55 protein-coding genes and 1 tRNA gene (1 of these 56 running past the window's edge) are annotated in these 56,372 nt (G+C 62.9%); 38 read left to right on the top strand and 18 right to left on the bottom strand.

Going from position 1 to position 56,372, the window contains the following annotated elements:
• The 3 genes in view from QM685_RS28515 to QM685_RS28505 are tightly spaced (at most 16 nt apart) and all read right to left on the bottom strand, a layout consistent with a single transcriptional unit that may run on beyond the window.
• On the bottom strand, positions 1-282 hold the beginning of the coding sequence (locus QM685_RS28515) for a DUF3106 domain-containing protein (RefSeq protein ID WP_415121745.1). It extends 492 nt beyond the left edge of the window; only the first 282 of its 774 coding nucleotides appear in the window; the start codon lies at positions 280-282; its stop codon lies off the left edge, out of view.
• Positions 283-298: 16 nt separating this feature from the next.
• On the bottom strand, positions 299-730 hold the full coding sequence (locus QM685_RS28510) for a DUF3619 family protein (protein WP_415121743.1): 432 nt from the start codon (positions 728-730) through the stop codon (positions 299-301).
• Positions 727-1,290 (bottom strand): RNA polymerase sigma factor, encoded by a 564-nt coding sequence (locus QM685_RS28505; protein ID WP_415121856.1) that lies wholly within the window; start codon positions 1,288-1,290, stop codon positions 727-729. Before QM685_RS28505 ends, QM685_RS28510 begins: the two co-directional genes overlap by 4 nt.
• 427 nt (positions 1,291-1,717) lie before the next feature.
• Between QM685_RS28505 and QM685_RS28500 the strand changes: the two genes are divergently transcribed.
• The 6 genes from QM685_RS28500 (at position 1,718) to QM685_RS28475 (ending at position 8,805) form a co-directional block, all read left to right on the top strand.
• The gene (locus QM685_RS28500) at positions 1,718-3,481 is read left to right on the top strand and encodes an acetolactate synthase 3 catalytic subunit (RefSeq protein WP_415121741.1); all 1,764 of its coding nucleotides are present in this window, start codon (positions 1,718-1,720) and stop codon (positions 3,479-3,481) included.
• A 111-nt stretch (positions 3,482-3,592) separates the two neighbouring features.
• Positions 3,593-4,084: an acetolactate synthase small subunit gene (gene ilvN, locus QM685_RS28495; RefSeq protein ID WP_018420000.1), complete on the top strand. Its 492-nt coding sequence runs from the start codon at positions 3,593-3,595 to the stop codon at positions 4,082-4,084.
• 105 nt (positions 4,085-4,189) lie between these two features.
• Positions 4,190-5,206 carry a ketol-acid reductoisomerase gene (gene ilvC / locus QM685_RS28490; protein ID WP_085484642.1) on the top strand — a complete coding sequence of 339 codons (1,017 nt, stop codon included), beginning with the start codon at positions 4,190-4,192 and terminating at the stop codon, positions 5,204-5,206.
• 132 nt (positions 5,207-5,338) lie between these two features.
• Entirely contained in the window at positions 5,339-5,977 is a 639-nt protein-coding gene (locus QM685_RS28485; RefSeq protein WP_129959634.1) for a phosphatidylserine decarboxylase, read from the top strand.
• A 24-nt stretch (positions 5,978-6,001) separates the two neighbouring features.
• The gene (pssA, locus tag QM685_RS28480; RefSeq protein ID WP_415121738.1) at positions 6,002-6,871 is read left to right on the top strand and encodes a CDP-diacylglycerol--serine O-phosphatidyltransferase; all 870 of its coding nucleotides are present in this window, start codon (positions 6,002-6,004) and stop codon (positions 6,869-6,871) included.
• Between the two features lie 386 nt (positions 6,872-7,257).
• Positions 7,258-8,805, top strand: a complete 1,548-nt coding sequence (locus QM685_RS28475; RefSeq protein ID WP_415121736.1) for a 2-isopropylmalate synthase — start codon at positions 7,258-7,260, stop codon at positions 8,803-8,805.
• 140 nt (positions 8,806-8,945) lie between these two features.
• Here QM685_RS28475 and QM685_RS28470 read toward each other — a convergent pair whose 3' ends face one another.
• The 3 genes from QM685_RS28470 to QM685_RS28460 all read right to left on the bottom strand — a co-directional run bounded on the left by QM685_RS28470 (position 8,946) and on the right by QM685_RS28460 (position 12,041).
• Positions 8,946-10,511, bottom strand: a complete 1,566-nt coding sequence (locus tag QM685_RS28470; protein ID WP_415121734.1) for a SulP family inorganic anion transporter — start codon at positions 10,509-10,511, stop codon at positions 8,946-8,948.
• Positions 10,512-10,623: 112 nt separating this feature from the next.
• A complete protein-coding gene (locus QM685_RS28465) occupies positions 10,624-11,259 on the bottom strand; it encodes a carbonic anhydrase (RefSeq protein WP_415121732.1) in 636 nt (211 codons plus the stop codon).
• A 230-nt stretch (positions 11,260-11,489) separates the two neighbouring features.
• On the bottom strand, positions 11,490-12,041 hold the full coding sequence (locus QM685_RS28460) for a hypothetical protein (RefSeq protein WP_415121730.1): 552 nt from the start codon (positions 12,039-12,041) through the stop codon (positions 11,490-11,492).
• Positions 12,042-12,229: 188 nt separating this feature from the next.
• On the opposite strand from QM685_RS28460, the gene QM685_RS28455 reads away from it, so the two are divergent.
• The 28 genes from QM685_RS28455 to QM685_RS28320 all read left to right on the top strand — a co-directional run bounded on the left by QM685_RS28455 (position 12,230) and on the right by QM685_RS28320 (position 39,535).
• Positions 12,230-13,534: a branched-chain amino acid ABC transporter substrate-binding protein gene (locus tag QM685_RS28455; protein WP_415121728.1), complete on the top strand. Its 1,305-nt coding sequence runs from the start codon at positions 12,230-12,232 to the stop codon at positions 13,532-13,534.
• Between the two features lie 271 nt (positions 13,535-13,805).
• Positions 13,806-14,078 (top strand): 30S ribosomal protein S15, encoded by a 273-nt coding sequence (gene rpsO, locus QM685_RS28450; RefSeq protein WP_233829111.1) that lies wholly within the window; start codon positions 13,806-13,808, stop codon positions 14,076-14,078.
• A gap of 351 nt (positions 14,079-14,429) precedes the next feature.
• A complete protein-coding gene (pnp, locus tag QM685_RS28445) occupies positions 14,430-16,565 on the top strand; it encodes a polyribonucleotide nucleotidyltransferase (RefSeq protein ID WP_415121726.1) in 2,136 nt (711 codons plus the stop codon).
• Positions 16,566-16,678: 113 nt separating this feature from the next.
• Positions 16,679-17,695: an NAD(P)H-quinone oxidoreductase gene (locus QM685_RS28440; RefSeq protein ID WP_415121724.1), complete on the top strand. Its 1,017-nt coding sequence runs from the start codon at positions 16,679-16,681 to the stop codon at positions 17,693-17,695.
• A gap of 161 nt (positions 17,696-17,856) precedes the next feature.
• Entirely contained in the window at positions 17,857-18,636 is a 780-nt protein-coding gene (tpiA, locus tag QM685_RS28435) for a triose-phosphate isomerase (protein ID WP_415121722.1), read from the top strand.
• A gap of 82 nt (positions 18,637-18,718) precedes the next feature.
• A complete protein-coding gene (secG, locus tag QM685_RS28430; RefSeq protein ID WP_415121854.1) occupies positions 18,719-19,108 on the top strand; it encodes a preprotein translocase subunit SecG in 390 nt (129 codons plus the stop codon).
• 112 nt (positions 19,109-19,220) lie between these two features.
• Positions 19,221-19,305: transfer RNA gene (locus QM685_RS28425), tRNA-Leu, on the top strand.
• Between the two features lie 162 nt (positions 19,306-19,467).
• Positions 19,468-19,827, top strand: coding sequence for an NADH-quinone oxidoreductase subunit A (locus QM685_RS28420; RefSeq protein ID WP_075296569.1), 360 nt, complete (start codon positions 19,468-19,470; stop codon positions 19,825-19,827).
• Positions 19,828-19,889: 62 nt separating this feature from the next.
• Positions 19,890-20,369: a NuoB/complex I 20 kDa subunit family protein gene (locus QM685_RS28415; protein WP_006052903.1), complete on the top strand. Its 480-nt coding sequence runs from the start codon at positions 19,890-19,892 to the stop codon at positions 20,367-20,369.
• 22 nt (positions 20,370-20,391) lie between these two features.
• Positions 20,392-20,994, top strand: coding sequence for an NADH-quinone oxidoreductase subunit C (locus QM685_RS28410; protein WP_415121717.1), 603 nt, complete (start codon positions 20,392-20,394; stop codon positions 20,992-20,994).
• A gap of 9 nt (positions 20,995-21,003) precedes the next feature.
• Positions 21,004-22,257, top strand: a complete 1,254-nt coding sequence (locus QM685_RS28405) for an NADH-quinone oxidoreductase subunit D (protein ID WP_415121715.1) — start codon at positions 21,004-21,006, stop codon at positions 22,255-22,257.
• Between the two features lie 133 nt (positions 22,258-22,390).
• The gene (gene nuoE, locus QM685_RS28400; protein ID WP_415121713.1) at positions 22,391-22,876 is read left to right on the top strand and encodes an NADH-quinone oxidoreductase subunit NuoE; all 486 of its coding nucleotides are present in this window, start codon (positions 22,391-22,393) and stop codon (positions 22,874-22,876) included.
• On the top strand, positions 22,873-24,201 hold the full coding sequence (gene nuoF, locus QM685_RS28395) for an NADH-quinone oxidoreductase subunit NuoF (protein ID WP_415121711.1): 1,329 nt from the start codon (positions 22,873-22,875) through the stop codon (positions 24,199-24,201). The genes nuoE and nuoF overlap by 4 nt, the downstream gene beginning before the upstream one ends.
• 127 nt (positions 24,202-24,328) lie before the next feature.
• Positions 24,329-26,662: an NADH-quinone oxidoreductase subunit NuoG gene (gene nuoG / locus QM685_RS28390; protein WP_415121709.1), complete on the top strand. Its 2,334-nt coding sequence runs from the start codon at positions 24,329-24,331 to the stop codon at positions 26,660-26,662.
• Positions 26,663-27,727 carry an NADH-quinone oxidoreductase subunit NuoH gene (gene nuoH, locus QM685_RS28385; protein ID WP_415121707.1) on the top strand — a complete coding sequence of 355 codons (1,065 nt, stop codon included), beginning with the start codon at positions 26,663-26,665 and terminating at the stop codon, positions 27,725-27,727.
• Positions 27,728-27,742: 15 nt separating this feature from the next.
• Positions 27,743-28,231: an NADH-quinone oxidoreductase subunit NuoI gene (gene nuoI / locus QM685_RS28380; protein WP_018431494.1), complete on the top strand. Its 489-nt coding sequence runs from the start codon at positions 27,743-27,745 to the stop codon at positions 28,229-28,231.
• 199 nt (positions 28,232-28,430) lie between these two features.
• Positions 28,431-29,123: an NADH-quinone oxidoreductase subunit J gene (locus tag QM685_RS28375; RefSeq protein WP_415121705.1), complete on the top strand. Its 693-nt coding sequence runs from the start codon at positions 28,431-28,433 to the stop codon at positions 29,121-29,123.
• A 20-nt stretch (positions 29,124-29,143) separates the two neighbouring features.
• A complete protein-coding gene (gene nuoK / locus QM685_RS28370) occupies positions 29,144-29,449 on the top strand; it encodes an NADH-quinone oxidoreductase subunit NuoK (protein WP_006052894.1) in 306 nt (101 codons plus the stop codon).
• A gap of 17 nt (positions 29,450-29,466) precedes the next feature.
• The gene (nuoL, locus tag QM685_RS28365) at positions 29,467-31,539 is read left to right on the top strand and encodes an NADH-quinone oxidoreductase subunit L (RefSeq protein ID WP_415121702.1); all 2,073 of its coding nucleotides are present in this window, start codon (positions 29,467-29,469) and stop codon (positions 31,537-31,539) included.
• Between the two features lie 14 nt (positions 31,540-31,553).
• Positions 31,554-33,044: an NADH-quinone oxidoreductase subunit M gene (locus tag QM685_RS28360; RefSeq protein ID WP_415121700.1), complete on the top strand. Its 1,491-nt coding sequence runs from the start codon at positions 31,554-31,556 to the stop codon at positions 33,042-33,044.
• A gap of 25 nt (positions 33,045-33,069) precedes the next feature.
• A complete protein-coding gene (gene nuoN, locus QM685_RS28355) occupies positions 33,070-34,542 on the top strand; it encodes an NADH-quinone oxidoreductase subunit NuoN (RefSeq protein WP_415121698.1) in 1,473 nt (490 codons plus the stop codon).
• The gene (locus tag QM685_RS28350) at positions 34,542-34,838 is read left to right on the top strand and encodes a DUF2818 family protein (protein ID WP_415121696.1); all 297 of its coding nucleotides are present in this window, start codon (positions 34,542-34,544) and stop codon (positions 34,836-34,838) included. Before nuoN ends, QM685_RS28350 begins: the two co-directional genes overlap by 1 nt.
• 43 nt (positions 34,839-34,881) lie before the next feature.
• On the top strand, positions 34,882-35,472 hold the full coding sequence (locus tag QM685_RS28345) for an NUDIX domain-containing protein (protein WP_415121694.1): 591 nt from the start codon (positions 34,882-34,884) through the stop codon (positions 35,470-35,472).
• 290 nt (positions 35,473-35,762) lie between these two features.
• Positions 35,763-36,188, top strand: coding sequence for a DUF1178 family protein (locus QM685_RS28340; RefSeq protein WP_415121692.1), 426 nt, complete (start codon positions 35,763-35,765; stop codon positions 36,186-36,188).
• 48 nt (positions 36,189-36,236) lie between these two features.
• Positions 36,237-37,433 (top strand): acyl-CoA dehydrogenase family protein, encoded by a 1,197-nt coding sequence (locus tag QM685_RS28335; RefSeq protein WP_415121690.1) that lies wholly within the window; start codon positions 36,237-36,239, stop codon positions 37,431-37,433.
• Positions 37,434-37,443: 10 nt separating this feature from the next.
• Positions 37,444-38,571, top strand: coding sequence for an acyl-CoA dehydrogenase family protein (locus QM685_RS28330; RefSeq protein ID WP_415121688.1), 1,128 nt, complete (start codon positions 37,444-37,446; stop codon positions 38,569-38,571).
• 32 nt (positions 38,572-38,603) lie between these two features.
• Complete coding sequence (locus tag QM685_RS28325) at positions 38,604-39,062, top strand: MaoC family dehydratase (protein WP_415121686.1); 459 nt, start codon at positions 38,604-38,606, stop codon at positions 39,060-39,062.
• Positions 39,059-39,535, top strand: coding sequence for a MaoC family dehydratase (locus QM685_RS28320; protein ID WP_415121684.1), 477 nt, complete (start codon positions 39,059-39,061; stop codon positions 39,533-39,535). The genes QM685_RS28325 and QM685_RS28320 overlap by 4 nt, the downstream gene beginning before the upstream one ends.
• A 103-nt stretch (positions 39,536-39,638) precedes the next feature.
• On the opposite strand, the gene QM685_RS28315 is transcribed toward QM685_RS28320, so the two are convergent.
• From QM685_RS28315 to QM685_RS28290, 6 genes are all read right to left on the bottom strand, one after another.
• Positions 39,639-40,340: a glutathione binding-like protein gene (locus QM685_RS28315; protein ID WP_415121682.1), complete on the bottom strand. Its 702-nt coding sequence runs from the start codon at positions 40,338-40,340 to the stop codon at positions 39,639-39,641.
• A 189-nt stretch (positions 40,341-40,529) separates the two neighbouring features.
• Positions 40,530-41,789, bottom strand: a complete 1,260-nt coding sequence (locus QM685_RS28310) for an acyl-CoA dehydrogenase family protein (protein ID WP_415121680.1) — start codon at positions 41,787-41,789, stop codon at positions 40,530-40,532.
• Positions 41,790-41,931: 142 nt separating this feature from the next.
• Positions 41,932-43,038 (bottom strand): phosphotransferase, encoded by a 1,107-nt coding sequence (locus QM685_RS28305; protein ID WP_415121678.1) that lies wholly within the window; start codon positions 43,036-43,038, stop codon positions 41,932-41,934.
• A gap of 20 nt (positions 43,039-43,058) precedes the next feature.
• On the bottom strand, positions 43,059-43,775 hold the full coding sequence (locus tag QM685_RS28300; RefSeq protein WP_415121676.1) for a histidine phosphatase family protein: 717 nt from the start codon (positions 43,773-43,775) through the stop codon (positions 43,059-43,061).
• 21 nt (positions 43,776-43,796) lie between these two features.
• Positions 43,797-44,585 carry an oxepin-CoA hydrolase, alternative type gene (locus QM685_RS28295; protein ID WP_415121674.1) on the bottom strand — a complete coding sequence of 263 codons (789 nt, stop codon included), beginning with the start codon at positions 44,583-44,585 and terminating at the stop codon, positions 43,797-43,799.
• The gene (locus QM685_RS28290; protein WP_415121672.1) at positions 44,582-46,135 is read right to left on the bottom strand and encodes a 3-hydroxyacyl-CoA dehydrogenase; all 1,554 of its coding nucleotides are present in this window, start codon (positions 46,133-46,135) and stop codon (positions 44,582-44,584) included. Before QM685_RS28290 ends, QM685_RS28295 begins: the two co-directional genes overlap by 4 nt.
• A gap of 124 nt (positions 46,136-46,259) precedes the next feature.
• Between QM685_RS28290 and QM685_RS28285 the strand changes: the two genes are divergently transcribed.
• Positions 46,260-46,907 carry a glutathione S-transferase gene (locus QM685_RS28285; protein WP_415121670.1) on the top strand — a complete coding sequence of 216 codons (648 nt, stop codon included), beginning with the start codon at positions 46,260-46,262 and terminating at the stop codon, positions 46,905-46,907.
• 109 nt (positions 46,908-47,016) lie between these two features.
• On the opposite strand, the gene QM685_RS28280 is transcribed toward QM685_RS28285, so the two are convergent.
• Complete coding sequence (locus QM685_RS28280) at positions 47,017-48,189, bottom strand: pyridoxal phosphate-dependent aminotransferase (RefSeq protein ID WP_415121668.1); 1,173 nt, start codon at positions 48,187-48,189, stop codon at positions 47,017-47,019.
• Between the two features lie 179 nt (positions 48,190-48,368).
• Positions 48,369-48,866, bottom strand: coding sequence for a putative toxin-antitoxin system toxin component, PIN family (locus QM685_RS28275; RefSeq protein ID WP_415121666.1), 498 nt, complete (start codon positions 48,864-48,866; stop codon positions 48,369-48,371).
• A 61-nt stretch (positions 48,867-48,927) separates the two neighbouring features.
• Between QM685_RS28275 and yaaA the strand changes: the two genes are divergently transcribed.
• Positions 48,928-49,710, top strand: coding sequence for a peroxide stress protein YaaA (yaaA, locus tag QM685_RS28270; RefSeq protein ID WP_415121664.1), 783 nt, complete (start codon positions 48,928-48,930; stop codon positions 49,708-49,710).
• Positions 49,711-49,759: 49 nt separating this feature from the next.
• The gene (locus tag QM685_RS28265; protein ID WP_415121662.1) at positions 49,760-50,926 is read left to right on the top strand and encodes a M14-type cytosolic carboxypeptidase; all 1,167 of its coding nucleotides are present in this window, start codon (positions 49,760-49,762) and stop codon (positions 50,924-50,926) included.
• A gap of 111 nt (positions 50,927-51,037) precedes the next feature.
• Here QM685_RS28265 and QM685_RS28260 read toward each other — a convergent pair whose 3' ends face one another.
• From QM685_RS28260 to QM685_RS28245, 4 genes are all read right to left on the bottom strand, one after another.
• Positions 51,038-51,619: a BspC domain-containing protein gene (locus QM685_RS28260; protein ID WP_415121660.1), complete on the bottom strand. Its 582-nt coding sequence runs from the start codon at positions 51,617-51,619 to the stop codon at positions 51,038-51,040.
• A 177-nt stretch (positions 51,620-51,796) separates the two neighbouring features.
• A complete protein-coding gene (locus QM685_RS28255) occupies positions 51,797-52,471 on the bottom strand; it encodes an energy-coupling factor ABC transporter permease (RefSeq protein ID WP_415121658.1) in 675 nt (224 codons plus the stop codon).
• Positions 52,472-52,582: 111 nt separating this feature from the next.
• Complete coding sequence (locus QM685_RS28250) at positions 52,583-53,464, bottom strand: LuxR C-terminal-related transcriptional regulator (RefSeq protein WP_415121656.1); 882 nt, start codon at positions 53,462-53,464, stop codon at positions 52,583-52,585.
• A 215-nt stretch (positions 53,465-53,679) separates the two neighbouring features.
• Positions 53,680-54,891, bottom strand: coding sequence for a DUF2863 family protein (locus QM685_RS28245; RefSeq protein WP_415121654.1), 1,212 nt, complete (start codon positions 54,889-54,891; stop codon positions 53,680-53,682).
• 273 nt (positions 54,892-55,164) lie between these two features.
• On the opposite strand from QM685_RS28245, the gene QM685_RS28240 reads away from it, so the two are divergent.
• Positions 55,165-56,280, top strand: a complete 1,116-nt coding sequence (locus QM685_RS28240) for an AI-2E family transporter (protein WP_415121652.1) — start codon at positions 55,165-55,167, stop codon at positions 56,278-56,280.
• Positions 56,281-56,372: the final 92 nt, after the last annotated feature.

Genomic DNA, 56,372 nt, shown 5'->3' with positions numbered 1-56,372 from the left:
GCGCTCATCGCTAAACGAATCCCACTGGGATGCGAACGGCGCGAGCGCGACATGCTCGGCGGCGCTCAGGCGCGACCACGCGAGCGGACTGTTATTGCCGGGCAGGCTGGGCAACTCGACGGACAGCGCGGGCGCGGGCGCCTGCGGGGCGACATTGCCGCCGGCCGAGTGGACGCTCACGGGCGATGGGCTCGGGTGAAAGCGCGGATAGGTTGCGACGAATGACACCAGCGCCGCGATCGTGCATCCGAAAACAACGGCCAAACCGCGCTTGTAACTCACCCGAAGAATCTCCCGCTCAGTGGGCGCGTGAAAGATACGCGTTGAAGCCGTGGTCGAGATAGGCATTGAGCGGCAGGTCGTCGCTTAGCATCGCGGCATCGATATCGGCGAGCTCGGCGGTGCGCTGGTGATCTTCCCAATACGCAATACCGATCAGGCTCACCACCAGCGCGGCGAGCGGCCACGCAAGCGCGAAGCGGCGCAGCGGCGAGCGGCGGCGCGTTTCGAGGTCGGCTGGGGGCAGGCCCGTCATACCGGCCGGCACGCCGGCCAAAGCGGGCACGAACACCGGCGCGCTGACGGTTTCGGGCTTCTTGCGGGCAAGCGCCGCGCGGCGTGCCGCGGCGAGCCGGTCGACGGTGGCGGGAGCAAGGCTGGCGGTGGTTTCGTCGAGCGCGCGGCGCACCTGGCGCGCGAACTCGAATTCTCTGTTTTCGAGGGAGCTCATAGCGTGATTCCTTTCGCCTTGAGCGCTTGCGCCAGCGTGTGGGTGGCCCGCGAGCAGTGCGTTTTCACGCTGCCTTCGGAGCAGCCCATTGCGGCGGCAGTCTCGGCGACATCCATATCTTCCCAATAACGCATGAGAAACGCCTCCCGTTGACGTGCCGGTAATTTCTGGATTTCGTCGTCGATCAACTGCAGGACCTGTTCGCGCTCGAGTTTCCGTTCGTTGCTCTCGGCGCCGGGCGAACCTTGTTCGGCCTCGAAGGTTTCCAGCGGATCGAATTCGTCGTCGTCCGCATTGCCGAGCGACGAGAACAGACTGACCCACGTGTTGCGTACTTTGGCACGACGGAAATAGTCGTGCATCGCATTCTGCAGAATACGCTGAAACAGCAGCGGCAGCTCGGCCGCCGGACGGTCGCCGTATTTCTCGGCGAGCTTGATCATCGCGTCCTGCACGATGTCGAGCGACGCGTCGTCGTCCCGCACGGCGTAGACCGTCTGCTTGAACGCGCGCCTTTCGACGCCCGCCAGAAAATCGGCGAGTTCCTTGTCTGATGCCATCCGTTTGGGGGTCGGCGCAGCAAGCGTGCGCGTAATCGGTCGAAAAATGTCGTAAAACTCGCGGATGCTAACAAACTTTTGCGCGCCTCGGGGCGAAATGTGCGGTAGCTTGCATTTGCATGACGGCGGCGGGGCGTCGTGCCTCGGTCGCATTCCGGCGGTGTTCTCCTGGCGTGCAAGGCGCGGCCGATTCCTCCCGCAATTCCACCCGATTTCGCGGCCGCGCACGCAGGCGCGAGGCAATATTTGCTTGACCGCGGGCGCGTCTGCGGCTATCGTCGCTGGTTCGCAACATAAGTGAGTTGTCTCAATTGAGGTGTGGCCCAAGAAGCTCACCTGTCAACTGGACGCGCCGCTTGAACCCGAGTCACGAGCCCGGCAGAGAGCACCCGATCAATTTTTTGCCGAAAATTCGAAAGGTCAAACAATGAATATGCCCAGCGCGGAATTCTCCACGTCGGATACGACCCCCCATCACGAAGCAGACTCTATCGGCGCCACCGTGCTCATGAAGGCACTGGCCGACGAAGACGTCGAATTCATCTGGGGCTATCCCGGCGGCTCGGTACTCTACATTTACGACGAGCTGTACAAGCAGGACAAATTCCAGCACGTGCTCGTGCGCCACGAACAGGCTGCCGTCCACGCTGCTGACGCCTATGCGCGTTCCACCGGCAAGGTCGGCGTGTGTCTCGTGACCTCCGGCCCCGGCGTCACCAATGCGGTGACGGGTATCGCGACCGCGTACATGGATTCGATCCCGATGGTGATCATCAGCGGCCAGGTTCCGACCGCTGCGATCGGTCAGGACGCATTCCAGGAATGTGACACGGTCGGCATCACGCGCCCCTGCGTGAAGCACAACTTCCTCGTGAAGGACGCGCGCGATCTCGCCGCCACCGTCAAGAAAGCGTTCTATATCGCCCGTACCGGCCGTCCCGGCCCGGTGCTGATCGATATTCCGAAGGACGTGTCGAAGGCGCCGTGCCAGTACGAACCGATCAAAAGCGTGTCGCTGCGCTCGTACAACCCGGTCACGAAGGGTCACTCCGGCCAGATCCGCAAGGCGGTTTCGCTGCTGTTGTCGGCGAAGCGCCCGTATATCTACACCGGCGGCGGCATCATTCTCGCGGACGCTTCGCGTGAGCTGAACCAGTTTGCCGACCTGCTCGGCTACCCGGTCACCAACACGCTGATGGGTCTGGGCGGCTACCGCGCGAGCGACAAAAAATTCCTCGGCATGCTCGGCATGCACGGCACGTACGAAGCCAACATGGCGATGCAGCACTGCGACGTGCTGATCGCAATCGGCGCGCGCTTCGACGACCGTGTGATCGGCGATCCGGCGCACTTCGCGTCGCGCCCGCGTAAGATCATCCATATCGACATCGATCCTTCCTCCATCTCCAAGCGCGTCAAGGTCGACATTCCGATCGTCGGCGACGTGAAGGAAGTGCTGAAGGAGTTGATCGAGCAACTGCAGACGGCCGAGCATGGTCCCGACACCGCGGCGCTCGCCGAGTGGTGGAAGGACATCGAAGGCTGGCGCGCGAAAGACTGCCTGAAGTTCGATCGCAAGAGCGACATCATCAAGCCTCAGTACGTGGTCGAAAAGGCGTGGGAGCTCACCGACGGCAATGCGTTCGTGTGCTCCGACGTCGGTCAGCACCAGATGTGGGCCGCGCAGTTCTACCGCTTCAACAAGCCGCGCCGCTGGATCAACTCCGGCGGTCTCGGCACGATGGGTTTCGGCCTGCCGGCCGCGATGGGCGTGAAGATGGCCCACCCGGACGACGACGTGCTCTGCATCACCGGCGAAGGCTCGATCCAGATGTGTATCCAGGAGCTGTCGACCTGCAAGCAGTACGACCTGCCGGTCAAGATCCTTTCGCTGAACAACCGCTATCTGGGCATGGTGCGCCAGTGGCAGCAGATCGAATACAGCAAGCGCTATTCGCATTCGTACATGGATGCGCTGCCGGACTTCGTGAAGCTCGCCGAAGCGTACGGCCATGTCGGCATGCGTATCGAGCGCACTGCCGATGTCGAGCCGGCGCTCAAGGAAGCGCTGCGCCTGAAGGATCGCGCGGTGTTTCTCGACTTCCAGACCGACCCGACCGAAAACGTCTGGCCAATGGTTCAGGCCGGCAAGGGCATCACCGAGATGCTCATGGGTTCGGAAGATCTATAACGACGGCGTGGCAGCCGGCTTCGTGATGCGCGCCTTCACAAAAGGCGAGGGCAAACGAAGCGGCGCCGCTCCGCTCGTGGACATCGACACAACATCTGGAAGAAGCGAAACATGAGACACATCATTTCCGTCCTGCTGGAAAACGAACCGGGCGCGTTGTCACGCGTGGTTGGTCTCTTCTCGGCACGCGGCTACAACATTGAAACCTTGACGGTGGCGCCGACCGAAGACCGTTCGCTGTCGCGCATGACCATCGTCTCCGTTGGCTCCGACGACGTGATCGAACAGATCACGAAGCATCTGAACCGCCTGATCGAGGTGGTGAAAGTGGTCGACCTTACCGAGGGCGCCCATATCGAACGCGAGCTGATGCTGATCAAGGTGAGGGCGGTCGGCAAGGAACGTGAGGAGATGAAGCGGATGGCGGACATTTTCCGCGGCCGCATCATCGACGTCACCGAAAAGACCTACACGATCGAACTGACGGGGGCGAGCGACAAGCTCGATGCCTTCATCGAGGGGCTCGACTCCACGGCGATTCTCGAGACGGTCCGCACGGGCAGCTCGGGCATCGGCCGCGGCGAGCGCATTCTGAAGGTCTGACGTCACGATCTCGAGGCCGGGCAACGCGGTATCGTCCGGCCGGCAACACCCGCATTCGCAGTACCTGAATTTTTCTGAATCATCGAATCTAGCCAAGGAACCGACATGAAAGTTTTCTACGACAAGGACGCCGATCTCTCCCTCATCAAGGGCAAGCAGGTCACCATCATCGGCTATGGCTCGCAAGGCCACGCGCACGCGCTGAACCTGAAGGAAAGCGGCGTGAACATCACGGTCGGTCTGCGCAAGGGCGGCGCATCGTGGAGCAAGGCTGAAAACGCCGGCCTGCAAGTGAAGGAAGTCGCGGAAGCGGTGAAGGGCGCGGACGTCGTCATGATGCTGCTGCCGGACGAGCAGATCGCCGATGTGTACGCGAAGGAAGTCCACGCGAACATCAAGCAGGGCGCGGCGCTCGCATTCGCGCACGGCTTCAACGTTCACTACGGCCAGGTGATCCCGCGCGCCGATCTGGACGTCATCATGATCGCGCCGAAGGCGCCGGGCCACACGGTTCGGGGCACCTACTCGCAAGGTGGCGGCGTGCCGCACCTGATCGCGGTTGCGCAGGACAAGTCGGGCGCGGCACGCGACATCGCGCTGTCGTATGCGGCGGCGAACGGCGGCGGCCGTGCCGGCATCATCGAAACCAACTTCCGCGAAGAAACGGAAACCGACCTGTTCGGCGAACAGGCCGTGCTGTGCGGCGGTACCGTCGACCTGATCAAGGCCGGCTTCGAAACGCTGGTCGAAGCGGGCTACGCGCCGGAAATGGCGTACTTCGAGTGCCTGCACGAACTGAAGCTGATCGTCGACCTGATCTACGAAGGCGGCATCGCGAATATGAACTACTCGATCTCGAACAACGCCGAGTACGGCGAATACGTGACGGGTCCGCGCATCGTGACCGCTGAAACGAAGAAGGCGATGAAGGCCGTGCTGACCGACATCCAGACCGGCGAGTACGCGAAGAGCTTCATCATCGAGAACAAGGCTGGCGCTCCGACGCTGCAATCGCGCCGCCGTCTGACGGCCGAGCATCAGATCGAGCAGGTCGGTGCGAAGCTGCGCGCGATGATGCCGTGGATCGCGAAGAACAAGCTCGTCGACCAGTCGAAGAACTAAGTTCATCGACGCGGAAAGATCCGGCGCGGCGCATTGGCGCGGCGGCCGGATGAGTCAAAAAGCCGTCCAAGGGTGCTGAACCCTGGGCGGCTTTTGCTATCCTACGGTTTTACAAAAACACAGAAGCCATCCATGAATTACCCTCATCCGATCATCGCGCGAGAAGGCTGGCCGTTCATCGCCATCGCGGCCGTCGTTGCATTACTGGTTCACGCCTTCGCGGGGTTCGGCATTGCGTGGCTTTTCTGGCTGATCCTGATCTTCGTCGTGCAGTTCTTCCGCGACCCGGCCCGGCCGATTCCGACCCAGGCCAACGCGGTGCTGTGCCCGGCCGACGGCCGCATCGTCGCGGTCGAAACCGCGCATGACCCGTATGCGAATCGCGAAGCGCTGAAGATCAGCGTGTTCATGAACGTCTTCAATGTCCACTCGCAGCGCTCGCCGGTCGATGGCGCGATTTCCAAGGTCGAATACTTTCCGGGCGCGTATCTGAATGCGGCGGTGGATAAAGCCTCGCTCGAGAACGAGCGCAATGCGGTCGTGATCGAAATGGCCGGCGGGCAGACCGTGACGTCGGTGCAGATCGCCGGTCTGATCGCGCGGCGCATTCTTTGCTACGTGCGCGCGGGCGAGCCGCTGACTCGCGGCCAGCGCTACGGGTTCATCCGCTTCGGTTCGCGCGTCGACGTGTATCTGCCGGTCGGCAGCCGTCCGCGTGTGTCGATCGGCGAGAAGGTGTCGGCGTCGTCCACGATCCTCGCCGAGCTGTAAAGCGGCATAAAGGAGGTTGTCCGAATGGCCGCATTCAAACCGCGTCGTCCCCGCAGCAGCGGACCGTTGCCGCGGCCGTTTCGCCGCAACAAGCCGGTGGTGACGGAATCGCCGGTCGTCGAGAGCCGGCGCGCGCAGCGTCAGCAGTTCCTCAGGAAGCGCGGCATCTATCTGCTGCCGAACGCCTTCACGACGGCGGCGCTATTCTGCGGCTTCTTCGCCGTCGTGCAGGCGATGAACGTGCGCTTCGAGATCGCGGCGATCGCGATCTTCGTCGCGATGGTGCTCGACGGCATGGACGGTCGCGTCGCGCGCATGACGCACACGCAAAGCGCGTTCGGCGAGCAGTTCGATAGCCTGTCGGACATGGTGTCGTTCGGCGTCGCGCCGGCGCTCGTGATGTACGAGTGGATCCTGAAGGATCTCGGGCGCTGGGGCTGGCTCGCGGCGTTCGTGTACTGCTCGGGCGCGGCGCTGCGGCTCGCGCGTTTCAATACCAATATCGGTGTCGTCGACAAGCGTTTCTTCCAGGGCATGCCGAGCCCGGCTGCCGCGGCGCTGATCGCCGGTTTCGTGTGGCTTGCCACCGATAACCGTGTGCCGCTGAAGCTGGTCTGGCTACCGTGGGTCGCCTTTGTGCTGACCATCTATGCGGGCGTGACGATGGTGTCGAACGCGCCGTTTTACAGCGGCAAGGCGCTCGACGTGCGGCATCGCGTGCCGTTCGGCGTGATCCTGCTGGTGGTGGTCGCGTTCGTGCTGGTGTCGTCCGATCCGCCGCTGATGCTGTTCGGCCTGTTCGTGCTGTACGGCCTGTCCGGCTACGTGTTCTGGGCATATCAGGCGCTGCGCGGCAGGGCAAATCCGGCGCGCTCGATGTCGCGCGACCGGTAATGGCTGCGGCGGCGATTCAGGCAGCGTCGTGGTAGTCGCGACATGAAAAACGGCAGCCCACGGGCTGCCGTTTTTCGTTGGTTTAGCGTCGCATCCGGGGTTTTACAGGCCCACTGCAAACCACCCCGCGGGCGCGCTCCAGCGCGCGTTGCACGGTGGCTGGAATGCCGCTATAGTCGTTGGATCAGTGCGTGAGCATGACTGATCGAGCCTGGTCCGCGAGATCGTCTGCTGCGCCGCGCCATCATGCTTCGTTCTCGCCTTTATGCGTCTTTGCCCTCTGTGTGCCTCCGGCCATGCTTCGGGCGTGCCTTGCCAGCGGCGGCGCCAATCTCCGAATTGCAAATCCGATCCCCACATCTGAACGACTCCCGAGGAGACCCGACATGTCCGACAAACTGATCATCTTCGACACTACGTTGCGTGACGGCGAGCAGTCGCCCGGCGCGTCGATGACGAAGGAAGAAAAGATCCGCATCGCAAAGCAGCTCGAACGGATGAAGGTCGACGTGATCGAAGCCGGCTTCGCGGCGAGCTCGAACGGCGACTTCGACGCGATTCACACGATTGCGGGCATCGTGAAAGACAGCACGGTCTGCTCGCTCGCCCGCGCGAACGACAAGGACATCCAGCGCGCCGCCGACGCGCTCAAGCCGGCCGAGCGCTTTCGCCTCCACACGTTCATCGCGACGTCGCCGCTGCACATGGAAAAGAAGCTGCGCATGACGCCGGAGCAGGTGTTCGAGCAGGCGAAACTCGCGGTGCGTTTCGCGCGCAAGTTCACGGACGACGTCGAGTTCTCGCCGGAAGACGGCAGCCGCTCGGACATGGATTTCCTGTGTCGCGTGCTCGAAGCGGTGATCGCCGAGGGCGCGACCACGATCAATATCGCGGACACGGTCGGCTACGGCGTGCCGGAACTGTACGGCCAACTCGTGAAGACGCTGCGCGAGCGCATCCCGAACTCGCACAAAGCGGTGTTCTCCGTGCATTGCCATAACGACCTCGGCATGGCGGTCGCGAATTCGCTTGCCGGCGTGCAGCTCGGCGGCGCGCGCCAGGTCGAATGCACGATCAATGGTCTCGGCGAGCGCGCGGGCAACACGTCGCTCGAAGAAATCGTGATGGCGGTGAAGACCCGCAAGGATTATTTCGGTCTCGATATCGGTCTCGACACGACGCAGATCGTACCGGCGTCGAAGCTCGTCTCGCAGATCACCGGCTTCGTCGTGCAGCCGAACAAGGCGGTGGTCGGCGCGAACGCGTTTGCGCATGCATCCGGCATCCACCAGGACGGCGTGCTGAAGGCGCGCGATACCTACGAAATCATGCGTGCCGAAGACGTGGGCTGGACCGCGAACAAGATCGTGCTTGGCAAGCTGTCGGGGCGCAACGCGTTCAAGCAGCGTCTGCAGGAGCTCGGCATCGCGCTCGATAGCGAAGCCGAACTGAACACCGCGTTCGCGCGTTTCAAGGAACTGGCCGATCGCAAGGCGGAAATTTTCGACGAAGACATCATCGCGATCGTCAACGAGGAATCGGCGCAAGCGCAGGAAAAGGAACACTACAAGTTCCTGTCGCTGTCGCAGCATTCGGAAACCGGCGAGCCGCCTCACGCGAAGATTGTGTTCTCGGTCGAGGGCAAGGAGATCACCGGCGAAGCGCGTGGCAACGGCCCGGTCGACGCCACCCTCAACGCGATCGAAACGGAAGTGGGTAGCGGCTCCGAGCTGCTGCTGTATTCGGTCAACGCGATCACGACCGGCACGCAGGCACAGGGCGAAGTAACGGTGCGGCTGTCGAAGAGCGGGCGCATCGTCAACGGCGTGGGTACCGATCCGGACATCGTCGCGGCGTCCGCGAAGGCGTATATCTCGGCGCTCAACAAGCTGTATTCGAATGCGGACAAGCTGAATCCGCAGCGTTCGGAGTAACGCGAGCGCGGCGCGCCGATGGCGCGCAACCGATGGCGCGCAACCTTGAGTATGGATCGAAGAGAAGCCCCGTGCCTGGCGCACGGGGCTTCTTTTTTTCCCCACCGTTATCGCGCGGGTGTGCTGACGCGATCTCCCGACTACTCCGCCGCCGTGCGCCGTATCGACCAGCCGCGCGCCGCGCGCGCCTGCTCGCGGAGCTGGTATCTGACGTCGATGGTGATTCCGCGGCGCGGTGCATCGGCGACGAACGCATCCAGCAGCTCACGCACGTCGTGATCGACGAAATCGGCGCGCGTTGCGTCGACGATGACGGTCGCGCCGTCCGGAATCTGCTGCAGGTAATGCTTGAACGGCACTTTGCCGAGAAACGACACGTCCTTGCGAAACGACAGCAGGTAGTGATCGCCATGCTGCGCGAGCACGATCGGGCCACGCAGGTTCGCGTACAGCGCGAACAGCATGCTGCACAGTATGCCGAGCACGATACCGCTCAGCAGATCCGTGACGAGCACGCCGACGAGCGTGACGATAAACGGTGCGAACGGCGCAAACCCCTGCCGCGCGAGCCCGGCGAACAACGACGGTTTCGCTAGTTTGAATCCGGTGAAGATCAGGATCGCGGCAAGGCAGGCAAGCGGAATCAGGTTGATCACGCTCGTGAGCGCGAACACGCTCACGAGCAGCAGCACGCCATGAAAGATCGCCGAGAGCCGGCTTTTTGCGCCCGCATGCACGTTCGCGGAGCTGCGCACGATCACCGAAGTGATCGGCAGGCCGCCGATCACGCCCGCGATCAGATTACCCACGCCCTGCGCCTTGAGCTCGCGATCCGGCGGCGCGCGGCGGCGTTCCGGATCGATCTGCTCGACCGCTTCGAGGCTCAGCAGCGTTTCGAGACTCGCGACGATCGCGATCGTGATCGCGACGCGCCATATGTCGGGATTGACGAGCTGGACGAACTGCGGCCCGAAATCGGCCGACTCGAGCGCGGCCTGCAGTGCCGCGAATGATTCGAGTGACGGCAACGCGACTCGTCCTTCGGCGGGCGGCGCCAGCGATGGCGCGACGAGGTTCAGCACGAGTGTCGCGCCGATGCCGAGCAACACCACCGCGAGCGACGCCGGAACGATGCGCACGGCGGCGAAGCGGCGCAGCGCGCGCGTTTCCCAGCCGGCGAGGATCGCGAGCGACAGCAGCGTGATCAGCACGGCCGTTGGCGAGATCGGGCCGAGCGGCGTTGCGACGGCGGCTGCTGACCGGGTTGCGGCACGCGTGCCGGACAGGCCGAGGGCAACGGGAAACTGTTTGAGGATCAGCAGCACGCCGATGGCCGCGAGCATCCCCTTGATTACAGGTGACGGCACGTAGGCGGCAAACCGGCCGGCCTTGAGCATCCCGAAACCGAACTGGATGACGCCCGCCAGCAGCACGGCCAGCAGAAAGGCGGAAAAGCCGCCGAGTCGCGCGATGCCGTCGACGACGATCACGACGAGGCCCGCGGCCGGCCCGCTCACGCTCAGACGCGAACCGCTCAGCGCGGCGACCACGAGCCCGCCGATGATGCCCGATACGAGCCCGGCAAACGGGTCGACGCCCGATGCGTGGGCAATGCCGAGGCAAAGCGGCAGGGCCACCAGGAAAACGGCTGTGCCGGCGAGCACGTCGCGGGCAAGCGTGGAGCAAGAAGAGGTTTGAGTATTCATGTGTCGAAAAGCCAGAGGTAGGGCGACGGGCGACGAACAGGCGCGGCTCGACGGCGATTCCGCTGTCGGCCGCGGCCGCGGTTCGAACGCGGCGGGGGTGCAACGCGCGTTGCTAGGCCGCGCTATGCGCGGCGGTCGTGCAGGTCATCGCATCGTCGGCGGCATAGCCTGAGGTGAGAACCTTGATGCGCCCGTCGTCGAGCGCAAAGATCCAGCCGTGCACGAGCGGCGCCGGAGCGGCCTCGCGCACGATCGGGCTCGCCCGTAGCTGGCGCACCTGTTCGAGCACGTTCAGCTCGGCCAGGCGGTTGACGCGACCGGCCTCGGTCGCCGCGCCGTCCAGTTCCGCGCGGTGCGTTTTCGCGAGTGCGCACAGTGGCGCGATACGCCGGTTCACATGAGGCAACGCGGGATCGGGCGCCAGCAGGGCGGCGCGCACACCGCCGCAGCCGTAGTGGCCGCAGACGATCACATGGCCGACCTCGAGCACCCGCACCGCGTATTCGAGGACGCTCGCGACGTTGTCGTCGCCGGAGTGAAAGAGGTTCGCGATGTTGCGATGGACGAACAGATCGCCGGGCTCGCAATGCGTGATGGTTTCGGCGGGCACCCGGCTGTCCGAGCAGCCGATCCATAGAACGTGCGGATTCTGTCCGCGCACGAGGTCGCGAAAAAATGCCGGATTGCGCGTCGCGGTTTCATGCGCCCACGCGACGTTGGCGACCAGCAGATGTTTGGGGCGGTTCATCGTAGCGGCTCCGTAAGAAAGGCAATTGACCCGGCACCGGACTGCGACAGCGGCCGTGCGATCGATCGCAGGCCGGTACCTGAACGATGTTTACAATAACCTTTCTTTGGACGAATGGTTGACGCAGACAGGATAAAATTCGTTTTTATGCTAAAGAAATAAAAAAACCGCCTATCGAAGGCGGTTTTATGAGACTTTTGGCACTGCGTCCCGAAAAGGGCGCCCAGTGCTCAAAACAGGCTGCGGCGATCGGGGTCGTGCAGCGGGTCGGGGGTCTTCTGCGTGAGCCGCAGAATGCCCTGATCGTCGAAGTAGAAGCTGTACAGCATGTACCAGACGTTGTCTTCGAGATAGCGATAGGTCCAGACTTCGCGCTTCATCAACGGGAAGTACGAGGTTTCGACAGGGCGGCCGAAGTTCACCAGCACGTCGCCGCGCGTCCATTTGCCGATTTCGGCGCGATAGAACTCGTTGGGCTGCAGTACCTGGCGCACATTGACGATCTTGCCGGCCGCGTCGATGTCGGCGGCGGTGGTGGTTTCGCCCATCGGCTGGGTCGGCCACATCAGACGCTTGCCACCGTTGGGCAGGTCATAGGTTTCGCGCGGTGGCCCAAGGCGCGCGACGATCGTCGATGCATCCGCTCCCTGTTGATATTGCTGCCACGGCTGCGCGCAGCCGGCGAGCGCGAGCACGCTCAGCCCAATCAGCGCGGCGCGGCGCAGACCCGCGCCGGCTGGTGCCGCGATAGAGGCCGCCGTGCGGTGGTGGCGGTTCAGCATGTATTCCTCCGATGGCGTTTGAATAGCGGTTTTTATCATCGAGACGCATCATTTTGACACGCGCTGCGGCAAAAGAACTGCGCTTCGTGAATGCGCGTCGCCTCGGAACGGTAACGGATGCGCCGGCTTGCCTATTCCGTGCGTGGCGTCCTATGATCCGCGCTTCGAAGATTCCAGGCGGGATGGTCATGATGGCGAGGTGGCAACGGACGGCGGCGGTTGCGCTGACGGCGATTTCGATGGCGGCGGGAGCGGGCGTGGCTCCGGCGGCGAGCCCGGCCGGCCGGCCCGCCAGCAAACCCGCCGGCGCGCCAATCCAGCTCGCCTTGATCGAAGGCATGTCCGGCCCGTTCGCGAACGCGGGCGCGGCGGTCGAGCGCAATCTGCGCTTCGGCGTCGAGCAGGTGAATGCGCACGGCGGCGTGAAGCTCGCGGATGGCGCGCATCCGTTCGAACTCGTCGTGCTGGACAGCAAGGGCAGCACCGAGGAAGCACTCACGCAATTGCGCGCGGCCGCCGATCGTCACATCGGCTACATCCTGCAGGGCAACAGCTCGGCGGTCGCCGCCGCGCTGATCGGCGCGATCGACAAGCAGAACAGCCGCGAGCCGGACAATCGTGAACTGTTCCTCAACTATTCCGCCGACGACCCCGCGCTCACCAATGCGAACTGCAGCTTCTGGCACTTCCGTTTCGACGCCCATGCGGGCATGCGCATGGCGGCGCTCGCCGACGTGATCCAGCGCGACAAGGGCGTGAAGAAGGTCTATCTGCTGAACCAGGATTACAGCTTCGGTCACGATGTCAGCAGCCTCGCGCGCTCGACGCTGGCGGACAAGCGCCCGGACATCGTGGTGGTCGGCGATGAGTTTCATCCTGTCGGCCGCGTGAAGGACTTCGCGCCCTATATCGCGAAGATTCGTGCGAGCGGCGCGGACGCGGTGATCACCGGCAACTGGGGCAACGATCTGACGCTGCTCGTCAAGGCGGCCCGCGAGCAGGGGCTCGACACGAAGTTCTACACGTTCTATGGCAACAGCCTCGGCGCGCCCGCCGCGCTGGGCGACGCGGGCGTCGGTCATGTGATCGCGGTCGCCGACTGGCATCCGAACGTGGGCGGCGCGGCTTCCGACGCCTGGTATGCCGCGTTCCGCGCGCGCTTTCCGGCCGCGCAGGACGACTACCCGGTGTTGCGCATGCCGCTGATGATCGAAACACTCGCGGCCGCGATGAACCGCGCGGGCAGCGCCGATCCGACGGCGGTCGCGAAAGCGCTCGAGGGCATTCGCTTCGACAACGGCTTTCACGCGTCATGGATGCGCGCCGACGACCATCAGTTGATCCAGCCACTTTACGTGATGGAGATGGAGAAGGCCGGCACGCCGGGCGTGCATTTCGACAACGAAGGCTCCGGCTACGGATTTCGCACGGTGCTGGCCCTAGCGCCCGAGCGCACGATTTTGCCGACCGTTTGCCGGATGCGGCGCCCTTGATAGCCGCCGGTCTGGGGGCGGACAGGAGCAGCCGCCCATAACACCTCAAGGCGCCACTGAAGGTTGCCGTGCGACGCCCGATCCATCGCGCCAGCCAAGGGTTCGCTGCCGAAACGGGCTGTGCTACAATACGCGTCCCGTTCTGGGGGAGGGTTCTGGTTCTACCGGAAACTCTGCCGGAAGCGGGGCGCAGCAAATGTGAAAAACAACGGGTATTCCACGGCACGGCCTTTCTTCCGTGACCGCCTGTCCAGTTATCAAGGAAATTGTCATGTCCGCAGTTGAAACCAGCAAGAAGTCCGAAGTCGTCGCGCAATTCGCACGCGCAGCGAACGACACCGGTTCCCCCGAAGTTCAGGTCGCGCTGCTCACGACCCGCATCAACGAACTGACCGCTCACTTCAAGGAGCACACGAAGGACCACCACAGCCGCCGCGGTCTGCTGCGCATGGTGAGCCGCCGCCGCAAGCTGCTTGACTACCTCAAGGGTAAGGACGCGGATCGTTACCGCAGCCTGATCGAGAAGCTGGGTCTGCGTAAGTAATCGGCCAGTCGTTCAGCAAGATGCCTGTGTCAGTTATCGCTGATACAGGCATTTTGTTTTTGCGCGGCGCGCTTCATGTGATGCGCGCCGCCTGTGATCCGCGGCGTGGATCGGTTCGCGCGGCGTAGACAGGCAACGCGTATCACCCGTAGCAGAAAAAGCAGTATAGAAAGCAGCAACAGAAACATGGCCGGGCTTCAGGGCGGAGTTTTGTGTCATTCCAGCGGTTCGCGCGTACTCGATGTGGCGCGTGGTTCTCTGGAATGGCATAACACGACTCTTCCCATGCGGCGCCGGCTCCGGCGTTGCCGCGCCGCTTCGGTCCGCGCGGCATTACGATGAGGAAAAGCAATGACTATGTTCAACAAGATCGTCAAGGAATTTAAGTGGGGGCAGCATAACGTCCGCCTCGAAACCGGCGAAATCGCTCGCCAGGCGAGCGGCGCGGTGATCGTCGACGTCGAAGACACCGTGGTGCTCGCCACCGTGGTCGGCGCGAAGACCGCGAAGCCGGGCCAGGACTTCTTCCCGCTTACCGTCGATTACATCGAAAAGACCTACGCAGCCGGCAAGATCCCGGGTGGCTTCTTCCGCCGCGAAGGCCGTCCGTCCGAAGGCGAAACGCTGATCTCGCGCCTGATCGATCGTCCGCTGCGTCCGCTCTTCCCGGAAGGCTTCTACAACGAGGTGCAGGTCGTGATCCACGTCCTGTCGCTGAATCCGGAAATTCCCGCCGACATTCCCGCGCTGATCGGCGCGTCGGCGGCGCTCGCGGTGTCCGGCCTGCCCTTCAACGGTCCGGTCGGCGCGGCACGCGTGGCATACATCAACAACGAATACGTGCTGAACCCGACGCGTCCGCAGATGAAGGAATCGGCGCTCGATCTCGTCGTCGCCGGTACGGAGCGCGCGGTGCTGATGGTCGAATCGGAAGCGCAGCAACTGAGCGAGGAAGTGATGCTCGGCGCCGTCGTGTTCGGTCATGAGCAGATGCAGATCGCGATCGACGCGATCCACGAACTGGTCCGCGAAGGCGGCAAGGCCGAGTGGGACTGGCAGCCGGCGGCAAAGAACGAAGCGCTGATCGCGCGCGTGACGGAACTCGCGCAAGCCGATCTGCTCGCGGCTTACCAGATCCGCGACAAGCAGGCGCGTTCGACCAGGCTGAAGGAAGTCTACGCGGCGACCTCGGCGAAGCTCGAGGAAGACGCGGCCGCAGCCGGTACCACGGCGGCCGACAAGGCTACCGTCGGCAACGTGCTGTTCGACATCGAAGCGAAGATCGTCCGTACGCAGATCCTGAACGGCGAACCGCGTATCGACGGCCGCGACACGCGTACCGTGCGCCCGATCGAAATCCGCACCGGCGTGCTGCCGCGTACTCACGGCTCGGCGCTGTTCACGCGAGGCGAAACCCAGGCGCTGGTGGTCGCGACGCTCGGCACGAAGGGCGACGAGCAGAACATCGACGCGCTTGAAGGCGAGTACCGTGAGCGCTTCATGCTCCACTACAACATGCCGCCGTTCGCGACCGGCGAAACGGGCCGCGTCGGTTCGCCGAAGCGCCGTGAAATCGGTCACGGCCGGCTCGCGAAGCGCGCGCTCGTCGCGTGCCTGCCGAGCGCCGACGAATTCGGCTACTCGATCCGCGTGGTGTCGGAAATCACCGAATCGAACGGTTCGTCGTCGATGGCTTCGGTGTGTGGCGGCTGCCTCGCGCTGATGGACGCCGGCGTGCCGATGAAGGCACACGTCGCCGGCATCGCGATGGGCCTGATCCTCGAAGGCAACCGCTTCGCGGTGCTGACCGACATCCTCGGCGACGAAGATCACCTGGGCGACATGGACTTCAAGGTCGCGGGTACCGAACAGGGCGTGACCGCGCTGCAGATGGACATCAAGATCCAGGGCATCACGAAGGAAATCATGCAGGTCGCGCTCGCGCAGGCGAAGGAAGGCCGCATGCACATCCTCGGCAAGATGACCTCGGCGGTGTCCGGCGCGAACACGCAACTGTCGGAGTTCGCACCGCGCATGATCACGATCAAGATCAACCCGGAAAAGATCCGCGACGTGATCGGCAAGGGCGGCTCGGTGATCCGCGCGCTGACCGAGGAAACCGGCACGACGATCGATATCTCGGACGACGGCGTCGTCACGATCGCGAGCACGAGCAGCGAAGGGATGGCCGAAGCGAAGAAGCGCATCGAGAACATCACGCTGGAAGTCGAGGTGGGCCAGGTGTACGAAGGCACCGTGCTCAAGCTGCTCGATTTCGGCGCGATCGTGAACATCCTGCCGGGCAAGGACGGTTTGCTGCATATCTCCGAGATCGCCAACGAGCGCATCAAGGACATCAACGACTATCTGAAGGATGGCCAGCAGGTGAAGGTCAAGGTCATCCAGACGGACGAGAAGGGTCGCGTGCGTCTGTCGGCGAAGGCACTGCTGAACGACGCGCCGCAAGGCGAACCGACGCCGCAGTAAGGCGGTAGAAAACAACGGCCGGCAGCGTGCAAGCGCGCCGGCCGTTTTTCATGCAGGATGGATTGCGTTGCGGATTCGAACGGCAACGCAATCCAATCTTGGAGTTGACTCAGATGAAAGCGATCGAAATCACCGAATTTGGCGCGCCTGAAGTCCTCAAGCTGGCGGAGCGGCCGATGCCGCAGCCCAAGGCCGGCGAGGTGCTGATCAAGGTGGCGGCATCCGGCATCAATCGTCCGGACGTGTTTCAGCGCAAGGGCGGTTATGCGCCGCCGCCGGGGGCGTCGGATCTGCCGGGGCTCGAAGTGGCGGGCGAGATCGTCGGCGGTACGATCGACGCGAAGAGCAACCCGTTCGGCCTGAAAATCGGCGACCGCGTGTGCGCGCTGCTGGCGGGCGGAGGCTATGCGGAATATGCGGCCGTGCCGCTGCTGCAATGCCTGCCGGTGCCGGCCGGTCTGTCGGATGTGGAGGCGGCTTCACTGCCCGAGACCTTTTTCACGGTGTGGAGCAACGTGTTCGATCGCGCGCAGCTCGGCAAAGGCGAGGGTGGCCCGAACGAAACGCTGCTGGTGCAGGGCGGCTCGAGCGGCATCGGCGTGACGGCGATCCAGATTGCGCACGCGCTCGGTTTTCGCGTGTTCGCGACCGCGGGGTCGGACGAAAAATGCCGCGCATGCGAGGCGCTTGGCGCCGAGCGGGCGATCAACTACAAGAGCGAAGATTTCGTCGAGGTGATCAAGTCGCTGACCAACGATCGGGGTGTCGACGTGATCCTCGACATGGTGGCGGGCAACTACGTGCCGCGCGAACTTTCGGCGCTGGCCGATGGCGGTCGCATCGTGCTGATCGCGTTGCTTGGCGGCGCGAAGGCGGAGCTGAATCTGAACGAGGTATTGCGCCGCCGTCTGACGGTGACCGGTTCGACGCTGCGTCCGCGGCCGATCGAATTCAAGGCGCAGATCGCCGCGCAACTGAAGGAGCATGTGTGGCCGCATCTCGAGGCTGGTCGCATCAAGCCGGTCGTGCATTGCGTGTTCCCGGCCGCGCAGGCCGCCGAGGCGCATGCGCTGATGGAAAGCAGCACGCACGTCGGCAAGATCGTGCTGGCTTGGGGTCAGGACGCTTGACACCATCGGTTTGACCCGATCCACCCCAGGCAGTAAAATTGCGCGTTTTGCGCGCGCCGGATAAATCCGACAAGCGGACTGCGTGCGTCTGGAAATAGCCCGTCGCAAGCGGCGGCGATTCGCGAGCGAAGTTCGCTGGCAAGACAGGACAACACTAGACGATGTCGAAACAACAACGAGCCAAACTGGTAGTCGGTAACTGGAAGATGCACGGGCGGCTCGCCGCGAATGCCCCGCTATTGAAGGCGGTGGCGCAAGGCTCTGATGAATTGCCGGCCGACCTGTGCGTCGGCGTATGCGTGCCGAGCCTCTATCTCGCGCAGGCGCAGTCGTTGCTGGAAGGCAGCCGGGTCGTGTGGGGCGTGCAGGACGTTTCCGCGTTCACGCAGGGCGCCTATACCGGTGAAGTGGCTGCGCCGATGGTGACGGATTTCGGCGCGACGCTCGCGATCGTCGGACACTCGGAGCGTCGTGCGTATCATCGCGAGAGCGCCGAACTGGTCGGGGTGAAAACCCAGCGCGCGCTGGAAGCGGGGTTGACACCGATTGTCTGCGTCGGCGAAACGTTGGAAGAGCGCGAGGCCGGTTCGACCGAACAGGTGGTCGGCGCGCAACTGGATGAAGTGCTGGCGAAACTGTCGGCGCAGGAAGCGGCCCGTCTCGTTGTCGCATATGAGCCGGTGTGGGCAATTGGCACCGGCAAGAGCGCGACGGCGCAGCAGGCGCAAGCCGTGCACGCATTTCTGCGCGCGTGCCTCGCGGCAAAGGGCGACGCGGTCGCGGACGTGCCGCTGCTGTACGGCGGCAGTGTCAAGCCGGAAAACGCAGAAGAATTGTTCCGTCAGCCCGATATCGACGGCGGCCTGATCGGTGGTGCGTCGTTGAAAGATCAGGATTTCCTGGCGATCTGCAAGGCGGCGGCAACGAACGTCGCCGGTTAAGCAGAGCGTCTCGGCGAGGATGACTCCATTTCGTGCAACACGCTGTGTGCGGCGCGGTTAAATAAAGACTCAGGTGAGTGTGATGCTGTACTTTAAAACATTGATTATCGTCGTTCAGTTGTTGTCGGCACTTGGGGTCATCGGACTCGTTTTGCTGCAACACGGTAAAGGCGCCGATATGGGCGCGGCTTTCGGCAGCGGTGCATCGGGTAGTCTGTTCGGCGCGACTGGCTCGGCCAACTTCCTGTCGCGTACGACCGCGGTACTCGCGGCATTGTTTTTCGTTACGACGCTGGCGCTCACTTACCTTGGCGCATATCGGGCGAAGCCTTCCGCGGGCGTGCTGGGTGCGGCGGTGACCGCGCCGGTTGCTGCACCTGCGGCGGTTTCCGCACCGACTGCTGGTTCGGCTCCTGTTGCAGCGGCACCGGCATCGCCCGCGTCGGTTCCGGCTACTGGCGTGCCGAAATAAATTTTCGTTCGACGTGCTTTTGTGCGTTGAACAATCTGTTTAGACAAGTTACAATTCAAGTCTTGAAGCGATTCGCGGGTTTTAAAAGTTGTTTTCCCGGATTGCATATAGTGCCGACGTGGTGAAATTGGTAGACACGCTATCTTGAGGGGGTAGTGGCGAAAGCTGTGCGAGTTCGAGTCTCGCCGTCGGCACCAAATGTTATCTAAATGCCAGCCGTTTGCTTCGCTTCGGCTGGCATTTTCGCTTCTGGCGCGCGGCTTGCGTTGGGCTTGCGGTCATGTGCGCTGACGAAGTGATTTCGCGTCAGGAGTGCTATGCTCCTGACGGCACTCAGAACCAACCGATTGAGGATTGTCTTGAACCTCGCAGCCTATTTCCCCGTTTTGTTGTTTCTTATCGTGGGCACCGGTTTAGGCGTAGCACTGGTCAGTATTGGCAAGATCCTCGGTCCCAACAAGCCCGATACCGAGAAAAACGCACCGTACGAGTGCGGCTTCGAAGCATTCGAAGATGCGCGCATGAAGTTCGACGTGCGCTACTACCTCGTCGCCATTCTCTTCATTATTTTCGACCTTGAAACGGCATTCCTGTTTCCGTGGGGCGTGGCCCTGCGCGACATCGGCTGGGCTGGCTTCATGGCAATGATGATTTTCCTGCTCGAGTTCCTGCTTGGCTTCGCCTATATCTGGAAGAAGGGCGGCCTCGACTGGGAATGATGGATTAATCGCCGGTTTGCGTGGGTGGCCTGGCTTGCCGCCCCGTCTGGAGTGGAAAGCAAATGAGTATCGAAGGGGTCTTGAAGGAAGGGTTTGTCACCACTACGGCAGACAAACTGATCAACTGGACGCGCACCGGCTCGTTGTGGCCGATGACGTTCGGTCTTGCGTGCTGCGCGGTCGAGATGATGCATGCGGGCGCCGCCCGTTACGACCTCGACCGTTTCGGCGTGGTGTTTCGTCCGAGTCCGCGTCAGTCGGACGTGATGATCGTCGCCGGCACGCTGTGCAACAAGATGGCACCGGCTCTGCGCAAGGTCTACGACCAGATGGCCGAGCCGCGCTGGGTGATTTCGATGGGCTCGTGCGCGAACGGCGGCGGCTATTACCACTACTCCTACTCGGTGGTGCGCGGCTGCGACCGGATCGTCCCGGTCGATGTTTACGTGCCAGGCTGCCCGCCTACAGCGGAAGCACTGGTGTACGGCGTAATCCAGTTGCAAGCCAAGATTCGCCGCACCAACACCATCGCCCGTCAATAAGGCCAACGCCTTCCCCCACAATATGGCAAGCAAACTCGAGACCCTGAAAGCGAACCTCGAGGTGGCCTTTGGCGGCCTCCTGTCGAGCGTGACCGAATCGGTCGGTGAATTGACGATCGTCGTCAAGGCAGGCGACTACCTCAACGTGGCAAAACGTCTGCGTGACGACCGCTCGCTCGGTTTCGAGCAGTGCGTCGATCTGTGCGGCGTCGACTATCAAACCTATGCGGACGGCGCCTACGATGGCCCGCGTTTCGCGGCCGTGCTGCATCTGCTGTCGGTGCAGAACAACTGGCGTCTGCGTCTGCGCGTGTTCGCGCCGGACGACGACATGCCGATCGTGCCGTCCGTTGTCGAAATCTGGAATTCGGTCAACTGGTACGAGCGCGAAGCATTCGACCTGTACGGCATCGTCTTCGAAGGCCATCCGGACCTGCGCCGCATTCTGACCGACTATGGTTTCATCGGTCATCCGTTCCGTAAGGATTTCCCGATCTCCGGCTACGTCGAAATGCGTTACGACCCGGAAGAGAAGCGCGTCGTCTATCAGCCGGTGACGATCGAGCCGCGGGAAATCACGCCGCGCGTGATCCGCGAGGATCGCTATGGTGGTCTGAAACACTAAGAGAACGTCATGGCAGAGATCAAGAACTACACGCTCAACTTCGGCCCACAGCACCCGGCAGCGCACGGTGTGCTGCGTCTCGTGCTCGAACTCGACGGCGAAGTCATCCAGCGCGCCGATCCGCACATCGGCCTGCTGCATCGCGCGACTGAAAAGCTCGCCGAAAACAAGACGTTCATTCAATCCGTGCCGTACATGGACCGTCTCGACTATGTGTCGATGATGGTCAACGAGCACGGCTATGTACTCGCGATCGAAAAGCTGCTCGGCATCGACGTGCCGGTGCGCGCGCAATATATCCGCGTGCTGTTCGACGAAGTCACGCGCGTGCTGAACCACCTGATGTGGATCGGCGCGCACGCGCTCGACGTTGGCGCGATGGCGGTGTTCCTCTACGCGTTCCGCGAACGCGAAGACCTGATGGACGTGTACGAAGCGGTGTCGGGCGCGCGGATGCACGCGGCTTACTATCGTCCGGGTGGCGTCTATCGCGATCTGCCTGACGCGATGCCGCAGTACAAGGCTTCGAAGATTCGAAATGCGAAGGCGTTGTCGAAGATGAACGAGACCCGCCAAGGTTCGCTGCTCGACTTCATCGACGATTTCTTCACGCGCTTTCCGAAGTGTGTCGACGAATACGAAACGCTGCTCACCGACAACCGGATCTGGAAGCAGCGTCTGGTCGGTATCGGCGTGGTCAGTCCGGAGCGTGCGTTGCAACTCGGTATGACCGGCGCGATGCTGCGTGGCTCGGGCATCGAGTGGGATCTGCGCAAGAAGCAGCCATATGAAGTCTACGACAAGCTCGATTTCGACATTCCGGTCGGCGTGAACGGCGACTGCTATGACCGCTATCTGGTGCGTGTCGAGGAAATGCGCCAATCCACGCGGATCGCAAAACAGTGTATTGAATGGCTGCGCAAGAATCCGGGCCCTGTGATGATCGACAATCACAAGGTTGCGCCGCCGTCGCGCGTCGGCATGAAGTCGAACATGGAAGATCTGATCCACCACTTCAAGCTGTTCACCGAAGGCTTCCATGTGCCCGAAGGCGAAGCATACGCCGCCGTCGAACATCCGAAGGGCGAGTTCGGTATCTATCTGATCTCGGACGGCGCCAACAAGCCGTATCGCCTGAAGATCCGCGCACCGGGCTATGCGCACCTGTCCGCCCTCGATGAAATGGCGCGTGGCCACATGATCGCCGACGCCGTGACGATCATCGGCACGCAGGACATCGTGTTCGGCGAAGTGGATCGCTAGGACGTATTCACCGGCGCGCGTCTCCGGTTATCGCACCGGCATGCGCGTCAAGCAAGGGAACGCCGGGTCTGTCGCAGTATGACGTGAGCGACAGGTTTTCGTTCGGTAGGAATTGAAAGAGTCGTGTCTGAAAATGATCTCAGCTGAAGGCCTGAAAGAAATCGATCGTGCGATCGCGAAGTACCCCGCCGATCAGAAACAGTCCGCCGTGATGTCGGCGCTGGCCACTGCTCAGGCCGAGCATGGCTGGCTGTCGCCCGAACTCATGCAGTTCGTCGCGGATTATCTCGGCATGCCGGCAATCGCCGTGCAGGAGGTGGCGACCTTCTACACGATGTACGAGACCTCGCCGGTCGGCAAATACAAGATCACGCTCTGCACGAACCTGCCGTGCCAGCTCGGCCCGGACGGCGGTTCCGACAGCGCCGCTGAATATCTGAAGCAGAAGCTCGGCATCGACTTCGGCGAAACCACGCCCGACGGCAAGTTCACCCTGAAAGAAGGTGAGTGCATGGGGTCGTGCGGCGATGCGCCGGTGATGCTGGTGAACAACCATCGCATGTGCAGCTTCATGAGCCGCGAGAAGATCGACCAGCTGCTCGAGGAACTTTCGAAATGACGTCTTTACACGATCGTCACATCAAACCGCTGATTCTCGCCGGCCTGAACGGCGACAACTGGCATCTCGAAGATTACGTGGCGCGCGGCGGTTACGCCCAGCTACGCCGCATCCTGGAAGAGAAGATTCCGCCGGAGCAGGTGATCGCTGACGTCAAGGCGTCGGGTCTGCGCGGCCGTGGCGGCGCGGGCTTCCCGACCGGTCTGAAGTGGAGCTTCATGCCGCGTCAGTTTCCGGGCCAGAAGTACCTGGTCTGCAATTCGGACGAAGGCGAACCGGGCACGTTCAAGGACCGCGACATCCTGCGCTTCAATCCGCATTCGCTGATCGAGGGTATGGCGATCGGCGCGTACGCGATGGGCATCACGGTCGGCTACAACTATATCCACGGCGAGATCTGGGAAGTCTATAAGCGCTTCGAAGAAGCGTTGGAGGAAGCGCGCCGTGCCGGGTTCCTCGGCGACAACATCATGGGCTCGGGCTTCTCGTTCCAGCTTCACGCGCACCACGGTTATGGCGCCTATATCTGCGGCGAAGAAACCGCGCTGCTCGAGTCGATCGAAGGCAAGAAGGGCCAGCCGCGCTTCAAGCCGCCGTTCCCGGCGAGCTTCGGCGTGTACGGCAAGCCGACTACGATCAACAACACCGAAACGTTCGCGGCTGTGCCGTTCCTGCTCGCGATCGGTCCGCAGAATTACCTCGAAATCGGCAAGCCGAACAACGGCGGCACGAAGATTTTCTCGGTGGCGGGCGACGTCGAGCGTCCGGGCAACTACGAAATTCCGCTCGGCACGCCGTTCGCGACGCTGATGGAACTCGCCGGCGGCATGCGCGGCGGCAAGAAGATCAAGGCCGTGATTCCGGGCGGTTCGTCGGCGCCGGTGATTCCGGGCGACATCATGATGCAGACCGACATGGATTACGACTCGATCGCGAAAGCCGGTTCGATGCTCGGTTCGGGCGCGGTGATCGTGATGGACGAGACGCGCTGCATGGTGCGCTCGCTGCTGCGTCTGTCGTACTTCTATTACGAAGAGTCGTGCGGTCAATGCACGCCTTGCCGTGAAGGTACGGGTTGGCTGTATCGCGTCGTGCATCGTATCGAGCATGGGCTCGGCCGTCCGGAAGATCTGGATCTGCTGAACTCGGTCGCGGAAAACATCATGGGTCGCACGATCTGCGCGCTCGGCGATGCGGCGGCCATGCCGGTTCGCGGCATGCTCAAGCACTACTGGGACGAATTCGAATATCACGTCGCCCACAAGCATTGCCTCGTCGGCGGTCATGCCGGCACGGCGGCGGCGTCTGAAACCGTGGCTGCCTGAAGTGGCTGCCCGGGTCAGGCTGACGGATAACTACCGGACGAACACCTCAACCGCAGGATTCATTGCCTGAAGCGGCGATGAAGAGGCGAACGATTGAGCGGTAACAGGTTAAGGAAGATTGACCATCATGGTTGAACTGGAAATAGACGGCAAGAAAGTCGAGGTGCCTGAAGGCAGCATGGTGATCCAGGCTGCGCATAAGGTCGACACGTACATTCCTCACTTCTGCTATCACAAGAAGCTGTCGATTGCGGCCAACTGCCGGATGTGTCTGGTCGATGTCGAGAAGATGCCGAAGGCCGTGCCCGCGTGTGCGACGCCGGTGTCGGCCGGCATGATCGTGCGCACCAAGTCGGACAAGGCGGTGAAGGGCCAGCAATCCGTGATGGAATTCCTGCTGATCAACCATCCGCTCGATTGCCCGATCTGCGACCAGGGCGGCGAATGTCAGTTGCAGGATCTGGCCGTGGGTTACGGCAAGTCGTCGTCGCGCTATAGCGAAGAAAAGCGCGTGGTGTTCCACAAGAACGTCGGCCCGCTGATCTCGATGGAAGAAATGTCGCGTTGCATTCACTGCACGCGTTGCGTTCGTTTCGGTCAGGAAATCGCCGGCGTGATGGAACTCGGCATGCTGGGCCGCGGCGAGCATTCGGAAATCACGTCGTTCGTCGGCAAGACGGTCGACTCCGAACTGTCGGGCAACATGATCGACCTGTGCCCGGTCGGCGCGCTGACCAGCAAGCCGTTCCGCTACAGCGCCCGGACGTGGGAGCTGTCGCGTCGCAAGTCGGTGAGCCCGCATGATTCCGTCGGCGCGAATCTCGTGGTGCAGGTGAAGAACAACCGCGTGATGCGTGTTCTGCCGTTCGAAAACGAGTCCGTCAACGAGTGCTGGATTTCGGACAAGGACCGCTTCTCGTACGAGGGCCTCAACAGCCCCGAGCGGTTGACCCGGCCGATGCTCAAGCAAGGCGGCCAGTGGGTCGAAACCGACTGGCAGACCGCGCTCGATTACGTGGTCAAGGGTTTGAAGGGTATCAAGGGCGATCACGGCGCGAATGCGCTCGCGGCGCTTGCCAGCGCACACAGCACGGTCGAGGAACTGTTCCTGCTCAAGCAGATCGCGCAAGCGGTCGGCACGCCGAACGTGGACTTCCGTCTGCGCCAGTCGGATTTCTCGGCGCCCGTGAGCGGCGCGCCGTGGCTTGGTACCGCGATCGCCGATCTGTCGAACGCCGACGCGGCGCTCGTGATCGGCTCGGATCTGCGCCGCGATCATCCGCTGTTCGCCGCGCGTCTGCGCCAGGCCGCGCGCGGCGGCTCGAAGCTCACCCTCATTCAGGCTACCAGCGACGATGCGCTGATCCCGCAGGCACAACGCGTGGTCGCGGCGCCGTCTGCATGGCTCGATGCGCTCGCGGGCATCGCCGGCGCGGTTGGCGAAGCGAAGAGCGTCGCGCTGCCGGAAGCGTTCGCCGGCACGCAGCCGACGGACGCGCACAAGCAGATCGCGAACTCGCTCGCCACCGGTGAGCGCCGCCTCGTGCTGCTCGGCAACGAAGCGGTCCGTCACCCGGATTTCGCGGCGATCCACGCCGCGGCGCAATGGATCGCCGAAGCAACCGGCGCGACGCTCGGTTTCCTCACCGAAGCGGCCAACACGGTCGGCGCGCATCTCGTGAACGCGCTGCCGGGCGAAGGCGGCCTGAATGCGCGCGAAGTGTTCGAACAACCGCGCAAGGGTTATCTGCTGCTGAACCTCGAACCGGAATTCGACACGGCCAATCCGGCGCAGGCGCTTGCCGCGCTGAAGCAGGCCGAGATGGTCGTCGTGATGTCGCCGTTCCAGACGGGCGCCGACTACGCCGACGTGCTGCTGCCGATCGCGCCGTACACCGAAACGGGTGGTACGTTCGTCAACGCCGAAGGCACGGCGCAGTCCTTCAACGGCGTGGTGCGTCCGCTCGGCGACACGCGGCCGGCATGGAAGGTCCTGCGCGTTCTGGGCAGCCTGCTCGACGCGTCGGGCTTCGAATACGACACGGTCGAAGAAGTGCGCACGGCCGCGTTGGGCGACGGTGAACTGGGCTCGCGCCTGTCGAATCTCACGGGCGTCGCAGTGACGCGAGGCAACGCCGCGAAGGCGGCGGAAGGCAAATTCGAGCGTCTCGCGAACGTGCCGATCTATCACGCCGACGCACTCGTGCGTCGCGCGGAGTCGCTGCATCTGACCGCGGCGGCCCGTGCGGCGAACTCGGTCGGTCTGCCGGCCGCATTGTTCGACAAACTGGGTTTGAAAGAAGGCGACGCGGTGCGCGTTCGTCAGGGCGAGCAAGCGGTGCAGTTGCCGGCCGTGCGCGACGCGAATCTTGCGGAGACGGTCGTCCGCGTATCGGCGGCTACGCCTGCCGGTGCGGCGCTGGGCAGCCTGTTCGGTGAACTGGTGGTGGAGAAGGCGTAAATGAGCTTGTTCGATACGATCAACTCGGGCGGCACCCAGCTTCTCGGTGTGGCATGGCCCACGGTGTGGGCGCTCGTGCGCATCCTGGTGGTGGCCGTCGTGATCCTGCTGTGCGTCGCTTACCTGATCCTGTGGGAGCGTAAGCTGATCGGCTGGATGCACGTGCGTCTCGGCCCGAACCGCGTGGGTCCGGCCGGTCTGCTGCAGCCTATCGCCGACGTGCTGAAGTTGCTGCTGAAGGAAGTGATCCAGCCGGCGCAGGCAAGCCGCTGGGTTTACATGGTTGCGCCGGTAATGGTCGTGGTGCCGGCGTTCGCGGTGTGGGCGGTGATTCCGTTCCAGGCCGGCGCGGTGCTCGGCGACATCAACGCGGGTCTGCTGTATGCGATGGCGATTTCGTCGATCGGCGTGTACGGCGTGATTCTGGCCGGCTGGGCGTCGAACTCGAAGTACGCGTTCCTCGGCGCGATGCGCGCCGCCGCGCAGATGGTGTCGTACGAAATCTCGATGGGCTTCGCACTCGTCGTCGTGCTGATGACGGCCGGTACGCTGAACCTGTCGGGCATCGTCGGTTCGCAGGAGCATGGCTTCTTCGCGTCGCACGGCCTGAACTTCCTGTCGTGGAACTGGCTGCCGCTCCTGCCGATGTTCGTCGTGTACTTCATCTCGGGCATCGCCGAAACGAACCGGCACCCGTTCGACGTGGTGGAAGGGGAGTCGGAAATCGTCGCGGGCCACATGATCGATTACTCGGGTATGGCGTTCGCGCTGTTCTTCCTCGCCGAGTACATCAACATGATCGTGATTTCGGCATTGGCTGCAACACTGTTCCTTGGCGGCTGGAGCGCACCGTTCGGCTTCCTGTCGTTTATCCCGGGCATCGTCTGGCTCGTCGCCAAGGTTTTCTTCCTGTTGTCGGTGTTCATCTGGGCGCGTGCGACGTTCCCGCGCTACCGCTATGACCAGATCATGCGTCTCGGCTGGAAGGTGTTCATTCCGGTCTGCGTGGTGTGGCTCGTGGTGGTCGGCTTCTGGATCATGTCGCCGTTGAACATCTGGAAATAAAGGGCGGACGAACCTATGACCGCAATCCAAAACTTCTTCAAGACTTTCTTCCTCACGGAGCTGCTGAAAGGCCTCGCGCTGACCGGACGCTACACGTTCCAGCGTAAGGTCACCGTGCAGTTCCCGGAAGAAAAGACCCCGATCTCGCCGCGTTTTCGCGGTCTGCATGCGCTGCGCCGCTATGAGAATGGCGAAGAGCGCTGCATCGCGTGCAAGCTGTGCGAAGCGGTGTGCCCGGCGCTCGCCATCACGATCGAATCGGAAACGCGCGCGGACAACACGCGCCGTACGACGCGCTACGACATCGACCTGACCAAGTGCATCTTCTGCGGTTTCTGCGAAGAAAGCTGCCCGGTCGACTCGATCGTCGAGACGCACATTCTCGAGTATCACGGCGAGAAGCGCGGCGACCTGTACTTCACGAAGGAAATGCTGCTGGCCGTCGGTGACCGCTACGAAGCGGAAATCGCCGCCAACAAGGCAGCCGACGCACCGTATCGTTGAAGCGCTGTTTTCGTTTTCGCTGATGCAGTAATCGCGGCAGTAAAAGCAGTAACACGGCCTGCTGTCGGGCCGAGGGCCGCGGCCTTCACGCCGCGGCACGGCGCACCTGTGCGGCGGTTCTGGCGGTTTCGCCCGCTTTTGCTAACCACGCGTGCCAAAGAACAATGCCTGACGATGGCCTAACGATGAACCGGTAATCATGGAATTCACGACCGTACTGTTCTACATCTTCGCGCTGCTCCTGGTTGTCTCAGGGCTGAAGGTGATCACCTCGCGCAACCCGGTGTCGTCCGCACTGTTTCTGGTGCTGGCGTTCTTCAACGCAGCCGCGATCTGGATGCTGCTGGAGGCCGAATTCCTCGCGATCCTGCTGGTGCTGGTCTACGTCGGCGCGGTGATGGTGCTGTTCCTGTTCGTCGTGATGATGCTGGACATCAATCTCGACGTGCTGCGCAAGGACTTCAAACGCTTCGTGCCGATGGCCACGGCGGTGGGCGCGATCATCGTGATCGAAACCGCGCTGATCCTGTGGCACGGCTACGGCGCGACCTCGACGGCGCTGCGCGACACGACCGCGGTCGCGAACGGCATGGGCGACTGGTCGAACACGCGCCTGATCGGCAAGATCATCTACACGAACTACATCTTCGCGTTCGAAATCGCCGGCCTCATTCTGCTGGTCGCGATCATCGCGGCGATCGCGTTGACCACGAGCCACAAGAAGGACAGCAAGCGTCAGAACGTCAGCGCGCAGGTCAAGGTGCGAGCCCAGGACCGTGTGCGCGTCGTGAAGATGCCGTCGGAGAAAAGCGCGGCGACCATCGCGGCGGAAGAAGCCGCGGCTGCGGCAGCAGCAGCGGCTGCCGACTCGGCACCTGCTAAAAATAGCTGAGCGGACAGGAGATAGAAATCATGTTGACCCTTGCTCATTACCTCGTCCTCGGCGCGATCCTGTTTGCGATCAGCATCGTCGGCATTTTCCTGAACCGCCGCAACGTCATCATCATCCTGATGGCGATCGAACTGATGCTGCTCGCGGTGAACACCAATTTCGTCGCGTTCTCGCACTACCTGGGCGACGTGCACGGCCAGATTTTCGTCTTCTTCGTGCTGACGGTTGCGGCAGCCGAAGCGGCGATCGGTCTCGCAATTCTGGTGACCCTGTTCCGTAGTCTCGACACGATCAATGTCGAGGACCTCGATCAGCTCAAAGGTTAATTTCAGGAAAAGCGGTTATGTCCACGATACTCAATGAAAACCTGCTGTTGGCAATTCCGCTGGCACCGCTCGCCGGTTCCCTGGTCGCAGGGCTGTTCGGCAAGGCGATAGGGCGGGCGGGTGCGCATTCGGTCACGATCCTCGGCGTCGCGATTTCGTTCATCCTGTCGGTCATGGTGTTCTTCCAGGTGATGGACGGCGCGAGCTTCAATGCGACCGTTTATCAATGGATGACGATCGGCAAGACGCAGCTCGAAGTCGGCTTCCTGGTCGACTCGCTGACCGCGATGATGATCTGCGTGGTCAACTTCGTGTCGCTGATGGTTCACATCTACACGATCGGCTACATGGCCGACGACGACGGCTACCAGCGCTTCTTCTCGTATATCTCGCTGTTCACGTTCTCGATGTTGATGCTCGTGATGAGCAACAACTTCCTGCAACTGTTCTTCGGCTGGGAAGCGGTGGGTCTCGTGTCGTATCTGCTGATCGGCTTCTACTTCAAACGTGAGAGCGCGATCTACGCGAACATGAAGGCGTTCATCGTGAACCGCGTCGGCGACTTCGGCTTTCTGCTGGGTATCGGCCTGCTGTTCGCGTTCGCCGGTTCGCTGAACTACGGCGAAGTCTTCGCAAAGCGCACCGAACTCGCGGCACTGAACTTTCCGGGCACCGATTGGGGGTTGCTGACGGTTGCGTGCATCTGCCTGTTCATCGGCGCGATGGGTAAGTCGGCGCAATTCCCGCTGCACGTGTGGCTGCCGGATTCGATGGAAGGCCCGACGCCGATCTCCGCGCTGATCCACGCGGCAACCATGGTGACGGCCGGTATCTTCATGGTCACGCGCATGTCGCCGCTGTTCGAACTGTCGGATACGGCACTGTCGTTCGTGATGGTCATCGGCGCGATTACCGCGCTGTTCATGGGTTTCCTCGGCATCGTCCAGAACGACATCAAGCGCGTGGTCGCTTACTCCACGCTGTCGCAGCTCGGTTACATGACGGTCGCGCTCGGCGCATCGGCATACTCGGTCGCCGTGTTCCACCTGATGACGCACGCGTTCTTCAAGGCGCTGCTGTTCCTCGGCGCGGGCTCGGTCATCATCGGCATGCACCACGATCAGGACATGCGCAACATGGGCGGCCTGCGCAAGTACATGCCGATCACGTGGATCACGTCGCTGGTCGGTTCGCTTGCGCTGATCGGCACGCCGTTCTTCTCGGGCTTCTACTCGAAAGACTCGATCATCGACGCGGTCAAGCTGTCGCATCTGCCGGGTTCGGGCTTCGCATATTTCGCGGTGGTCGCGAGCGTGTTCGTGACCGCGTTGTATTCGTTCCGCATGTACTTCATGGTGTTCCACGGCGAGGAGCGCTTCCGCGGTCCGAAGCATCCGGAATCGCCGATGGGCGCGGAAGCCGCATCGCATGGGCACGAGGCGCACGGCCACGATGACCACGGCCATGGCCACGGTCACGACGACCACGCTCACGAGCCGCACGAAACGCCGTGGGTCGTGTGGGTGCCGCTGGTTCTGCTGGCGATTCCGTCGATCGTGATCGGCGCGATCGGTGTCGGTCCGATGCTGTTCGGCGACTTCTTCCAGCACGGCGTCGCGTTCGACAAGGTGATCTACATCGGCGAGAACCATCCGGCGCTGCATGAGATGGCCGAAGAGTTCCAGGGCTGGGCGTCGATGGGCCTGCACTCGGTGTCGGGCCTGCCGGTGTGGCTCGCGCTCGCCGGCGTGGTGGTCGCATGGTTCCTGTATCTGGTCCGTCCGGATCTGCCGGCCGTCATCAAGCGCACATTCAGTCCGATCTACACGTTGCTCGATAACAAGTACTACATGGACAAGATCAACGAAGTCGTGTTTGCACGGGGCGCGGTGGCAATTGGCCGGGGTCTCTGGAAGGAAGGCGACGTCGTCGTGATCGACGGCATCGTCAACGGCAGCGCGCGCTTTATCGGCTGGTTCGCGAGCGTGATCCGCTTCCTCCAGTCCGGCTACATCTATCACTACGCGTTCGCCATGATTATCGGCATGCTGGGGCTCCTGACCCTGTTTGTAACGCTCGGCGGCAAATAAGGCGAGGGACACTAATGCACGCTTATCCGATTCTCAGCATCGCGATCTGGTTGCCGATTCTCTTCGGGCTGCTGGTCCTCGCGATCGGCAATGACCAGAACCCGGCACCGGCGCGCTGGGTCGCGCTGATCGGCTCGGTCTTGAGCTTCATCGTGACGATTCCGCTGATCACCGGTTTCGACTCGAGCACCGCCGACCTGCAGTTCGTCGAACAGGCGAACTGGATCGAACGCTTCCACATCACGTATCACCTCGGCGTGGACGGCATTTCGATGTGGTTCGTCGTGTTGACCGCGCTGATCACGGTGATCGTCGTGATCGCCGGGTGGGAAGTGATTACGAAGAATGTCGGGCAGTATCTCGCCGCGTTCCTGATTCTCTCGGGCATCATGGTCGGCGTGTTCAGCGCGGCCGACGGCATGCTGTTCTACGTGTTCTTCGAAGCGACGCTGATCCCGATGTACATCATCATCGGCGTGTGGGGCGGGGCGAACCGCGTGTACGCGGCGTTCAAGTTCTTCCTGTACACGCTGATGGGCTCGCTGCTGATGCTGGTCGCGCTGATCTACCTGTACAACGAAACCGGCACGTTCGATCTCGCCGCCTGGCAACACGCGCAGATCGCGATGACGCCGCAGGTGCTGCTGTTTATCGCGTTCTTCATGGCCTTCGCGGTGAAGGTGCCGATGTGGCCGGTGCACACGTGGCTGCCGGACGCGCACGTGGAAGCGCCGACCGGCGGCTCGGTCGTGCTGGCCGCGATCATGCTGAAGCTCGGTGCGTACGGTTTCCTGCGCTTCTCGCTGCCGATCACGCCTGACGCGAGCCATTTCCTCGCACCGGTCGTCATCACGCTGTCGCTGATCGCGGTGATCTACATCGGTCTGGTCGCGATGGTGCAGGCCGACATGAAGAAGCTGGTTGCGTATTCGTCGATCGCGCACATGGGTTTTGTCACGCTCGGCTTCTTCATCTTCAACCAGCTCGGCGCGGAAGGCGCGATCGTGCAGATGATCTCGCACGGTTTCGTATCGGGCGCGATGTTCCTGAGCATCGGCGTGCTGTACGACCGTATGCACTCGCGTCAGATCGCCGACTACGGCGGCGTCGTCAACATGATGCCGAAGTTCGCGGCGTTCGTGATGCTGTTCTCGATGGCGAACTGCGGCCTGCCGGGTACCTCCGGTTTCGTCGGCGAATTCATGGTGATTCTCGCCTCCGTCCAGTACAACTTCTGGATCGCGGCCGGCGCCGCGGTCACGCTGATTCTCGGCGCGGCCTACACGCTGTGGATGTACAAGCGCGTGTACTTCGGCGCGGTAGCGAACGACCACGTGAAGAGTCTCGTCGACATCAACCGCCGTGAATTTTTCATGCTGGCAGTGCTCGCCGCACTGACGCTGTTCATGGGCCTGTATCCGAAGCCCTTTACCGATGTGATGCACGTATCCGTGGAAAACCTCCTCTCTCACGTTGCTCAATCGAAGCTGCCGTTGTCTCAGTAACGACGAGCGGAGGAATTTAAAGACCATGCAAAACGCCCCTATGACTGCTCTGTTGCCCGACGCACTGGTGATGCTCGCCGTTGTGATTGCGTGGCTCAACGACACGTTCGTCGGCCAGGCCGGTCGCCGTACCACGTATTTCATCGCGGTTTTCTCGACGCTCGTCGCCGGGATCTGGTTCGCGGTGAATGCGTTCGACCCGCAAGTGCATTACTTCTTCGATCACATGTACGTGGTCGATCCGTTTGCCAACGTGATGAAGGCGGTGGTGTCGCTCGGCTACACGGTGTCGACCGTCTATTCGCGCCGCTACCTCGATGATCGCAGCCTGTACCGCGGCGACTTCTTCCTGCTCGGCATGTTCTCGCTGCTCGGCCAGATCGTGATGATCTCGGGCAACAACTTCCTGACGCTGTACCTCGGCCTGGAACTGATGTCGCTGTCGCTGTACGCGGTCATCGCGCTGCGCCGCGAAGTGGCGTCGTCGAACGAAGCGGCGATGAAGTACTACGTGCTCGGCGCGCTGGCTTCCGGCTTCCTGCTCTACGGTATCTCGATGCTGTACGGCGCGACCGGCTCGCTCGACCTGAACGAAGTGTTCAAGGCGATCGGCACGAGCCACTACGACCCGACCGTGCTGCTGTTCGGCGTGATCTTCATCGTGGCCGGCGTGGCGTTCAAGATGGGTGCGGTGCCGTTCCATATGTGGGTGCCCGACGTGTACCAGGGCGCGCCGACGGCGATGACGCTCGCGGTCGGCGGCGGTCCGAAGGTTGCCGCATTCGCGTGGGGCCTGCGCTTCCTCGTGATGGGTCTGCTGCCGCTGGCGGTTGAATGGCAGCAGATGCTGGTGATCCTGGCGGCGCTGTCGCTGATCGTCGGCAACATCACGGGTATCGTGCAGCGCAACGTCAAGCGGATGCTCGCGTACTCGGCAATCTCGAACATGGGCTTCGTGCTGCTCGGCCTGCTCGCCGGCGTGGTCGATCAGAAGACCACGGGTGCCGCGGGCGCTTACGGTTCGGCGATGTTCTACAGCATCGTCTACCTGATCACGACGCTTGGCACGTTCGGCATCATCATGCTGCTCGCGCGCCGCGATTTCGAAGCGGATACGCTTGAGGACTTCAAGGGTCTCAACCAGCGCAGCCCGGTGTTCGCGTTCGTGATGATGATCATGATGTTCTCGCTCGCGGGTATTCCGCCGGCAGTCGGCTTCTACGCGAAACTTGCCGTGCTGCAGGCGACAATGAACGCCGGTCTGACCTGGCTCACCGTGCTGGCCGTGGTTACGTCGCTGTTCGGTGCGTTCTACTACCTGCGTATCGTCAAGCTGATGTACTTCGACGAGCCGCAGGACAAGTCGCCGATCGTTGCCGACACGAGCACGCGAGCATTGCTCGCGCTCAACGGCGTGGCGGTGCTGGTGCTCGGTATCGTGCCGGATCCGCTGTTGCGCGCCTGTTTGCAGGCCATCCAGCACACGCTGCTGCTCTGATGTCCGCTGCGGGCTGGTTTATCGTGCTGTTGGCGCTGGTTGGCGCCAACCTGCCGTTTCTGAATCAACGCCTCTTCGCCGCCGTGCCGTTGAAAGCGGCGAAGAAAAGTGCCTGGATCCGGATTGCCGAATTGATCGTGCTGTATTTCGTAGTCGGCATGCTGGGCTTTCTGCTCGAAGCGCGCGCGGGAAACCGCTTCGAGCAAGGGTGGCAGTTTTATGCGATCACGTTTGCGCTGTTCGTCGTGTTCGCTTTCCCCGGCTTCACTTTCCAATATCTCGTCAAACGCCGCTGACGGCGTCCCGCCGTCGCGCGCCAGGCTGTTCTGAGGTCCGCATATGGCTGAACTTCCCAATCATGATGCCGCGCTTGCCGAGACTTGCGTCGACAGCAAGACGATCCATCAAGGTCCGTTTCTGACGTTGAAGTGCGACACCGTCCGTTTGCCGGATGGCAAGCAGGCAACTCGCGAATACGTTCAGCATCCGGGCGCCGTCATGGTGATTCCGCTATTCGACGACGGCCGCGTGTTGCTCGAAAGCCAGTATCGCTATCCGATGGGCAAGGTCATGGTCGAGTATCCGGCGGGCAAGCTTGACCCGAATGAAGGCGCGTTGGCTTGCGCGGTGCGCGAATTGCGCGAGGAGACCGGCTATACCGCGCGCGAGTACGTGTACCTGACGCGTGTTCACCCGATCATTTCGTATTCGACCGAATTCATCGATATCTATATCGCGCGCGGTCTGACGGCGGGCGAACGCAAGCTCGACGAGGGCGAGTTTCTGGAACTTTTCACGGCGACCGTGGAGGACATGTCGGAGTGGGTGCGCACGGGCAAGATCACCGACGTGAAGACGATCATTGGTACGTTCTGGCTCGAGAAAGTACTGTCGGGCGCGTGGCCGATGGGGGCGCCAGAAGCGGTATAAGGTTAGGTTGCGTCAGCCGGATACCCGATTCGAAATACGCTGCAAGGAAGCCCCTGCCGGTCGATGGCCAGCAGGGGCTTTGCTATTTCGGGCACGGTTCTCAATCAGCGAAGCCATGCGGCTAGCGCGCCGGTTCACCTTCGGCAGCGTGTGGCGCAAAGCGTTAAAATCGCCCACCGCGTCCGATTTGTTCGCAACATCCGGCGCTGACGTATTGCCCTCCCAATTTTACGAACGACCGTTCACAAATTTTGATTTTGCGCTAAACTGGCACGCAAGCCCTGACTCCAATGAAGGTCCTCGATTTACAGTGTCCGCATGGCCATCGGTTCGAAGGTTGGTTCGCTTCGGCTGAAGACTTCGAATCGCAGCAGTCCCGCAAGCTCGTCGAATGTCCGATCTGCGGCGCGAACGAAGTGAGCCGTTTGCCGTCGGCACCGCGCCTGAATCTGTCGGGCGCGACCGCGACGAAGGCGCCGGCGGGCGCGGAGGAAATGCAGGCGCATGTCATGCGTGCACTGCGCGAGGTACTGGAAAAGACCGAGAACGTGGGCGACCGCTTCGCCGAGGAAGCGCGGCGCATTCACTACAACGAAGCGCCCGCGCGCAATATTCGCGGTGTCACGACACCGGAAGATGCGCGTGCCTTGGTCGAGGAAGGCATCGAAGTGATGCCGCTGCCGGTCCCGGCTGTGCTGAAGGAACCGCTGCAATAGCGCGGTGGCTTCCTGATGCCGGATGGTGGCGGCCAGGAGACACTACGCATGAATCTGGACTATTCCCCCGCTGAAGAGGCGTTCCGCGCCGACATCCGCGCCTGGCTCGAGGCGAATCTGCCGCGCGAGCTGAGCGACAAGGTACTCAATCACAAACGTCTGTCCCGCGAAGATTTCGCGAGCTGGCACAGGCTGCTCGGTACGCGCGGCTGGTCCGCGGTCGCGTGGCCACGCGAATACGGCGGCCCGGGCTGGGATGCGACCCGGCGGCATATCTGGGAAGAGGAGTGCGCGCGGATTGGCGCGCCGTCCGTGCTGCCTTTCGGTGTGTCGATGGTTGCGCCCGTGTTGATGAAGTACGGCAACGAGGCGCAGAAGCGTCGTTATCTGCCGCGTATTCTCGATGGCACGGACTGGTGGTGCCAGGGCTATTCCGAGCCGGGTTCCGGCTCTGACCTCGCATCGCTGCGTACCCGCGCCGAGCGCGTCGGTGATCATTACGTGGTCAATGGTCAGAAGACGTGGACCACGCTCGGCCAGTACGCCGACATGATGTTCTGCCTCGTGCGTACCGACAGCGGCGCCAAAAAGCAGGAGGGCATCTCTTTTCTGCTGATCGACATGAAAACGCCGGGCATCACCGTGCGGCCGATCATTACGCTCGACGAAGATCACGAAGTCAACGAAGTGTTTTTCGAGGACGTGAAAGTGCCGCTCGAGAATCTGGTCGGCGAAGAAAATCGCGGCTGGACGTATGCGAAGTACCTGCTCGGGCACGAGCGCACGGGCATCGCGAGGGTCGGCGCGTCGAAGCGCGAACTCGTATTTCTGAAGCGCCTCGCGCTGAATCAGAAGAAGAATGGCAAGTCGTTGCTACAGGATCCGGTCTTTGCCGCAAAAGTCGCGAATCTCGAGATCGAACTGATGGCGCTCGAAGTCACCGTGCAGCGCGTCGTCGCCAACGAAGCGGGCGGACGCGGGCCCGGACCGGAGGCGTCGATGTTGAAAATCAAGGGCACCGAGGTGCAGCAGGGGCTGACCGAACTGATGTTCGAAGCGATCGGACCGCTTGCCGCGCCATTCGACGTGCCGTTCCTCGAAGGCGAGCGCGGGCACAGCCTCGCCGGTGACGACGATGCGGCGCCGCTTGCCGCGTACTATTTCAACTTCCGCAAGACGTCGATTTACGGCGGCTCGAACGAAATTCAAAAGAACATCATCGCGCAGATGATTCTCGGACTTTGAGGAGCGGCGCATGGACTTCACTTTCAACGACGAACAACAGCAATTTGCCGATGCGCTGCGTCGCTACCTCGAAAAGAGCTACGGCTTCGAGGCACGCCAGGAGATCGTGCGTTCGGAAGCGGGCGTCTCGGATGCGCACTGGGCCGCGTTCACCGAGCTGGGCATGACCGCATTGCCGGTGCCGGAAGCGCAAGGCGGCTTTAACGGCGGTCCGATCGACATGCTGGTGGTCATGCAGGAACTCGGCCGCGCGCTGGTCGTCGAGCCGTATTGGGCAACCGCGGTCGGCATCGAGGCGCTGCGCATCGCTGGCACCGGCGAGGGCGAAGACGCCGCGCTGCTCGAACGGACCGCGCGGGGCGAGTGCAAACTGGCCGTGGCCTTTCACGAACCGCACGCGCGCTACGACCTGTTCGACATCGCCACGATCGCGAGCGGGCAGGGCGGCCAGCAGACGTTGAGCGGCACGAAGTCGGTCGTGCCGCACGGTGCACAGGCGGACCACTGGATCGTGCCGGCGCGGCTCGCTGGCGAGATCGCGCTTTTCGTCGTCGCACGCGGCGCGGCTGGCGTCGAGCTCACCGGATACCGCACAATCGACGGTCAGCGCGCCGCGACGCTCGAATTCAACGGCGCGCCCGCGCGCCGGCTGGCCGGCAAACATGCGGGCGCCGCGGCGCTCGAGCAGATCGCCGACTACGGTACGCTGTTGCTGTGCGCCGAGGCGATCGGCGCGCTCGACGCGCTGAACCTCGCCACCGTCGACTACACGAAAACGCGCCAGCAGTTCGGTCAGCCCATCGCTCGCTTCCAGGCGCTGCAGCATCGCATGGTCGAAATGCTGATCCATGCGGAGCAGGCACGTTCCGTCACGTATCTGGCCGCGATGCGCTACACGAATGAAAACGCCGACGAGCGCCGCCGCGCGATCTCCGCGGCAAAAGTGCGGGTCGGCCAGGCCGCGCGTTTCGTCGGTCAGCAGGCGGTTCAGTTGCACGGCGGCATGGGCGTCACGAACGAAGTGGCCGCCGCGCATCTGTTCAAGCGCCTCGCGATCATCGAGACCACGCTCGGCGATGTCGATCATCATCTTGCGCGCTTTGCCGCGCTGCCAGGCTTCGCGCTCGCCGAAGCCTGATCGGGCCGTTCAACGGATAAAGGAGGTGGACGATGGGAGTCAGTTTCGAGGACATGGAAGTCGGCACGAGCCGGGAAATCGGCAAGCACACGTTTACGCGTGAAGAGATTGTCGAGTTCGCGCAGAAGTTCGATCCGCAGCCGTTTCACCTCGACGAAGCCGCGGCGGCCGAATCGCCGTTCCGCGGCCTCGTGGCGAGTGGCTGGCACACGTGCTCGGTGATGATGGGCATGCTCGTGCGCAACATGTTGGCGGGTTCGACGTCGATGGGCTCGCCCGGCATCGACGAGATCCGCTGGCTGAAGCCGGTGCGCGTCGGCGACACGATCACGATGATGAACGTCGTGGTCGACAAGCGCGTGTCGGAGAGCAAGCCCGATCGCGGCATCGTGTCGACGCGCTGGGAAGGCATCAATCAACACGGCGAAACGGTGATCACGGTGCGCTCGAAGGGCATGTTCGGTCTGCGCAATCCGGGGGCCGCAACATGACGGCGAGCGCGGCGCAGGCTGCGAGTTTCGGCGATGCGACAGCATTGCGGGCGCTGATCGGCGCCGGGCCGCTCGCCAGCGAGTGGCTCACGGTCGACCAGGACAAGGTCAACCGGTTTGCCGATGCAACCGGCGATCATCAATGGATTCACGTCGATCCCGAACGGGCCCTGCGCGAATCGCCGTTCGGCGGCCCGGTCGCGCATGGTTTTCTGACGCTGTCGCTGATTCCGGCCTTGCTCGGCAAGATGGTGACGCTCGTGCAGCGCATGGGCGTCAACTACGGTTTGAATCGCGTGCGCTTCATGTCGCCGGTGCCGGTGGGTTCGTTGGTGCGCGCGAAATTCGCCGTGGAATCGGTGACCGACGTGGATAACGATGGCGTGCAGGTCGTGTGGGGCGTGACCCTCGAGCGGCAGGGCAGCGAGCGGCCGGTGTGCGTCGCGGAATTCATCACGCGGCATTACTTCTAGCGTTTTCGCACATTACAGGCGCAATAAAAAGCGCGAGCCGGCACCTGCATGCCGCTCGCGCTCTTTTCTTTTGCGCGACCCGCGCCGGCGCCAAAACGAAGGACTAGTGTTTCGCGTACTGCGTCGCGCCGAACAGTATTTCCTTTGCCTTGTCGTCCATCAACGGCGCGCGGGCGGACGCCAGCACTTCGACGCCGCGCACCACCGCCGGCCGGGCCGCGATCTCTTCATGCCAGCGCTTCACGTTCGGGAGCGCATCGAGTTCGATGCCCTGGTTTTTCCATGAGCGCGTCCACGGAAACGCGGCGATGTCCGCGATCGTATAGTCGTTGCCCGCGAGGTAGCGCGTCTTGCCGAGCTGCGTATCCATCACGCCATACAGCCGCCGCGCTTCGTTGGTGTAGCGGTTGACCGCGTATTCGATCTGCTCGGGCGCATAAACACGGAAGTGATGCGTCTGCCCCAGCATCGGACCGAGGCCGCCCATCTGGAACATCAGCCATTGCAGCACCGAATAGCGCGCGGCCGGATCGGTCGGCAGGAACCTGCCGGTTTTCTCCGCGAGATAAATCAGGATCGCACCCGATTCGAACAGCGCGAACGGCCGGCCGTCGGCGCTTTTCGGGCCTTCGGAATCGACGATCGCGGGGATCTTGTTGTTGGGGCTGATGGCGAGAAATTCGGGTTTGAACTGATCGCCGGCGCCGATATTCACGGCATGGACGATGTAGGGGAGGCCGGTTTCCTCCAGCATGATGTGAACCTTGTGGCCGTTCGGGGTCGCCCAGCTATAGACGTCGATCATCCTGGCTCCTTATTCGTGAAAGCGGCGCCGCAAACAGGGCGCCGCCGATGTCGAAAATTAGAGCATAGATCGCGCGATGCTGCTTGCCGTGACGTCAGGCAGCACTGTGAGTCGAGCCTGAGCGCGCAGCGCGAGTACCCATGACCGTTCGGCCGTCGCGTCCACATCGAGCCACGCGACGCACCCCCCTCAAACCCGCGTGACCGGCATCTCCACCCGCGCTGCCGCGCCCGCATCCATATGACGCGCGAGCTCGAGTTTTGCGATCGCGTTGCGGTGCACTTCGTCGGGGCCGTCGGCGAAACGCAGCGTGCGCGCCGATGCGTACGCATACGCGAGCGGGAAGTCGTCGCTGACGCCGCCACCGCCGTGCGCTTGAATCGCCCAGTCGATCACCTGACACGCCATGTTCGGCGCGACCACCTTGATCATCGCGATCTCGCCGCGCGCGCCCTTGTTGCCGACGGTGTCCATCATGTACGCGGTTTTCAGCGTGAGCAGGCGCGCCTGCTCGATCATGCAGCGCGCCTCGGCGAGACGTTCCTGCGTGACGCCGTGCGCCGCGACCGGCTTGCCGAAGGCGACGCGTTGCAGCGAGCGCTTCGCCATCAATTCGAGCGCGCGTTCCGCGAGACCGATGAGGCGCATGCAATGATGGATGCGTCCCGGTCCGAGGCGGCCTTGCGCGATCTCGAAGCCGCGGCCTTCGCCGAGCAGCATATTGGTGGCGGGCACGCGCACGTTGTTCAGCGTGATTTCCATATGGCCGTGCGGCGCGTCGTCGTAACCGAATACGGTGAGCGGGCGGTGCACGGTGATGCCGGTGGCGTCGGCGGGAACGAGGATCATCGATTGCTGCTGATAACGCGGCGCGTCAGGATCGGTCTTGCCCATCACGATATAGACCTTGCAGCGCGGATCGCCCGCGCCCGAGGACCACCACTTGTGACCGTTGATCACGTAATAGTCGCCGTCGCGCACGATGCTGGTCTGGATGTTGGTTGCGTCCGACGATGCCACCTCCGGCTCCGTCATCAGGAACGCGGAACGAATCTGCCCTTGCAGCAGCGGTTCGAGCCATTCGCGCTTGTTTTCTTCGCTGCCGTAGCGCTCGATCGTTTCCATGTTGCCGGTGTCGGGCGCGTTGCAGTTGAACACTTCCGGTGCCCAGGGCACGCGGCCCATGATCTCGCACAGCGGCGCGTATTCGAGATTCGTCAGCCCGGCGCCACGCTCCGATTGCGGCAGGAACAGATTCCACAGGCCGGCATCACGCGCCTTCTGCTTCAGTTGCTCGACGAGTTCGGTCGGCATCCATGCGTTGCCGTTCTGGCGATTGCGGGCAATCTCCGCATAGAACGCCTGCTCGTTCGGATAAATATACTCGTCGAAGAAGGCGAGCAGTTTCTCGCGCAATGCCTGGACCTTCGGGGTGTAATCGAAATTCATCTGAAACCTCGCGGATAACGGACTACGGATGATGTTGGGGGCCAGGCGCGCAAGCCCACGCATGAGCGCGCGCCCGAGCCGGCATGGGGACTGCATACGGACGACGCATGGCCGGGCGCGCGACCCCGGCGCATCATTGTGTTTAGCTGACTTTTTGCGCGTAGCGCCACGCGAGTTCGGCCATCGGTTTCGCGCGCCGGCCGGCATCGAGTGCCTGCGCGCTCGACGCGGTGCCATCGACGACGCGCTTCATGATTCCTTGCAGGATCGCGGCGATACGGAACATGTTGTACGCCAGATAGAAATTCCAGTCGCCACGAATCTCGAAGCCGGTGCGTTTGCAATAACGTTCGACGTACTGCGCTTCGTCCGGAATGCCGAGCGCGGCCCAGTCGAGCCCCGCGATGCCGCGGAACTGCGCCGGATCGACGTGCCACGCCATGCAGTGATACGCGAAGTCGGCAAGCGGATCGCCGAGCGTGGACAGCTCCCAGTCGAGCACCGCGAGCACGCGCGGCTCGTCGCGCGCGAAGATCAGATTGTCGAGCCGGTAGTCGCCATGCACGACCGACACGCGCTCGCTCGTTTCCGCCGGCATATGCCGCGGCAGCCATTCGATCAGCCGGTGCATCGCGTCGATCGGCTCGGTCTCGGACGCGAGATACTGCTTGCTCCAGCGGCCGATCTGGCGCGCGAAGTAATTGCCCGGCTTGCCATAATCGGCGAGACCGGCGGCTTGCACGTCGACGCTGTGCAAGGCCGCGATCACGCGGTTCATCTCGTCGTAGATCGCCGCGCGTTCAGCGGGCGTCATGCCGGGCAGCGACTGGTCCCACAGCACCCGCCCCTCGACGAACTCCATCACGTAGAACGCACGGCCGATCACGCTTTCGTCCTCGCACAGCGCGAGCATTTGCGCGACCGGCACGCCGGTGCCGGCAAGCCCGCGCATCACGCGGTATTCGCGTTCGATCGCGTGCGCGGACGGCAACAGCTTCGCGGCGGGTCCCGGCTTCGCGCGCATGACGTACGAACGCGACGGTGTGATCAGCTTGAAGGTCGGATTGGACTGCCCGCCCGCGAATTGCTCGAGCGTGAGCGGCCCCGCGAATCCGTCGACGTGCCGGGCCAGCCACGCGGCGAGCGTGTCGGTGTCGAAGCGTTGCCGCTCGTTGACCGGGCGGGTGCCCTCGAAGGCCGAGTAGTCCTGTGTGCTTGCGGGGTCGCCGGTCTGCGTGGCCTGCGCCATGTGTCTTCTCCAGTTCGGTGTCAGCTACGCCGGTATTGAATGAATTGTGCGTAGAGCATTTCCATCGTGGTGTTGCGCACGTTGCGATGTAGCGGCGACGGCGGTGAGTAGTTGAGCATGCGCAGCACCCAGTCGCGCGGCGCGGCGCCCACGTCGAGCGCGTTGATGCAGCCGGTCGCCTGCGCCAGATGGCCGAAGAACGTGCGCCCGCCGGCGGTCAGCGCGTGCGAGAGGATCGCGCGATTCACGCCGCCGTGCAGCACCAGCAATACGGTGTCCCACGACGTGTCCTCGCGCAGCGCCGCGACGGCCGGCAGCACGCGATCGAACAGCTCGCCGATCGTTTCGCCGTCGAGAAAGCGCGTGCTTTCCGGCACGATGCCGTCGAACACGCCGAGAAAAGCGGCCTCGATATCGCTCGCCGGAATGCCGCCGAGCTTGCCGCCGCGAATTTCCTGCCACGCCGGTTCGGTCTCGGGTTCGATCTGCTGGCCCGTTTCGGCGAGCACGCGCCGCGCGGTTTCGACCGTGCGCGGCAAGCCGCTGACGATCACGCGATCGAAGCGCACCTGCTGTTCGGCGAACACGCGGCCCGCGGCGCTGGCCTGCTCGCGGCCGTTCGCGTTCAGCGGCACGGTTTCCGGGTCGATCGCGCGGCCGGAGTCGTCGAAGTAAGTGACGTCGCCGTGGCGCATCAGGAAGATGCGGCGGCGTTTCGGCAGTTGGTAGTCGGGCATGTCGGGCGGCTCACTCGTCGCTTATTTATAGATTGGCGCGCGCTTTTCGAGGAACGCGGTGATGCCTTCGAGGCCGTCGCGGTGATGCAGCGACGCGACGAAGCTGTCGCGCTCCGCGACCAGGTGATCCGCGAGCGATTGCGTGTTGGCCGCGGCGATCAGCCCCTTGATGCGCGCAACCGAATTGGGCGAAATCGCGCCCAGCTCGTCGGCCCAGGCGAGCGCGCCGTCGAGTGTAATGCCGGGTTTGGCGAGCCGGTTCACGACGCCGAGTTCGTGCAGACGCGTGGCGCCGATCGGCTTGCCTTCGATCAGCACTTCGGTGGCCAGTTGGCGCGGCAGCGCCTGCGCAAGGAACCACGAGCCGCCGCCGTCGGGCGTCAGGCCGACGCGCGCGTAGGACATCACGAATTTGGCATTGTCCGCGGCGACGATCAGATCGCAGGCGAGCGCAAGCGAAAAGCCCGCGCCGGCCGCCGCGCCTTCGACAGCGGCGATCACGGGTTTCGACGACAGCCGTAGCGCCGAAATCCATTGACCGAGCAGGTCGATGCTTTCGGCCTGCACGGAAGGATCTTTCGCGCGGTTTTCGAGCAGACGGTTCAGATTGCCGCCCGAGCAGAAGAAGTTGTCGGCGCCGGCGATCACCACGGCGCGGATCGACGGATCGCGCTCGACGGTGTCGAAGGCCTCGATACCGGCCGCATACATGTCCGGATGCAGCGCGTTGCGAGCGCCGGGGTTCGACAGCGTGAGGACCAGCGTGGATTCGCTGCCGGTGGGGCGCGAAGCGAGCAGTTGGGCGCTCATGGTTGAGTCTCCTGAAGATCCGCCGCGTCGCGCTGGGTCAGCGACAGGCCGAGCTGCGCGCGCCGCGCGAGCCACGGCGACGGACGGTAGCGCGGATCGCCGAGCACGCTGAACATGTTGCGCAGGATCATCAGGATGGTGCTGGCGCCGAGCGCGTCGCCGAGCGCGAGCGGCCCGCGCGGATAGCCGAGGCCGAGTGTTACGGCGAGATCGATATCGTCCGGCGTCGCGATTCTCTGTTGCGCGATGTCGCAGCCGATGTTGACGATCGTCGCGATCACGCGTTGCGCGACGAAGCCGGTCGAATCGCGGATTACCGTGACCGGCACGCCATCGGCGGCGAACAGCGCATGCGCGCTATCGCGTGCGGCGCGGGTCGTGGCTGGCGTGGTCATCAGCGTGCGGCGTTGCGCGCCGACGAGCGGGAAGACGGCATCGACGGCGACGACGCGGCTCGCGTCGAGCGCTTCGTCGACCGCGGCCGTGGTCGCGTCGTGACCGAACGGCGTGACGACGATCAATGAATTCGCGGCGGGCGTCGCGCCTTCGTCGAGCTTCACGCCCGCGTTGCCGATGAGTTGCACGACGGCTTCGTACGCCCGCGGATGGCGCCTGCTGACCCACACGCCTGGCGGCAGCGCGCTCGGCGCGGGCGCTTCGGCGGGTATCTGCTGCTTGCCGTCCACGTAGCGATAGAAACCTTCGCCGGTCTTGCGGCCGAGCAGTCCGCCCATCAGCCGCGTGCCGGTGATCGGCGACGGCGTGTAACGCGGCTCTTCATAGAACTGGTGATAGATCGACTCCATCACCGGATGCGATACGTCGAGCGCGGTCAGGTCCAGCAGCTCGAACGGCCCGAGGCGGAAGCCGGCCTGCTCGCGCATGATCCGATCGATGTCGGCAAAGCTCGCGATGCCTTCGCCCGCCACGCGCAGGCCCTCGGTATTCATACCGCGGCCCGCGTGATTGACGATGAAGCCGGGCATGTCCTTCGCGCGCACCGGCGTGTGGCCCAGGCGGCACGCGAGTTCCATCAGTGCGTCGCCGGCCGCGGGGTCGCTGCGCAGACCGTCGATCACTTCGACGACCTTCATCAGCGGTACCGGGTTGAAGAAGTGATAGCCGACCACGCGGGACGGATCGGTGCAGCCCGCGGCAATTGCGGTGATCGACAGGGAAGAGGTATTGGACGCGAGGATGCAGCGCCCGCTCACGATGGTTTCGAGTTCGCGAAAGAGCGCCTGCTTCACGTCGAGTTTTTCGACGACCGCCTCGACGACCAGATCGCAGCCGGCCAGCTCGGCAATGTTCTGCACGCCGCTCACGTTCGCGAGCGCGGCGAGCGAGCGCGACTGCTCGAGCTTGCCTTTGGCCGTCAATTTGGAGAAAGTCTCCGCGAGATAGTCGCGCGCGGCGCCGACCGCGGCCGCATTGGTATCGTACAGACGCACGGAGAGGCCCGCGAGCGCGGCGATCTGCGCGATGCCGCGGCCCATTGCGCCGGTGCCGACGATGCCGATGGTCTCGATGCTGAAATTGCGAGAGTTCATTGTGATGCCCGACTCCATGGTTATTTTAGAATAGCACGATCGTGCAATTTACTGGATGATTTGATCGAGAGCCGCTGCTTCGACTTTGACGCGCGGTCTCATACAACGTGAAAGGAGACATCCGATGATCAAGCTGTACGGTTTCGCGCTCTCGAACTATTACAACAAGGTCAAATTCGTGCTGCTCGAGCACGATATCGCGTTCGATGAAGTGCTCGTGAAGCCGAGTCAGGACGAGGCCCTGCTCGCGCATTCGCCGCTTGGCAAAGTGCCTTATCTGCAAACCGAGCATGGCGACCTGTGCGAATCGCAATGCATCGTCGAATATCTCGCCGCGCGCTTTCCCGACAAGTGGATCTTCTCCGCCGACCCGTGGCAGGCGGCCAAGGAGCGCGAAATGATCTTTTTCGTCGACGTGCATCTCGAATTGACCGTGCGCAATCTGTACAAGGAAGCGTTTTTCGGCGGCACGGTGAGCGATGCGACCAAGGGGCGCGTCGAGAAACTGCTCGTGCATCACATCGCCGGCTTCAAGCGGATCGCGAAGTTCGCGCCGTATCTGTGCGGCGAGCAGTTCAGCGTCGCGGATACCGCCGGCTACGTGAGCCTGCCGCTCGTGGGCATGGCGACGCAAACCATTTACGGCCGCGATTTTCTGCTCGATGCGGGGATCGACTGGAAGAGCTACGTGAAGACGATCAACGCACGGCCGGCGGCGCAGCGCGTGACCGACGATCGCAAGGCCTATATCGCGGCGTCGCGCTCGTCCTGATGTGCTGAAGTGCGTTCGCTGGAACGCGCATGAGCGTGCGGCGCACACCCATGCGGCGGTGCGCGATGGCAGGGAACGTGGGTTCGTTCGTGACATCGCGCCGGACATCCTAGAGCCGCGCGAGCCGCTCGAGCGCGGTGGCGAGCGTGCTTTCCTGTTTCGCGAAGCAGAAGCGCACCACGCCCGACTCGTGCGCCTCGTGATAGAACGCCGAGACCGGAATGGCCGCGACGCCGATCTCGCCGGTCAGCCATTGCGCGAATTCGGCTTCGGGCAGATCGCTGATCGCCGAGTAATCGACGCACTGAAAATAGGTGCCCGTGCACGGCAACAGCCTGAAGCGCGAATTCGCGAGGCCCTCGCGGAAGAAGTCGCGCTTCTTCTGATAGAACGCCGGCAGGTCCAGATAGGGTGCCGGGTCCTTCATGTAATCGGCGAGGCCGATCTGCATCGGCGTATTGACGGTGAATACGTTGAACTGGTGCACCTTGCGGAACTCGGCGGTGAGCGCGGCCGGCGCGGCCACGTAGCCGACCTTCCAGCCCGTTACGTGATAGGTCTTGCCGAAGCTCGACACCACGAAACTGCGTTGCGCGAGTTCCGGATAACGCGCGACGCTTTCGTGCGGCGCGCCGTCATAGACCATGTGCTCGTACACCTCGTCGGACAGGATCAGCACGTTGGTGCCGCGCACGATCTCCTCGAGCTTGCGCATGTCTTCCGAGCGCCAGACCGTGCCGGTCGGATTGTGCGGCGTGTTGATCATGATGAGCCGTGTTTTCGGCGTGATCGCGGCGGCGAGTCTGTCGAACGGGATTGCGTAATCGGGTGCCTCCAGTGTGACGAAGACAGGCTTGCCGCCCGCCAGTTCGATCGACGGCAGGTAGCTGTCGTAGGTCGGCTCAACCACGATCACTTCGTCGCCCGGGTGCACGGTGCAGAGAATCGCAGTCAGCAGCGCCTGCGTGGCACCCGCCGTCACGGTGATTTCGCCCGTCGCGTCGTAGCGGCGGCCATACAGGTTGGCGATTTTGTCCGAAATCGCCTGACGCAGCGGCATCACGCCAGCCATCGGCGGGTACTGGTTATGGCCGTCGCGCATCGCGTTCGCGACCGCGTCGACGATGCGCGGATCGCAGGCGAAGTCGGGAAAGCCCTGACCGAGGTTCACCGCGCCCTTTTCCGCGGCGAGCGCGCTCATCACGGTGAAAATCGTCGTGCCGACGTCGGGCAGGCGAGACGGAAACGTGGGGCTCGTGGGCGTGTCGTGCGGTGCATTCATGGCGTCGGATTGGCGATGGTTGACCCGGTTCTCGGGAGATCGTTGCGAAGGGCGAAGCCTGATTGTAGGGAATCGCGGCGCGCCGTGCGCGCTGCCGGTTTCACGTTGGCCGTCCGGCCAGGGCGGAATGAGCCGAAGTGATTCGCCAGGACGTGGAATGCAACATGGGTGGCCGGGATTCACACGGTAACGGACTCGCCGCCGACGTTCCGCGCAATGCCCGCGGCCGCGACGAACGGCGCGGGTTGTGCGATCTGGAAGCCGAAATCGCGCGCGATCCGTTTGGCGAGCTTCAGCACCGCGCGATCCTTCGACACGAGCCAGTCGGCCCGCGCCGCGTGCGCCAGCTCGAGAAACTTCTGGTCGTCGCGATCCTTGCACCTGGGCAGCGGCCGCGCATCCCCGGCGGGCTCGGCCGGTTCGACCATCCGCGCGAGCCGCGCGACGAGCGCGAGCGCGGCGGCTTTATCCACCTGCCGATGCGCGAATTGCGGATAGTCGAGCACATAGGCGAGTTCGGCGAGGCAGCGCGCATCGATCAGCGCGGCGAGCGCGCCGCTTTCGAGCGCGGCGGCGATCGGCCGCGTGTGCGGGTCGTCGAATACGAGAATATCGATCCACACATTGGAATCGAGCACGACGCGCAGCGCGCCGCTTGAGGCGAGGGAAGCGGGCATTCGTTACAATCGGGCTTTCGTCTTTGACCGTCAGGCACGGCGTGCCTGCATGCAAGCCTCTATGATAATCGTTCTGTCGCCCGCGAAATCGCTCGACTACGACACCCCGCCACACGTCAGGAAGCATACGATCCCCGATTTCGTCGACGACGCAGCCGAACTGATCAGCGGCCTGCGGCGTCTGTCGCCGCAGCAGATCGCGTCGCTAATGGGTATTTCGGATCAGCTCGCGCACCTCAATTTCCAGCGTTACGCCGACTGGTCGCCGCAATTCGGCACGCACAACGCGAAGCAGGCGGTGCTCGCATTCAACGGCGACGTGTACGAGGGTTTCGACGCGAAAACGCTGTCCCCGGCCGATCTCGACTATGCGCAGAATCATGTGCGCGTGCTGTCGGGCCTCTACGGCCTGTTGCGTCCGCTCGATCTGTTGCAGCCGTACCGGCTCGAAATGGGCACGCGCTTTGCCAGTCGGCGCGGCAAGGATCTGTACGCGTTCTGGGGCGAGCGGATCACGCAGGCGTTGAACGCGCAGTTGAAGAAGAAGGCGGCGGGCTCGCGCGTGCTCGTGAATTGCGCGTCGGGCGAGTACTTCAAGTCGGTCAAGCCGAAGCTGCTGGAAGCGCCCGTCGTCACGCCGGTGTTCGAGGACTGGAAGGGCGGCCGCTACAAGATCATCAGCTTTCATGCGAAACGCGCGCGTGGCCTGATGGCGCGCTTCGCGGTGGAAAACCGGCTCGATCGTCCCGAGCAATTGAGGGACTTCGACTCCGAAGGCTATGCATTCAGCGCCGAAGCTTCGAACGATTCCACCTACGTATTTCGTCGCCGCATCGCTGAATGAACGTGCCGCCGTGCTATTGAAGGCAGCGAACAGAGCAGGGAAGAACCTCATGACGTTATCGATTACGAGCAATTTCGACGCCGGCGCGATTGAAGTGCTGTCCTGCGAGGACGCCGGCGATATCCGCCTGCGCGTGCGGCCCGACAGCCACGCCGAATTCGCGCAGTGGTTCTATTTCCGCCTGTCCGGCGGCGCGGGCGAGCGCTGCGTGATGACCTTCGAGAACGCCGCCGCGTGCGCGTTCGCCGAAGGCTGGCGCGATTATCGGGCGGTCGCGAGCTATGACCGCGTGAACTGGTTCCGCGTGCCGACCTCGTACGACGGCAACGTGCTGACGATCGATCACACGCCGGATTTCGACAGCATCTACTACGCGTATTTCGAGCCGTATAGCGGGGAGCGTCATTCGGAGTTTCTCGGCGCTGTGCAGCAGATGCCGCATGCGTCGCTGACCGAGCTGGGCAAGACGGTCGAAGGGCGGCCGATTTCGCTGCTCACACTCGCCACGCCGCCCGTGGACGATGCGGCGGCCGCCACGCCGAAAAAGAGGATCTGGCTGATCGCGCGTCAGCATCCGGGCGAGACGATGGCCGAATGGTTTATCGAGGGGCTCGTGAAACGCCTCGTGGGCTGGGGCGATTGGGCAGGAGATCCGGTCGCGCGCAAGCTTTACGATCACGCGGTGTTCTACATCGTGCCGAACATGAATCCGGACGGTAGCGTGCGGGGCAATCTGCGTACCAATGCGGCTGGCGCGAACCTGAATCGCGAATGGATGGAACCGGACGCCGCGCGCAGTCCCGAGGTGCTCGTGGTGCGCGACGCGATTCACGCAACGGGCTGCGATCTGTTCTTCGATATCCACGGCGACGAGGCGCTCCCCTACGTGTTCGTCGCGGGCTCCGAAATGTTGCCGGGCTTCACCGAGCGGCAGGGACGCGAGCAGAAGGCGTTTGTCGAAGCGTTCAGGCATGCGAGCCCCGATTTTCAGGACAAGTATGGCTATGCCGCGAGCAAGTATCGCGAGGATGCGCTGAAGCTCGCGTCGAAATACATCGGTAACGAATTCGGCTGCCTGTCGTTGACGCTGGAAATGCCGTTCAAGGACAACGCCAATTTGCCCGACGAACGGGTGGGCTGGAACGGCGAGCGCAGTGCGTCGCTTGGTGCGGCGATGCTGCAGGCGATCCTGCGTCACGTGGAGGCGTTCGCTTGAGAAAAGCGGAGCGACACGCGTAAAAAAAGAGGCACGCACAGAAAATGTACGTGCCTCTTTTTATTGGGACGACGGATTGGCCGGTGGCACGAGTCAATTCGCGCCTGCGCGTCACTGGGTCTTTTTCCTGGTTGTCGATTTACCCGAGCTTGCCTTCGATGACTTCTTCGTCGTCTTGCTACCCGCCGCATGCTTGCCCTTGCCTTTATGCTTGCCCGACGATCCGCTGTGCGCCCGGTTCGGCGGTACCGGATCGTTCCAACTGAACGCGAGCATCTGCGGCCCGACGTAGCCGCAACGGAATTTCAGGTCGGCCGGGTCGTCCGAGCCGTTCTGGCGCACGCCGATGCCTTCGACAGTGACGATGCTGTCTACCTTGACGCGCTGCTTGCCTTCGTCGAACGAATCGTTCCAGGGCGTGACGGACGAGTGGGCGCTGTCGAACGAACTAGGGGGGAATTCGACATGGTCGAACGCGGTCGACGTGCTTGCGACAAAGCTGCCGTGCGCGGCGCAGTCCGCGACGAGCGGGTCCGCGTGCATTTCGTTGATGAATTTGTTGACGAGGTCGTTGTGCTGCTCGAGTTGATCGGCGAAAGCGGGAGCCGTGCAGATGAGCGAGAGACTCGCTGCGCAGGCTGCCAACCGGCCGACTACCCGCAGCAATCGGCGCGGTACGTTGGTGCGATCCATCTGGTTCTTCAGACGCTAAGGGGATATGAGGCAAATAAGATGCATCGCGAAAGGGTGGAGTTCAATCTTGCGGCAAATATTTTGTCTTGTCCTGGTATGCGCACCCGAGGAGCTTCGGGCGACCATTCGGTGATTATCACCACAGATGCGCGTGGCGTGACGCCGAAGCGCGAATTCTCAGGTGCGGGGGCCGCCCAGGCGATAACGCCGCACGTCGTAGGTGGTGACCCACGCGGGACGGTAAACCGCGATCAGCGCCGTCGCCATGCCGGTGAACCACGCTTCGCCGGTGGCGAGCAGAAGCACGCTGAGCGCATAGCCGGCCGGCACCACGGTTGGCGAACCACCGGCGAGCGCGACATGAACGCCGAGCGCCGCGGCGGCGGTCAGCGAGCCTGCAATGGCCGGTGAAACGAAGCCCTGGCCGAAGATGAACATGAAGAGATTGCGCGGCAGCCACGCAGTGCAGATGCGCTGGAGCAAGGTGGAGATGCCGACGGGCAGCGCGCCGTACACGAGGAACGTCAACGCGATGCCTTGCCACGGCGCGTCGAAGACGACGGCGGCAAGGCCCGTGATCACCGCCATCGCGATCAGCGCGAGTCCCCAGTCGAATAGCGTGACGACGAGCGTTGCGCCGAGCAGATGCATGACGGTGCCGTCGTCGAGCCATGCATTGCTCGCCCACAGCACCGATAGCGCAACGATGATCGCGAGCCAGACATGCTGGAGCGTGCCGTCCTGAAGTCTTTTGAAAGGATTCTTCCACAGCGCGAGCGCGACCACCATCGCGGTGGCGATCCAGCCACCGACAGCGACCCAGAACGGAAGCGGTGTGTAGAGGAAACCCATGTGTTCATATTACTCGTTGGACGAGAAAAGGTGTGAGCGGATTCCATGCCAGCCGCCGCCAACGCTGGGTGGGCGCCCACCTGCGGACGTTTGTACGCGAGGCGCCTTGCGTCACGCCGAGCCCGGCTTCACCGGTTTTCGCGCACGCCCCGGGGGCGGTGTGTCACTGTAGGAAGCGGTGGGTTCCGCGGCCATCGGCAGGGCAGTGCTCGTGTCGCTGGCGGGCAACGGATACCGGAAGCGGGTGTGCTTGTCGCGCCGCAGCGCAACCGTGCCTGTCTGTCCCATCGGCACCGGTCGCGCGGAGTGCTCGCCGTGGTTGCGCAGGACCTGTAGATGGTTCATCAGCCAGCCGTTGTAGAGCGCGACCGCGGCGGCGCGATTGGGCGCGCCCAGTTGCTGGAATATGCTGGTCAGATGGATCTTGACCGTACCCTCGCTAATGCCGAGCGTGCGCGCGATCATCTTGTTGGTGCTGCCCATATGAACGCAGCGCATGATCTGCTGCTGTCGGGGCGACAGTCCGCTCGAGAGTCTGTTGCGACGTGGCGGCGGATTCTTTTCGTCGAACGGGCGGATGGTGGTGTCCGGAGGCAACGGCGGATCGAGCGCCAAGGCGCCGGGCGGCACGTAGTGACCGCCGAGCAGCACCATTTCGAAGGCGCGCACGATCAGGCATGGATCGGTATCGCGCGGCACGACGCCGAGTACGCCCTCGTCCATCAGCGCGCGCACGAGCGTGGGCGAGGTCCCGTCGGTGAGCACGGCGATCCGTATATCGGGATAGTTGCTGAGCAACTGGCGAGCATCCACGACCGACATCCAGTCCTGCCAGTCGATCACGACGAGATCTGGCAGGTAACGCTTGAATGGGCGTTCGAGCTGACGCCAGTCCTGGGCTTCGGTAAAGCGCGCCAGCCGGTCGATCTGCCGCAGCAAGGCTTTGAGTCCATCACGTCGTTCCGCGTTTGAATTGAGAATCGAGAAGCGCATGCATGTCTCCAGATGTATCGGGCGAAATAGCGCGACGCACCTGCGCGACTTTTGAGTCTGACTCCGTCACGGCGATGCGTCACCGTGCCTATGATGACAAATTCCTTTCGATTTGACGGCTGGCCAAAAGGCATAGGAAGAGCAGCTACGCGAACAAAAAGCCCCGCGCAAGGCGGGGCTTTTTTGCGATAACGCGTTGACGTCTGCGTCGATGCTCAATGGAAATGCGGCTGTGCGGGCTCCGCGTCTTCCGGCATTTCGGCATGGACGATTTCGCCGAGTGGGTCCGCGTACAACGGCACGCCGCAGTCGTCGCAATATTCCGGCTCGAAGCGGCCCGCGTGACGGCGCACGTCGGTAATGCCTGTTTCCTTGAGCAGCGCGACGATTTCTTCGAGCGGGTCGTCCGCGGTGATTTCCTGCGGCTCTTCGTCGATGCCCGGCTCGCTGTTTTCGCGGCCGTAGAGCGGCCACACGACACCGTAGATCACATCGTTGCTGCCGCGGCGCGTGAAGCCGACGCGGTATTCGTCGATGCGCCTCTCGCCGAAGCCGGCGACCACCGCGCGCAGGTCCTGCGGCGCGGCACCAATTGTGTCAAATAGATAACGCACGGCGGTGCGCACGGTGTGAGGACGCACGCTTTCGTCCGCGTCGCGGCAAGCCGAGTAGTACGCGTCCGGCAGCAGGCATTCGAATTCGCAGCCGGGCAGCACTAGCGACAGATTGGCACCGCCCTGCGTAGCCCACTGTTCGAGACACTGGCCGCGCTCGATGCGGCTGCCGTGCTCTTCTTCCTGCCAGCGGAAGGTCGGCTCGCCCACGGGCGCCGCGACCACGGCTAGCAGGAAGCGCGGGTCGGCCAGAATCGGAGAGGTTTCCGGCAGTTCGCCGAAGTTGAGCTTTGCGTTGCCGCCGCTCATCGCCATCTGTGCGAGTTGCTGGGCGATGCGCCACGTTTCGACATGATGGCGCGGCAACTGGTCGATGCTGTACAGGAACGGCGCCATCGCGACGCGCGTGTTCGCGGCGAGCACGTGCGCCTGGAGATGCGCGCGCAATGCATCAGCCGCGTCGGCCTTGAGCGGACCGGACGGAATCACGTAGCGGGTCCAGGCGAGCACGGGCGCGGCGATCAGCAGCGCTTCATAAGACACGCCTTCATGTTCGATGACGAACGACTCGCTATGGGTCTCCGCCATGTCGGCGAGCGCGCCATAGGCGTCGGGGTGGTTTTGCTGCAGATGATCGAGCGCGGCATCCAGCGTCGTCTGGTTGGCGTTGCGCACGATTTTGGCCAGCAGCGCATCGAGCTTTGCTTCCCAGAAGCGATCTTCGGTGCGGCTGCCCGACGCGAAAAGCGCGAGCGAGAGACCGACGAGCTTGTCGGCGTCGGGAGGGAGACGTTTGGCGATTCGCGAGCGCATAAATCCGGAAAAATTGGGGGCACGGAACCTTATATTCTAGCCTTTTCCGGGCCGTTATACGGTTTGGTCGGCAATCCCGGATGGATTAGGGTGTTTTCATCCCAAAAAAACAGCCTGTTGCGCAAGCAGTCATGCGGGGCTTACATCGTTCTGGCCGGATGGTATAAGACACCCCCGGGCGCTCGACTCGCTTCTATACTGACGGCGGTCAGCGGGAGCCTGACAGGCGTATGTCAATTGACTGCCATGGTCTGGCGCAATAGGAGATCCATCGTGAAATCGGACCAACTGATCGAACGTCTTGCCGCTGTATTCGCGTTGCTTATCCTGGTGGGCGGCTCGTTGCTGGTGCTGGCGCCTTTTACGACCGCGCTGCTGTGGGGCGCCATTCTCAGCTACAGCTCGTGGGGGCTCTACCGGCGGCTAGTCGGCGCGATAGGCGGCCGGCGCAAGTTGGCTGCCACGCTGATCGTACTTCTCATCCTGTTCGTCGTGCTTGGGCCATTCGTTTACGCGGGCTTTGCTTTTGGTGCGCATGTCCACGACATCGTTGCGCTGGTGCAAAGACTTTTCGAATCCGGCTTGCCTGATCTTCCGGCGTGGGTGGGACGAATCCCGCTAGTCGGTTCGAGTATCGAAGCGTTCTGGGAGCGTGTGACCAGTAGCAATTCGGAATTGATCGCGCAACTGCACACGTTCGCTGCGCCCGCCGGCAAGTGGATTCTGGCAGCGGCGATAGCGGTGACTCACGGGCTGGGGTTGCTGGCGCTGAGTATCGTGCTTGCGTTCTTCTTTTATACCGGCGGCGAAGGAGCTGCCGCCTGGTTGAATGCGGGTATGCGGCGTATTGCGGGTGAGCGTGCCGATTATTTGTTAGCGCTGGCGGGCAGCACGATTAAGGGCGTGGTCTACGGGATTCTCGGCACGGCGCTTGTGCAGGGGGTTCTGGCCGGTTTTGGCTACTGGATCGCGGGCGTGCCAGCGCCGGCGCTGCTTGGGCTCGCGACGTTTTTTCTGTCGGTGGTGCCGGGCGGTCCGGTCATTGTATGGTTGCCTGCGGCGATCTGGCTATATCAGGGCGGTGCGACGGGCTGGGCGATATTTCTGGTCATATGGGGCGTGCTGGTCGTCGGTATGGCTGACAACGTCATCAAGCCGATCCTGATTGGCAAGAATAGCGATATGCCATTGATTCTGGTGATGCTGGGCATCCTCGGCGGCGCGTTTGCTTTTGGCTTTCTCGGCGTTTTCATCGGACCGACGTTATTGGCGGTCGCTTATACCGTGTTGCATGACTGGACGATTGGTGCGCCGGTCGCCCAGGCCCTGACATCTGAAGTGAAAGCGCCGGTCGTGGACAAGCCTGGCCGCATAGGAAAGGCACCCTAAGGAAAAGCCAGGGATTTCACTTGAAAGTCTTGGCGGGGGCGGCTAGAATTCCGCTCTTTCGTGCTCCGGGAAGCGGGGCACGGGGAAGCGGG

Origin of the sequence: Paraburkholderia sp., from assembly GCF_047605525.1 — a bacterium.
In the GTDB taxonomy this organism is placed as follows: Bacteria; Pseudomonadota; Gammaproteobacteria; order Burkholderiales; family Burkholderiaceae; genus Paraburkholderia.
The sequence above is the reverse complement of the archived record's forward strand: the minus strand, read 5'-3'. Positions and strand labels throughout refer to the sequence as shown.

Excerpts from the sequence above, each read along its gene's own strand:
- QM685_RS28510 (WP_415121743.1), bottom strand. The coding sequence starts at position 730 with ATGAGCTCCCTCGAAAACAGAGAATTCGAGTTCGCGCGCCAGGTGCGC.
- QM685_RS28505 (WP_415121856.1), bottom strand. The coding sequence starts at position 1,290 with ATGGCATCAGACAAGGAACTCGCCGATTTTCTGGCGGGCGTCGAAAGG.
- QM685_RS28500 (WP_415121741.1), top strand. The coding sequence starts at position 1,718 with ATGAATATGCCCAGCGCGGAATTCTCCACGTCGGATACGACCCCCCAT.
- ilvN (WP_018420000.1), top strand. The coding sequence starts at position 3,593 with ATGAGACACATCATTTCCGTCCTGCTGGAAAACGAACCGGGCGCGTTG.
- ilvC (WP_085484642.1), top strand. The coding sequence starts at position 4,190 with ATGAAAGTTTTCTACGACAAGGACGCCGATCTCTCCCTCATCAAGGGC.
- QM685_RS28485 (WP_129959634.1), top strand. The coding sequence starts at position 5,339 with ATGAATTACCCTCATCCGATCATCGCGCGAGAAGGCTGGCCGTTCATC.
- pssA (WP_415121738.1), top strand. The coding sequence starts at position 6,002 with ATGGCCGCATTCAAACCGCGTCGTCCCCGCAGCAGCGGACCGTTGCCG.
- QM685_RS28475 (WP_415121736.1), top strand. The coding sequence starts at position 7,258 with ATGTCCGACAAACTGATCATCTTCGACACTACGTTGCGTGACGGCGAG.
- QM685_RS28470 (WP_415121734.1), bottom strand. The coding sequence starts at position 10,511 with ATGAATACTCAAACCTCTTCTTGCTCCACGCTTGCCCGCGACGTGCTC.
- QM685_RS28465 (WP_415121732.1), bottom strand. The coding sequence starts at position 11,259 with ATGAACCGCCCCAAACATCTGCTGGTCGCCAACGTCGCGTGGGCGCAT.
- QM685_RS28460 (WP_415121730.1), bottom strand. The coding sequence starts at position 12,041 with ATGCTGAACCGCCACCACCGCACGGCGGCCTCTATCGCGGCACCAGCC.
- QM685_RS28455 (WP_415121728.1), top strand. The coding sequence starts at position 12,230 with ATGATGGCGAGGTGGCAACGGACGGCGGCGGTTGCGCTGACGGCGATT.
- rpsO (WP_233829111.1), top strand. The coding sequence starts at position 13,806 with ATGTCCGCAGTTGAAACCAGCAAGAAGTCCGAAGTCGTCGCGCAATTC.
- pnp (WP_415121726.1), top strand. The coding sequence starts at position 14,430 with ATGACTATGTTCAACAAGATCGTCAAGGAATTTAAGTGGGGGCAGCAT.
- QM685_RS28440 (WP_415121724.1), top strand. The coding sequence starts at position 16,679 with ATGAAAGCGATCGAAATCACCGAATTTGGCGCGCCTGAAGTCCTCAAG.
- tpiA (WP_415121722.1), top strand. The coding sequence starts at position 17,857 with ATGTCGAAACAACAACGAGCCAAACTGGTAGTCGGTAACTGGAAGATG.
- secG (WP_415121854.1), top strand. The coding sequence starts at position 18,719 with ATGCTGTACTTTAAAACATTGATTATCGTCGTTCAGTTGTTGTCGGCA.
- QM685_RS28415 (WP_006052903.1), top strand. The coding sequence starts at position 19,890 with ATGAGTATCGAAGGGGTCTTGAAGGAAGGGTTTGTCACCACTACGGCA.
- QM685_RS28410 (WP_415121717.1), top strand. The coding sequence starts at position 20,392 with ATGGCAAGCAAACTCGAGACCCTGAAAGCGAACCTCGAGGTGGCCTTT.
- QM685_RS28405 (WP_415121715.1), top strand. The coding sequence starts at position 21,004 with ATGGCAGAGATCAAGAACTACACGCTCAACTTCGGCCCACAGCACCCG.
- nuoE (WP_415121713.1), top strand. The coding sequence starts at position 22,391 with ATGATCTCAGCTGAAGGCCTGAAAGAAATCGATCGTGCGATCGCGAAG.
- nuoF (WP_415121711.1), top strand. The coding sequence starts at position 22,873 with ATGACGTCTTTACACGATCGTCACATCAAACCGCTGATTCTCGCCGGC.
- nuoG (WP_415121709.1), top strand. The coding sequence starts at position 24,329 with ATGGTTGAACTGGAAATAGACGGCAAGAAAGTCGAGGTGCCTGAAGGC.
- nuoH (WP_415121707.1), top strand. The coding sequence starts at position 26,663 with ATGAGCTTGTTCGATACGATCAACTCGGGCGGCACCCAGCTTCTCGGT.
- nuoI (WP_018431494.1), top strand. The coding sequence starts at position 27,743 with ATGACCGCAATCCAAAACTTCTTCAAGACTTTCTTCCTCACGGAGCTG.
- QM685_RS28375 (WP_415121705.1), top strand. The coding sequence starts at position 28,431 with ATGGAATTCACGACCGTACTGTTCTACATCTTCGCGCTGCTCCTGGTT.
- nuoK (WP_006052894.1), top strand. The coding sequence starts at position 29,144 with ATGTTGACCCTTGCTCATTACCTCGTCCTCGGCGCGATCCTGTTTGCG.
- nuoL (WP_415121702.1), top strand. The coding sequence starts at position 29,467 with ATGTCCACGATACTCAATGAAAACCTGCTGTTGGCAATTCCGCTGGCA.
- QM685_RS28360 (WP_415121700.1), top strand. The coding sequence starts at position 31,554 with ATGCACGCTTATCCGATTCTCAGCATCGCGATCTGGTTGCCGATTCTC.
- nuoN (WP_415121698.1), top strand. The coding sequence starts at position 33,070 with ATGCAAAACGCCCCTATGACTGCTCTGTTGCCCGACGCACTGGTGATG.
- QM685_RS28350 (WP_415121696.1), top strand. The coding sequence starts at position 34,542 with ATGTCCGCTGCGGGCTGGTTTATCGTGCTGTTGGCGCTGGTTGGCGCC.
- QM685_RS28345 (WP_415121694.1), top strand. The coding sequence starts at position 34,882 with ATGGCTGAACTTCCCAATCATGATGCCGCGCTTGCCGAGACTTGCGTC.
- QM685_RS28340 (WP_415121692.1), top strand. The coding sequence starts at position 35,763 with ATGAAGGTCCTCGATTTACAGTGTCCGCATGGCCATCGGTTCGAAGGT.
- QM685_RS28335 (WP_415121690.1), top strand. The coding sequence starts at position 36,237 with ATGAATCTGGACTATTCCCCCGCTGAAGAGGCGTTCCGCGCCGACATC.
- QM685_RS28330 (WP_415121688.1), top strand. The coding sequence starts at position 37,444 with ATGGACTTCACTTTCAACGACGAACAACAGCAATTTGCCGATGCGCTG.
- QM685_RS28325 (WP_415121686.1), top strand. The coding sequence starts at position 38,604 with ATGGGAGTCAGTTTCGAGGACATGGAAGTCGGCACGAGCCGGGAAATC.
- QM685_RS28320 (WP_415121684.1), top strand. The coding sequence starts at position 39,059 with ATGACGGCGAGCGCGGCGCAGGCTGCGAGTTTCGGCGATGCGACAGCA.
- QM685_RS28315 (WP_415121682.1), bottom strand. The coding sequence starts at position 40,340 with ATGATCGACGTCTATAGCTGGGCGACCCCGAACGGCCACAAGGTTCAC.
- QM685_RS28310 (WP_415121680.1), bottom strand. The coding sequence starts at position 41,789 with ATGAATTTCGATTACACCCCGAAGGTCCAGGCATTGCGCGAGAAACTG.
- QM685_RS28305 (WP_415121678.1), bottom strand. The coding sequence starts at position 43,038 with ATGGCGCAGGCCACGCAGACCGGCGACCCCGCAAGCACACAGGACTAC.
- QM685_RS28300 (WP_415121676.1), bottom strand. The coding sequence starts at position 43,775 with ATGCCCGACTACCAACTGCCGAAACGCCGCCGCATCTTCCTGATGCGC.
- QM685_RS28295 (WP_415121674.1), bottom strand. The coding sequence starts at position 44,585 with ATGAGCGCCCAACTGCTCGCTTCGCGCCCCACCGGCAGCGAATCCACG.
- QM685_RS28290 (WP_415121672.1), bottom strand. The coding sequence starts at position 46,135 with ATGAACTCTCGCAATTTCAGCATCGAGACCATCGGCATCGTCGGCACC.
- QM685_RS28285 (WP_415121670.1), top strand. The coding sequence starts at position 46,260 with ATGATCAAGCTGTACGGTTTCGCGCTCTCGAACTATTACAACAAGGTC.
- QM685_RS28280 (WP_415121668.1), bottom strand. The coding sequence starts at position 48,189 with ATGAATGCACCGCACGACACGCCCACGAGCCCCACGTTTCCGTCTCGC.
- QM685_RS28275 (WP_415121666.1), bottom strand. The coding sequence starts at position 48,866 with ATGCCCGCTTCCCTCGCCTCAAGCGGCGCGCTGCGCGTCGTGCTCGAT.
- yaaA (WP_415121664.1), top strand. The coding sequence starts at position 48,928 with ATGATAATCGTTCTGTCGCCCGCGAAATCGCTCGACTACGACACCCCG.
- QM685_RS28265 (WP_415121662.1), top strand. The coding sequence starts at position 49,760 with ATGACGTTATCGATTACGAGCAATTTCGACGCCGGCGCGATTGAAGTG.
- QM685_RS28260 (WP_415121660.1), bottom strand. The coding sequence starts at position 51,619 with ATGGATCGCACCAACGTACCGCGCCGATTGCTGCGGGTAGTCGGCCGG.
- QM685_RS28255 (WP_415121658.1), bottom strand. The coding sequence starts at position 52,471 with ATGGGTTTCCTCTACACACCGCTTCCGTTCTGGGTCGCTGTCGGTGGC.
- QM685_RS28250 (WP_415121656.1), bottom strand. The coding sequence starts at position 53,464 with ATGCGCTTCTCGATTCTCAATTCAAACGCGGAACGACGTGATGGACTC.
- QM685_RS28245 (WP_415121654.1), bottom strand. The coding sequence starts at position 54,891 with ATGCGCTCGCGAATCGCCAAACGTCTCCCTCCCGACGCCGACAAGCTC.